The sequence below is a fragment of the Jiangella ureilytica genome, from assembly GCF_004348545.1.
Classification (GTDB): Bacteria; Actinomycetota; Actinomycetes; order Jiangellales; family Jiangellaceae; genus Jiangella; species Jiangella ureilytica.
Genome location: NZ_SMKL01000052.1, coordinates 1 through 43734 on the forward strand (window position 1 = coordinate 1; position 43734 = coordinate 43734).

32 protein-coding genes, 1 tRNA gene and 1 pseudogene are annotated in these 43734 nt (G+C 73.1%); 19 read left to right on the forward strand and 15 right to left on the reverse strand.

What is annotated here, in order from left to right; all coding sequences use genetic code 11:
* The 3 genes and pseudogenes from E1212_RS29580 to E1212_RS20420 form a co-directional block, all read left to right on the forward strand.
* A pseudogene (locus tag E1212_RS29580) lies at positions 1-225 on the forward strand (hypothetical protein); the annotation flags it as partial.
* A complete protein-coding gene (locus E1212_RS20415) occupies positions 222-587 on the forward strand; it encodes a YidH family protein (protein WP_131985842.1) in 366 nt (121 codons plus the stop codon). The pseudogene E1212_RS29580 and the gene E1212_RS20415, both read left to right, overlap by 4 nt.
* A 4-nt stretch (positions 588-591) precedes the next feature.
* Positions 592-912 (forward strand): DUF202 domain-containing protein, encoded by a 321-nt coding sequence (locus E1212_RS20420; RefSeq protein ID WP_131985844.1) that lies wholly within the window; start codon positions 592-594, stop codon positions 910-912.
* A 6-nt stretch (positions 913-918) separates the two neighbouring features.
* Here the strand turns inward: E1212_RS20420 and E1212_RS20425 are convergent, their stop codons facing one another.
* Genes E1212_RS20425 through E1212_RS20440 form a run of 4 tightly spaced genes read right to left on the reverse strand, consistent with a single transcriptional unit; the run spans position 919 to position 3243 of the window.
* Positions 919-1317 (reverse strand): type II toxin-antitoxin system VapC family toxin, encoded by a 399-nt coding sequence (locus E1212_RS20425; RefSeq protein ID WP_131985846.1) that lies wholly within the window; start codon positions 1315-1317, stop codon positions 919-921.
* On the reverse strand, positions 1305-1571 hold the full coding sequence (locus E1212_RS20430; RefSeq protein WP_131985848.1) for a type II toxin-antitoxin system Phd/YefM family antitoxin: 267 nt from the start codon (positions 1569-1571) through the stop codon (positions 1305-1307). The genes E1212_RS20425 and E1212_RS20430 overlap by 13 nt, the downstream gene beginning before the upstream one ends.
* Before the next feature lie 39 nt (positions 1572-1610).
* The gene (locus tag E1212_RS20435; protein WP_203417042.1) at positions 1611-2510 is read right to left on the reverse strand and encodes an N-acetylmuramic acid 6-phosphate etherase; all 900 of its coding nucleotides are present in this window, start codon (positions 2508-2510) and stop codon (positions 1611-1613) included.
* A gap of 10 nt (positions 2511-2520) precedes the next feature.
* Positions 2521-3243 (reverse strand): GntR family transcriptional regulator, encoded by a 723-nt coding sequence (locus tag E1212_RS20440; protein WP_162605558.1) that lies wholly within the window; start codon positions 3241-3243, stop codon positions 2521-2523.
* A gap of 82 nt (positions 3244-3325) precedes the next feature.
* On the opposite strand from E1212_RS20440, the gene E1212_RS20445 reads away from it, so the two are divergent.
* Positions 3326-4915 (forward strand): family 10 glycosylhydrolase, encoded by a 1590-nt coding sequence (locus tag E1212_RS20445; RefSeq protein ID WP_203417043.1) that lies wholly within the window; start codon positions 3326-3328, stop codon positions 4913-4915.
* Here the strand turns inward: E1212_RS20445 and E1212_RS20450 are convergent, their stop codons facing one another.
* Both E1212_RS20450 and E1212_RS20455 read right to left on the reverse strand, forming a co-directional pair.
* Positions 4916-11056 carry a polymorphic toxin-type HINT domain-containing protein gene (locus E1212_RS20450; RefSeq protein ID WP_131985854.1) on the reverse strand — a complete coding sequence of 2047 codons (6141 nt, stop codon included), beginning with the start codon at positions 11054-11056 and terminating at the stop codon, positions 4916-4918.
* Positions 11057-11070: 14 nt separating this feature from the next.
* The gene (locus E1212_RS20455) at positions 11071-17076 is read right to left on the reverse strand and encodes a LamG domain-containing protein (RefSeq protein WP_131985856.1); all 6006 of its coding nucleotides are present in this window, start codon (positions 17074-17076) and stop codon (positions 11071-11073) included.
* 181 nt (positions 17077-17257) lie between these two features.
* Between E1212_RS20455 and E1212_RS20460 the strand changes: the two genes are divergently transcribed.
* Genes E1212_RS20460 through E1212_RS20470 form a run of 3 tightly spaced genes read left to right on the forward strand, consistent with a single transcriptional unit; the run spans position 17258 to position 23062 of the window.
* Positions 17258-17815, forward strand: a complete 558-nt coding sequence (locus E1212_RS20460; protein ID WP_131985858.1) for a class I SAM-dependent methyltransferase — start codon at positions 17258-17260, stop codon at positions 17813-17815.
* Positions 17816-17846: 31 nt separating this feature from the next.
* Positions 17847-20294: a GH116 family glycosyl-hydrolase gene (locus E1212_RS20465; RefSeq protein ID WP_131985860.1), complete on the forward strand. Its 2448-nt coding sequence runs from the start codon at positions 17847-17849 to the stop codon at positions 20292-20294.
* A complete protein-coding gene (locus tag E1212_RS20470) occupies positions 20291-23062 on the forward strand; it encodes an AfsR/SARP family transcriptional regulator (protein ID WP_131985862.1) in 2772 nt (923 codons plus the stop codon). Before E1212_RS20465 ends, E1212_RS20470 begins: the two co-directional genes overlap by 4 nt.
* Here E1212_RS20470 and tatA read toward each other — a convergent pair.
* Positions 22998-23312 (reverse strand): Sec-independent protein translocase subunit TatA, encoded by a 315-nt coding sequence (tatA, locus tag E1212_RS20475; protein ID WP_131985864.1) that lies wholly within the window; start codon positions 23310-23312, stop codon positions 22998-23000. The two genes, E1212_RS20470 and tatA, sit on opposite strands and share 65 nt — an antisense overlap.
* Before the next feature lie 169 nt (positions 23313-23481).
* Between tatA and E1212_RS20480 the strand changes: the two genes are divergently transcribed.
* The 5 genes from E1212_RS20480 to E1212_RS30085 all read left to right on the forward strand — a co-directional run bounded on the left by E1212_RS20480 (position 23482) and on the right by E1212_RS30085 (position 27883).
* Positions 23482-23826 carry a hypothetical protein gene (locus tag E1212_RS20480; protein WP_131985866.1) on the forward strand — a complete coding sequence of 115 codons (345 nt, stop codon included), beginning with the start codon at positions 23482-23484 and terminating at the stop codon, positions 23824-23826.
* 84 nt (positions 23827-23910) lie between these two features.
* On the forward strand, positions 23911-26520 hold the full coding sequence (gene secD, locus E1212_RS20485; RefSeq protein ID WP_275296193.1) for a protein translocase subunit SecD: 2610 nt from the start codon (positions 23911-23913) through the stop codon (positions 26518-26520).
* Positions 26521-26581: 61 nt separating this feature from the next.
* Positions 26582-26655, forward strand: a tRNA-Thr gene (locus E1212_RS20490).
* A 49-nt stretch (positions 26656-26704) separates the two neighbouring features.
* A complete protein-coding gene (locus E1212_RS20495; protein ID WP_131985870.1) occupies positions 26705-27505 on the forward strand; it encodes a class I SAM-dependent methyltransferase in 801 nt (266 codons plus the stop codon).
* Between the two features lie 30 nt (positions 27506-27535).
* A complete protein-coding gene (locus tag E1212_RS30085; protein ID WP_203417044.1) occupies positions 27536-27883 on the forward strand; it encodes a hypothetical protein in 348 nt (115 codons plus the stop codon).
* On the opposite strand, the gene E1212_RS20505 is transcribed toward E1212_RS30085, so the two are convergent.
* From E1212_RS20505 to E1212_RS20515, 3 genes are all read right to left on the reverse strand, one after another.
* Positions 27843-29156, reverse strand: a complete 1314-nt coding sequence (locus E1212_RS20505; RefSeq protein WP_131985872.1) for an MFS transporter — start codon at positions 29154-29156, stop codon at positions 27843-27845. The two genes, E1212_RS30085 and E1212_RS20505, sit on opposite strands and share 41 nt — an antisense overlap.
* A gap of 385 nt (positions 29157-29541) precedes the next feature.
* The gene (locus E1212_RS20510) at positions 29542-29982 is read right to left on the reverse strand and encodes a CBS domain-containing protein (RefSeq protein ID WP_131985874.1); all 441 of its coding nucleotides are present in this window, start codon (positions 29980-29982) and stop codon (positions 29542-29544) included.
* Positions 29983-30080: 98 nt separating this feature from the next.
* Complete coding sequence (locus tag E1212_RS20515; protein ID WP_131985876.1) at positions 30081-31118, reverse strand: LacI family DNA-binding transcriptional regulator; 1038 nt, start codon at positions 31116-31118, stop codon at positions 30081-30083.
* A 206-nt stretch (positions 31119-31324) separates the two neighbouring features.
* Here E1212_RS20515 and E1212_RS20520 point away from each other — a divergent pair, with 206 nt between their 5' ends.
* The 5 genes from E1212_RS20520 (at position 31325) to E1212_RS20540 (ending at position 37179) form a co-directional block, all read left to right on the forward strand.
* Entirely contained in the window at positions 31325-32446 is a 1122-nt protein-coding gene (locus tag E1212_RS20520) for an ABC transporter ATP-binding protein (RefSeq protein ID WP_131985878.1), read from the forward strand.
* Between the two features lie 59 nt (positions 32447-32505).
* Entirely contained in the window at positions 32506-33774 is a 1269-nt protein-coding gene (locus E1212_RS20525; protein ID WP_131985879.1) for a DUF4032 domain-containing protein, read from the forward strand.
* 48 nt (positions 33775-33822) lie between these two features.
* Positions 33823-35406 carry a CAP domain-containing protein gene (locus tag E1212_RS20530; RefSeq protein ID WP_131985881.1) on the forward strand — a complete coding sequence of 528 codons (1584 nt, stop codon included), beginning with the start codon at positions 33823-33825 and terminating at the stop codon, positions 35404-35406.
* 64 nt (positions 35407-35470) lie between these two features.
* Complete coding sequence (locus E1212_RS20535; RefSeq protein ID WP_131985883.1) at positions 35471-36514, forward strand: GNAT family N-acetyltransferase; 1044 nt, start codon at positions 35471-35473, stop codon at positions 36512-36514.
* A gap of 53 nt (positions 36515-36567) precedes the next feature.
* A complete protein-coding gene (locus E1212_RS20540) occupies positions 36568-37179 on the forward strand; it encodes a TetR/AcrR family transcriptional regulator (RefSeq protein WP_131985885.1) in 612 nt (203 codons plus the stop codon).
* Positions 37180-37215: 36 nt separating this feature from the next.
* Here the strand turns inward: E1212_RS20540 and E1212_RS20545 are convergent, their stop codons facing one another.
* Positions 37216-38031, reverse strand: a complete 816-nt coding sequence (locus E1212_RS20545) for an alpha/beta fold hydrolase (protein WP_131985887.1) — start codon at positions 38029-38031, stop codon at positions 37216-37218.
* A gap of 210 nt (positions 38032-38241) precedes the next feature.
* On the opposite strand from E1212_RS20545, the gene E1212_RS20550 reads away from it, so the two are divergent.
* Complete coding sequence (locus E1212_RS20550; protein ID WP_131985889.1) at positions 38242-39552, forward strand: DUF2786 domain-containing protein; 1311 nt, start codon at positions 38242-38244, stop codon at positions 39550-39552.
* 1878 nt (positions 39553-41430) lie between these two features.
* Positions 41431-41793 carry an MmcQ/YjbR family DNA-binding protein gene (locus E1212_RS20555; protein WP_131985891.1) on the forward strand — a complete coding sequence of 121 codons (363 nt, stop codon included), beginning with the start codon at positions 41431-41433 and terminating at the stop codon, positions 41791-41793.
* On the opposite strand, the gene E1212_RS20560 is transcribed toward E1212_RS20555, so the two are convergent.
* The 4 genes from E1212_RS20560 to E1212_RS20575 all read right to left on the reverse strand — a co-directional run.
* Complete coding sequence (locus E1212_RS20560; RefSeq protein WP_131985893.1) at positions 41757-42203, reverse strand: pilus assembly protein TadG-related protein; 447 nt, start codon at positions 42201-42203, stop codon at positions 41757-41759. The two genes, E1212_RS20555 and E1212_RS20560, sit on opposite strands and share 37 nt — an antisense overlap.
* A 4-nt stretch (positions 42204-42207) precedes the next feature.
* Positions 42208-42636 (reverse strand): TadE/TadG family type IV pilus assembly protein, encoded by a 429-nt coding sequence (locus E1212_RS20565; protein WP_131985894.1) that lies wholly within the window; start codon positions 42634-42636, stop codon positions 42208-42210.
* Positions 42633-43010, reverse strand: a complete 378-nt coding sequence (locus E1212_RS20570; RefSeq protein ID WP_162605559.1) for a TadE/TadG family type IV pilus assembly protein — start codon at positions 43008-43010, stop codon at positions 42633-42635. The genes E1212_RS20565 and E1212_RS20570 overlap by 4 nt, the downstream gene beginning before the upstream one ends.
* A gap of 5 nt (positions 43011-43015) precedes the next feature.
* Positions 43016-43734, reverse strand: a 719-nt coding sequence (locus tag E1212_RS20575; RefSeq protein ID WP_131985898.1) for a type II secretion system F family protein, incomplete at its 5' end; no start/stop codon positions are given.

A 43734-nucleotide genomic window follows, 5' to 3' on the forward strand; every position in this document is an offset into this window, starting at 1 on the left:
ACCCCGGAGACACCCACGGCGCCACCACCCCCGCCGCCGGTCGAACCGCCGCCGATCGAGCCGCGGCCCGGCGAGCCGCGGGCCGCTGAGCCGCGCGCGGCCGACCACAGCGCCCGGTCCGCGCATCCCCGGCTGCCGGCCCAGCGCGGCGCCGGGCGGCATCGCCGCGGCTCGCCCGAGTCGCCGTCGCGGACCACGTATCAGATCGAGAAGGACGGACCGTGACCGACGACCGCCGCTGGCCGCGCAGCGTCTACGAGTCCGGCAGCGAGCCCGACCCGCGGTTCACGTTCGCCAACGAGCGGACCTTCCTGGCCTGGATCCGCACGGCGCTCGCCCTGCTGGCGGCCGGCATCGCGCTGGAGGCGCTCGAGATCCCGGACCACCGGGCGCTGCGGCTGGTGCTGGTGGTCTCGCTGGCGCTGCTCGGCGCTGCGTGCAGCGTCATGGCGTTCGCCCGCTGGGCCCGGGCCGAGAAGGCACTGCGCGAGTCGCGGCCGCTGCCGTCGCCCTCGCTGGCGCCGGTGCTGGCGTTCGGGCTGGCGGTGGCGGCCATCGTCATCGTCGTCGCGCTCGTCGCGCCGTGACGTCATGAGCGGAAGCACGTACGACCGCGGCGCCCAGAACGAGCGGACGGCGCTCGCCTGGACCCGCACGGCACTCGCCCTGCTGGTGGGCATCGTGCTGGCCAGCCGGCTGGCGGCGGAGTCGCTCGGCCCGGCCGCGGTGGTGTTCGGGCTGGTGGTCGCGCCGGCCGCGCTGCTCGTGCTGCTGCTGGCCCGGCGCCGCTACCGTCGGTCGCACGAGGCCCTGCAGACCGCCCGGGCGCTGCCCGACGGCAAGCTCCCCGGCCTGGTCGCGCTGGTCACGCTGCTGCTCGCGGTCCTCGAGATCGCCTACGCCCTCGGCTGACGGCCGTTACACCACGACGACCTGAAGCCCTGCGATGCCCTCCGGGAATCCCAGGTCCTGCGTCACGACCGGCCATCCGTGGGCGATCGCGGTGGCCGCGATCCAGGAATCGTTCACGCCCATCTTGAGGCCTTGGCCCTTCAGCCGCTGCCGAAGCAGTGCCCAGGCGGCCGCCACCCGCTCGTCGATGACGATCGGCTCGAACCGCTGCGCCGCATTCAACGTGTCGAGACGGCGCGATCTGGCCTCGTCATCAGTCGCCATGAGCACACCCCACCGCAACTCGCCGATCGTCACTGTGCTGACCGCCGCCTCGAGCGGGACGCTGTGAAGGTCGATCGGCCGGCCGGTCTCACGAGCGATGAAGATCGACGTGTCGAGCAGACCGACCGTCAGGTCCGCCACGGGTCATCCAGGTCATCCGTCGTCTCGGGCATGGCCGCATCGAGCTGCTCGGCAAGCGCACCGTCCGCCCGCGGCACTGCTGCGAGAAAGTCCCTGGCGGGCAAGGTTCGTGGCCTGGTCTGGCGAGGAATCAGGAGGGCTACAGGGCGCTCGTTCACGGTGACCTCGAGCGTCTCGCCGGCCTCGACCCGCCGCAGTACCTCACTGACGTGGTTGCGAAGATCGCGCACCGGAATCCTGGCAGGCTCGCCCATGCCACGACTGTAGCACAATTACTACACCAGCAAGCCGGCCTACGCGATCGCCGCTCGCACGTAGCCACCGGCCGCCGCCAGCCGGCGACGAGCCTCGTCGGCGCCGACCCCGGCCAGCAGCATGACCGTCGCCGTCTTGGTCTCGTCGCCGCAGGCGGACAGGGCCGCGGCGACCACGGCGGGCGGCTCGCCGGTGGCCTCCTCGACGATGCGCCGGGCGCGGCGGCGGAGTTTGTCGTTGGTGGCCCGCACGTCGATCATCAGGTCGCCGTGGGTGTGGCCGAGCTGCACCATGACCAGCGTCGAGATCGTGTTGAGCACCAGCTTCGCCGCCGTGCCGGCCTTGAGCCGGGTGGAGCCGGCCACCACCTCGGGACCGGTCAGCGCCTCGACCGCGACGTCGCAGGCGGCGGCGATGGGCGAGCCGGCGTTGTTGACGACGGCGACGGTGTACGCCCCGGCCGCGCGGGCTGCGGCCAGGGCGCCGAGCACGTACGGCGTGCGTCCTGACGCGCTCACCGCCACGACGACGTCGTCGGGGCGCAGACCCAGCGCCGACAGGTCGCAGCGGCCGCCGTCGTGGTCGTCCTCGTCGTGCTCGGCGGCCGAGCGGACCGCGTCGAAGCCGCCGGCCATGACGGCGACCACCTGCCGGTCGTCGACGCCGAAGGTGGGGCGGCACTCGGCGACGTCGAGGACGGCGAGCCGCCCCGGAGTCCCGGCGCCGACCTCGATGAGCCGGCCGCCGCGCCGCAGCCGGGCCACTGTCGCGTCGATCGCCTCGACCAGCCGGTCGCGGGTCGCGGCCACGGCGTCGACGGCCACCCGGTCCTGCTCGGCCATGAGGTCGACCTGCTCGCTCGTGGACCGCAGGTCGAGGTCGGCGGCGGCCGCCAGCCGGCCCTCGGTCGCGAGCCGGTCCAGCTCGGAGTTCCTCACTCGGCCACCCTCACTCCGCCGCCCTCGCCGGCCGGCGGGCCGGCTGCAACTCGACGCGGAACTGGTAGCGGTCGCCGCGGTAGACGGAGCGGACGAACTCGACCACGCGGCCGGCGGCGTCGCGGGAGATGCGCTCGAACAGGAACGCCGGCGAGTGCAGCGGCACCCCGAGCAGCTCCGACTCCGTCTCGTCCGTGACCGTCGCCTCGATCGTCTGCACGCCGCCGGACAGCTCCAGCCCGTACACGTCGTGCAGCAGCTCGTAGAACGAGCCGTCGGCGAGCATGCGGCCGTCGAGCCCGGGCGCGATGCCGCGTGGCACGTGCAGCGTCTCGACCGCCATGGGCGCGTCGTCGGCCAGCCGCAACCGGATGACCCGCACCACGCTCTCACCGGGAGAGATCTCCAGCCGCCGGCCCAGCGGAGCACCGGCCAGCACGTCGTCGACCGCCAGCGTGCGGCTGGACGGAACGGCGCCGCGCTGGCGCATGTCCTCTGAGAACGACGTCACCGCCAGCCCCTGCGCGATCTTCGGCCCCGCGACGAACGTGCCGGCTCCCTGCCGCCGGACCAGTCGTCCCTCGCGGACCAGCTCTTCGACGGCCCGCCGCAGCGTCATGCGCGAGACCCCGAACCGCGGCGCCAACGTGCGCTCGGCCGGCAGCGCGTCCCCCACGCTCAGCTCAGCGACCAGGTCGAGGATCTCGTCCCGGATCGAGTGATACTTCGCCACGCCTTCACCCCCTGTAGACGTTTCGGGCAAAGTCTTCCAGACTTGGGGCCCATATTGGTCTAGTCCAGCGAGGAGGACCAGCGTGAGCCGACGCCGCCGCACGCTCCCCGTCATCGCAGCACTCGTCCTGGCCGTCACCGCGGCCACCGGAGCGGCCCCCGCCGCAGCGGCCGCCACCGCGGCCGAGCCCGCGCCACCCGAGCAGTGGCGCGGCTACTGGGTCGACGCCTTCAACGAGGGCATCTACACCCCCGCGCAGGTCGAGGAGCTGGTCGGCGACGCGCTCGAGGTCAACGCGAACGCGCTGATCGTGCAGGTCGCCCGCCGCTACGACTGCTTCTGCAACCGCGCCGACTACCCCCGCACCGACGCCGCCATCGCGCCGGCGCCGTACGACCCGCTGGACGAGGTGATCGAGCAGGCGCACGCCGCCGGGCTCGAGGTGCACGCGTGGGTGAACTTCGGGACGCTGTGGAACTCCGCAACGCCGCCGCGCTCGCCCGAGCACGCGTTCAACGCGCACGGCCCGAGCGCCACCGGCGCCGACCGCTGGCTCAACAAACGCGTCGACGGCACCGAGCTGGTCGGCAACAACAGCTTCCTCGACCCCGCCAACCCGGCCGCCCGCGACTATGTCGTCGGCGCCATCCAGAGCATCGTCCGCGAGTATGACGTCGACGGCATCAACCTCGACTACATCCGCTACCCCGACCACAACTCCACCACCACGCACAGCGACTGGGGCTACAGCGAGACGTCGCTCGCACGGTTCCGGGCCGCCACCGGCCGCACCGACGTGCCGGCGCCGTCGGACGCGCAGTTCACCGAGTGGCGGCGCGAGCAGATCACCAGCATCGTGCGCCGCATCTACCTGGGGATCTTCGAGATCGACCCGACCGTGCGGCTCACCAACGACGGCATCACCTACGGCTTCGGCCCGCAGAGCGTCGGCGGCTGGGAGAGGACGCGCACCTACGCCGAGGTCCTGCAGGACTGGCGGGGCTGGCTCGACGAGGGGATCATCGACACCGTCGTCGCCATGAACTACAAGCGCGAGTGGCTGCCCGACCAGGCGCAGATGTTCGCGGAGTGGAACGAGGTCCTGGCCGACTGGCAGGGCGACCGGCAGGCGGTGTCCGGGCCGGCGCTGTACCTCAACGAGATCGACGACAGCGTCCAGCAGGTCCGCGACCTCCTCACCCCCACGGCCGCCGGCAACACCGTCGCCGGGTGGAGCGGCTACTCCTACGCCAACCCCTCGCTGACCGCTGCCGCGGGGTCGCCGGCCGTGAAGGACGCCGAGCGGGCCGCGCTGGCCGCGGCGCTCACCACCGGCCCCGACGCCCCGTTCGCCGCGGACGCAGCCGTCCCGTCCATGCCGTGGAAGGAGGACCCGACGACGGGCAACGTCGCCGGCACGCTGCGGCTGCGCACCGGCGCCGCGCTCGACGGCGTCACCGTCACCCTCGAGCCGGTGCTCGGCGGAGGCGAGACCCGGACTCAGGTCAGCGACGGCTCCGGCTGGTTCGGCTTCGTCGACGTGCCACCCGGCGTCTACCTGGCGCGCTACGACCTGCCCGATCGCGTGGTCGGCGCGCCGGTCGGCGTGGTGCGGGTCCGGGCGGGCGAGCTCTCGCCCACCCGGACACCGCCGTTCATCCCGTTGCCCTGATCACCTCGATTTCTTGGAGATCCACCGGGCGACCGTCCGCACGCCCTGTGCGATGCCCGCACCCAGCGCCGCGGCGGCGACGGGGATCGACAACAGGAAGTCACCGCCGGCAGCGTTCTGGCCCTTGAGCATGCCGGCGAGCACGTCGTCGCCCTTGGTCACGATCTGGTGTGTCGTGCTGGTCGGATAGCCACGAGGACCGTCGACCGTGAACTTCGGCGAACCAGGTGCGCCCGTGCCGCTCGGGCTGCACGTCCGGCACTTCTTCGGGTCGGGGTTACCGTGCGGGCAGGACGCCGGGTTGTTGTGGACGAGCGCATCCGCGCCGTCGACGGCGACGTAGTACGTGTTGAGGCCCTCGACGGTGAGGTCGTGCATGGTCCGCGCGCCATGGTGCGCGCGGACCCCGGTCACCGTGACCCGCCGCCCGCCGGAGGTGAGCAGCAGGTCGCCGGCCTCCAGTGCTCCCGCGTCCGTCCAGGTCCGGTCGGTCTCGGACCAGAACGGGTGGTTGGCCGTGGTCTCGAGCCGCTCCTGGGTCCCGTCGCCGTCGACGTCCTCGACCTCGACGTCGGCGAGCTCGCGGTCCAGGTTGGTGTGCAGGGCAACGACCGTGCGCTTCTCGGTCCGCCCGGTCTCCGGATCGGTGGCGATCACCTCGTCGCCGAGCTCGACCTCGTCGATGGGTTCGTAGCTGCCGTCCGCCATGAGCACGAGCGTTCCGGCGGCGAAGCTGTGACAGCGCCCCGCCACCTGCCGCTGCGCGTCGTTGACGGCGTCGAGGACGTTGTCGGCCCACTTCTGACGGCCGCGGAAGGCCGACACGGCGTTCCACGCTTTTCGGACCGCGCCGACCAACTCGCCGAGCCGGAACAGCTTGGTCCACGGGATGATGTTGATCACCATCGAGATGCACGAGCCGAGATCGCCGTTGCCGAAGCAGCCCTTGATGTCGTTGATGCCGAGGAACTCCTTGAGGACCTCGCCACCGGCCTCGACGACGACGTCGAAGAGGCTCTTGTTCTTGAGCTTGAGCGCCTCCCGGTACTGCGCCTCGGAGTAGCCGGCCGAGTCGAACGCTGCCTTGCGGGCCGCGGCCTGCCGGCCGTAGTACGGCGCCCACTTCCGTTCGGCGTCGCGGACGCGCTGCTGGGCCTTGGGCGTCCAGCCGGCCGCCGCCGGCGCCCGGATATGCCCCTCGTTGTCGACGTAGTAGAACTTGCCGTCGGGGTCGGCCATGGTGACCGGGTTGTTGTTGGCGTAGGCGTAGGCGTTGGTCTGCTGCGGGTCACTGGGGTCGATGATCGAGTCGACGGACAGGAACCGGCCTTGTTCGGGGTCGTACTCCCGGGCGCCGAGGTTGGTCAGGCCGGTGCGTTCGTCGTGCACTCCGCCGACGAAGCCGCGGTTGTCGGGCCAGTTCGCCGGGGCGGTCCCGCGCTCGTTGCCGAACGGGTCGGTGCGCCGCACGTCGGCGGTCATGGTGGCGGCGTCGACGGCGACCTGGGCGGTGCCGTGGTGGTCGTTGAACACCCAGGTCAGGTCCGACGGCGTCCGCACGGCGATGGTGCCGCCGCCATGGGCGTAGTGCCGGGTGGCGGTCTCGGCGCCGGTGGCGGCGTCGAGCACGATCTCCTGATTGCCCAGGTACAGGGTGGTGCCGTCGGGCCCGCGGGTCAGCAGGCGCTGGCCCGACGCGTCGTAGACGTACTCCGTGACCTCGCCGTTCTCGGTCACCGAGCTGAGCATGCCCTGCTCGTCCCAGCTGAGCTCTTGGTCGCCGCGGCGCACGGCGTTCCCGGCGGCGTCGTACTCGTAGCCGGCGACGGTGGTGCCCTGCGGCCCGGTGGTGGTCATCGTGGTGAGCGCGTGCGGCTGTGGCTGCCCCGGCTTCGGGTAGGCCTGGGCGCGCGTGACGTCGCCGGTGACGAAGTGGTCCGTCCGGCTGGTCCGGTTGCCGACGGCGTCGTACCGGAACGACTGCCAGTAGGGCGCCGGGCCGGCCAGCGCGCCGGTCCGCGGGTCGTCCTCGCAGCCGTCTCCCGGCGTCCACGCCTCGGTGAGCCGGCGCAGGTGGTCGTACCGGAAACACTGCACGTCCGCGGTGCGCTCCTGGGTGCGGTCGGCGATCGACGTGACGTTGCCGGCGTCGTCGTACTCGTACTGCAGGTCGGCCTGCATCGGCCGGGACACCTCGGCGTCGACGATGGTGCGCTCGATCCGCCCGGTCGGCTCGTCGTAGTAGTGCGACAGCCAGGCCCGCTTCGTGCCCGAGCCCAGGTGCAGCCGCTGCAGTTCCCCGTAGACGGTGTAGTCGGTCTGCGACGCGTACTGGACCGTCTCGCCCTCCGGCCCGCCATAGGTGGTCAGCGGCCGGCCGAAGTCGTCGTAGGTGTGGAAGACCTCCTCCTCGAACAACCCGCCGACCGCCGGGTAGCTCTCGCCGAGGATGCTGCCGTCCGCCGCGTAGGAGGTGTACGCGTCATAGGTCCCGGCCAGCACGCCCTCCGATGCCGGGATCGTCACCGACGTCTGCCGCGGCTGGTACCGCGCGGTGTAGGCCACGATCGACGACGTGAAGGCGTTGCCCGCGGCGTCGTAGCTGGTGGACGTCGCCGGCTTGCCGACGGCGCCCTTGACGCTGTCGTAGGTCCAGGCGGCCAGCAGCCGGCCGGCGCCGGACCGGGCGGTGAGCATGCGGCCGAGGGCGTCGTAGCCGAAGTCCAGCCGCTGGCCGCGGGCGTCGGTGCGCGTGCGCAGCTGGCCGGCGGAGTCGTACGTGCTGGTCACGACGCCGGTGTCGGGGTCGTCCGATCGCACCTTGCGGCCGTGCAGGTCGTAGGTGTACTTCCAGGTGTTGCCGGCCGGATCGGTCAGCGTGGCCAGCTCGCCGGACGGCGTGTAGCCGTACGTCGTCGTGTCGTGGGGCTCGCCCGGGGTGGCCGTGGCGCCGTGGTACTGGTGCAGCTCGACCGGGCGGCCGCGCGCGTCGCTGATGGTCGTGACAGCGGTGCCGCCGGCGGGCGGCGTCACGTGGATCCGGTCGCCGCCGTAGCGGGTGGTGGTCTCCCACTCCTCCTCGGCGCCGTCGTACTGGACCGAGCGGATCTCGCGGCCGGCGCCGTCGTACTCCGTGACGACCGAACCGGTGACCTGGGCGTCGGCCGCGACCCAGAGCGAGGTGTCGACGTCCTGGTCGTTGTAGTACGGGCGCGTGGTCTGGTGGACCCGGCCCTGGGAGTCGTACCTCGTGTCGCTCAGGACCCGGCCGCCGCCGACCGCGGGCGTCTGCACCTGGCGCGGCCGGAGCAGGCCGTCGAAGAGCTCGTTCGTGCTGGTGTAGACGCCGTTGGGGCCCAGTGACGTGGTCGTGATGACGGTGGGCGCCTCGCGCCGGACGGTGTAGCTGAACTCGTAGTTCGGGTCGAAGCCCCAGGAGCGGCGCCGGTCCGGCAGCCAGACGCTCGCCGACCGCCCGAGCGGGTCGTACGCCGTCTCGGTGACCTTGCCGTTGGTGTCGGTGACGACGCGCGGCTCCCCCCAAGCGGGATCGAACGTCGTGGTCACGGTGTGGCCGAGCGGATTGGTCGTGACCGTCTTGGTGGCCGGGCCGCCGGTCGCCGGCGTATACGCGGTCCTGGTGGTCCGCTGCAGGGCGTCCGTGCTCTCGGTGATCCGGCCGTGCACGTCGAACCGCGCCGTCGACTGGACGATGTACTGCGGGCCGGTGGCGGGATGCGCCTCCAGCGTCTCGATCGTGGTGGTGTTGCCGGCGCCGTCGTAGGCGTACTTCAGGTCGGCGACGGCATCGGCGGGGAACTGGGGCGTCGCACCGCACGACGCGGACACCGTCTGGACCCGGGCGGGCAGTGACCGGATCCCGGAGCCGATGCCGGTCGCATACGTGGTGCGGGTGCACAGGTCGTCGGCGGCGGTGGCGTCGTCACCCAGATCGTCGACGGCGGTCGTGCGGCCGAGGTCGTCGTACGACGTGACCGTCCGGGTGACCCGGTCGTCCCGGCCGCCCTCGACCGGCGTGATCACCCGTTCCGACGCGGTCCGGACGATGTAGGCCTGGTAGGAACCGCGGGTGGCCGTCGGGCCGCGCCAGTACGGCTCGGTGACGGTCCGGCTGACCACGGTGTTCGAGTCACCGAGGAATGCGGTGTCCTGGAAGGCGAAGCCCTGCAGCCAGTCGTGGTCGGGCCGCTCCCCGCCGGCGGCGTCCTCGATCAGCACCGACCGGGTCGCGCCGCCGGGCAGCCGGTCGCCGTGCATGCCCCGGTGGAACCGCTGCTCGGACATGCTGACCGGCCCGGCCGGGTCGTCCTCGCGACCCTGCCGGACGCGGACGCGGGCGTAGCCGCGGAACTCGTTCCAGGTCCGTTTGGCCTCGGGCGTGAACTCGCCGGTGTCGTAGTGCCAGGCGGCGCCATCGAGGTACTCGTAGGCGATCCGCTGGTCGATGCTGCTGCTGATCCGGTCCGAGATCGTGACGGTGTCCGCCACGTACTTGTGGAACCAGTCGGTGCGCTCGGCGAAGCCGGGCCGGTTCCACGTCACGGGGTAGCAGCGCAGCGTGTTCGTGTGCGCGTTCGCCGGCATCGACCGCCCGGGCACGCAGTCGGCGTCGGCGTAGCGGACGTCGATGGCGCCGCCGGACTCCGACACGATGCCCGTGATCCGGTAGCGCAGCAGCGGCGACAGCCCGTCCTCCTGGTAGACCCGGTTCGGCAGCGCGGTGCCCTCGAACGTCACCGGCTCCATCCGCTCCTCCCCGCCGACGAGGCCGGTGTGGGTGATCGACTTCAGCCACAGCGCGGCACCGCTCTCGCCGTCGCCGGGCTCCGGATACTGCTGGTCCAGCGTCCAGCGGTCGACGTCCTGGTAGCTGCCGTCGCGCAGCACCTGGGTGGTGACGGACGACAGCCGCTGCGTCGACCAGAACGTCGGCGAGTACCGCCCCGCGCAGGTCGTGGTCACGCACCGTTCGGTCAGCGGCGTGTCGGGCCAGTTCTTCGGTCGCTCGAACACGCACGTGCTGCCCGGGACGCACCGGTTGGCGACGTCGAACACGACCCGGGCCGCCGGGCCGCCGGCGACCTGCGTGTGCAGGCCGTAGTCGATCTGGCGCAGGCTGCCGCCGCGGATGTAGGTGACGGCGGCGTCCTTGCCGTTGGTGCCGAACGAGTTGGACTCCGTCCGGTAGCTGAGCCGGATCATGTTGCCGCGCGCGTCGACGATCGTGTCCAGGTTCCAGCGCCAGGGCTGGGTGCACCTCGACGCGGCGAACGAGCCAGCGACATGGCAGGGTTCGCCGGCGTCGTCGCCGTAGACGGGCACCGTCCAGGTCGACCCGGAGTCCGGCCGCGACCCGAAGAGGTACTGGGTGCCGTCGAGCGTGGTGATCTTCCAGTACTCCTTGCCGTCGGCGCGGGTGAGCAGCTCCACCGTGGACCCGTCGTCGCTGCGCGGACGCCAGGCCAGCGAGCGGTCGTCGCGGATCAGCTGGCCGCCGCCACCGCCGTAGGTCGCGGTGGCGTTGTGGCTGCGCCAGCACAGGTCGCCGATGGTGTCCGGTGGCACCGTGCCGCCGGTCTTGTCCTCGGCGCACGGCCCGTAGTTGCGCTCCACGAATCCGGGGTTGAGGTCCCAGCCGTCGCCGACCCACGACGGCTGGTTGTTCGTGGCGCTGGTGCGGCCGTCGACGGCGGAGGACTGGTAGCTCAGCGCCAGGCTCGGTGTCAGCCCGCCCGGCACCGGTGGCACCCGCAGCGGGTAGGACCAGGTGAAGTCGCCGGTGTGTCCGGCGACGTCCCAGGTCGCCGACGGCGACAGTGAGGTCGCCGTCGGGGTGCCGCCGCCGTCGGCGGCATCGGCGGCCGCCGTTCCGGTCCCGCTCCGGCCTGCAACGGCCGGCTGCTGATCACCGTGCAGCGCGTCGAGCGTGGCGTCGTCGTCGGCCCGGGCGGTCAGCGGCTGCGCCGCCACCTCGGTCGACGGCGTCTCGGGCAGGTCCACCGACGGGCCGCCGGTCGCGGTGGCCGGCTGCTCGCCGGCCACCAGCAGGCCACCGGTCAAGGCGACGAGGGCCACGGCGGCCGCCCAGCGGTGCGGCCGGGAGAAGCTCAGGGTGCGCATCGGGATCCTCCTGGTCAGGGCTGGGGCGTTGTGGCCCGGGCGGCGATCTCCGCGTCCGGGACGATGCCGGCGTCGACGCGGACCTCGTCGATGGAGCCGCGGAAGAACAGGGCCGGGTCGCCGCCGTAGAGCGCCCGTCCGATGGCCAGGCCACCGCCCGCGGACCACAGCGACACGTCGTCGCGCGCGCCGGCCAGCTCGCCGTCGACGTACAGCCGCAGCTGCCGCGCGGCGTAGTCGTAGACACCGGTCAGGTGTGTCCACTCGTTCAGCACGGCGGCCCGCTCGGAGCGCGCGTAGACGGTGCGGGCGCCGTCGGCGTCCTGGGCCGGCGCTCCGAAGATCCAGCGGTCCAGGCTGGGCTCGTACTGCAGCACGAAACCGCTCATCTGGATGCCGTCCTGCGACAGCACCGTCTGCACGGCCGGCTCGTGGGTGAGCTTCGCCCAGGCCGAGACCGTGAAGCTGCCGCCGGTCTGCACGCCCCAGCGCCCCGTGGTGGCAGCGCTCTCGCCGTCGAGCACCAGCGCCCGCCCGCGCACGCCGGCGCCGTAGGCGATGACACCGCCGTCGTCCGCCGTGGCGGCGTTGGCCCGCGACGAGGTGTCGGCGAGCGAGTCGTCGAGCGGCCAGGTGCCCTGGACGCTCGCCGGCGTGTCGTCGTGGACGGCACGCAGCTGGGTGGTCGACAGCGCACCGCCGAACACCCGGACGTCGTCGAGGACGCCCTTGAAGAAGCCGGCCGCCGCACCCCCGGACCGGCCGCGGCCGATCGCGAGGACGCCATCGGCCGCCGGCGGCGCCACGCCGACCGCCGCCCCCGCCAACCGGCCGTTGACGTACAGCCGCAACTGGCCGGTCGTCGCCGGCGTCGGTCCGGCGTCGTAGACCAGTGCGAGGTTCGTCCACAACCCGGCCGTCGCCGGCTCCGCCGACGTCGCGACCGCCGGCGCACCGCTCGCGCCCTGCAGCGAGGCGCGCCAGGAGCGGGTGGCGCCGTCGTAGGCCAGCGCGAACGCGCTGCCGGCTCCGCCGTCCTGGCTCACGACCGTCCTGGTCGCGGTGTCGGCCGGGCCGACGCTCAGGTACGCCCAAGCGGTGACGGTGAAGCTTCCGGTTCCTGTGACGACGGGTCCGGCGGTCTGGAGCTGGTCGTCGGCGCCGTCGAACTGCCGGCCGGCACCGATCCGGCCGCTGCCCAGCCATGTCGCGCCGGTCACCGTGGCGGGGTGGCTGCGCGGCGGCGCGGAGTCCGGGACCGTCGGCGTGTTCTCGTCCAGGGTCCAGCGAGCGGTGCCGGCGACGGGCACGGGCGCGGTGCCGGCGTCCTCCGGGTAGGAGTCGTACAAGTTGCCGATCCGGGCGTCGTCGAGCGCGCCGCCGTACACCCGGACGTCGTCGACCTTGCCGTGGAAGAACTGACCCGGCTCACCGGCGGCGTCCAGGCCACGGCCGATCGCCAGCGCGCCGTCGGCCTGCCACGGCTCGAGCAGCGTCGCACCGCCCTTGCGGGTCCCGTTGACGTACAGCCAGAGCTGCCCGGTGGTGGCGTCGTACACGCCGACCAGGTGCACCCACTCCTCCAGGTCCGAGGGGATGACGGTGACGGCGGCGGGCGGCTGAACCTCACTCTCGTCGGCGCTGGGCATCTCGAAGACCCAGACCCCCGGGTCGTTCTGGCCCTGGTCGACCTTGTGCCCGAGCCGGAACTTGCTCGTGTCGGCCCCGTCGAGGCTCACCGCGGTACGCGAGCAGGAGAACTCGTCGCCGGGATCGCAGGTCTCTTCGAGCCGCACCCACGCCGACACCGAGAAGCTGGCGTCGGAGCGCACGTCCACGCCGGTGACGGAGACGTGGTCGTCCTCGCCGTCGAGATCCACCGCGTTGCCGAGGTACCCCGGGACCCGGGTCGCGCCAACGGCGGTACCGGTGCGCCGCCCGACGGCGTCCGCCACGAGCTCGCCACTGCTCTCGTCGAGCTGCCACTGGTGCACGAGGGTGAGGTCGCGGCCCGCCATCGCGCGGACCTCGGCCGCGAACAGTCCGCGGCTGAAGACCGCGACGTCGTCGACCGCGCCCGGGAAGAAGTCGGCCGGGGCGCCGTTCCACTGGGCGGCTGCGACGACGAGGGCGCCGGTGCCGTGGGTCCACGTCTGGTGGTGCTCCGCGGTCCCGGCGTCGACGCCGTTGACGTACAGGGTCATCCGCTTCGCGCCGGCGTCGTACACCGCGGCGAGGTGCGTCCACACGCCCGGTTGCGCCTCGGGCCCGACGATGCGGTCGTGCCGGCTGCCACCGCCGTTCACGTCGGCGCCGAACATGGCGAACGCCCAGTGGCCGTCGGCCGTGGCCTGCAGCTGGAACCCGCTGGTCCTGGAGCCGTCCTGGGAGACCACGGCGGCATTCCCGCCGACCTCGTCGAGCTTGGCCCACGCGGTGACGGCGAAGGTCCGCTCGACGTCGACGGCGTGCGGCAGCCGCAGGTGCGCGCCGTCGCCGTCGAGGCGGGCCGCCAGGTCGGTCGGGTCGGGGACGTTCGTCTGGCCGGCGGTCCACTCGACGCCGCCCTCCGCCGAGCCGGCCGGAAGCCTCCCCGTCGCCTCCTCGGCGTTGCCGTCCAGCGCCCACTCGCCGACCGTCACGCCGTCGCGACTGACCAGGCCCTGCAGCTCGGCCTCGGTGACGGCACGGCTGTAGACCCGGACCTCGTCGACCATGCCGGCCCAGTAGCCGGACGGACCGCCGTTGAATCCGCGCCCGACGACGAACGCCCCGGTCGCGTCGTACGTGCGGGTCTGCGGCGCCGTCGCGACCAGATCGCCGTTGACGTAGAGCCGGACCTCCGGTGTCTCGAGGCCGTCGTCGTAGACCACCGCGAGATGCACCTCGTCGCCGACGACCGCCGGCTCGTCCACCGGCGAGCGCAGCATCTGCCCGCCGCCGTCGGCGCTGTCCGGACTGTAGAGCTCCCACACGCCCACCTCGCCGAGCTGCCGGTAGCCGAGGAAGAACCCGCTCAGCCGGCCGCCGTCCTGGGACAACGCGGTCACGGTGGCGCCGTCGGCGGGCTTCTCGTCCAGGCGCACCCAGCCCGCAACGGTGAACGCCTGATCGGTGTGGACGACAGGCCCGCCGGTGACCGCCTGGCCGCCGTCGGCCGCGTTCGGGCCGGTGTCGCCGGGCAGCAACAGCCCGCCGCCGACCGCGCCACCGTCGGGCAGCTGGTCCGGATCCGCGGGATCGTCGCCCGAGAGCTCCGCGCCGCCGGAGAGCGCGAGCATGTCGCCGGGGACCGCGTTGCGCGCGGTCGTGCCGGACGGCTCCTCGAAGGCCCAGTGCGCCACCTGCACGTTGTCGGCGCCGACGGCCGCGTGCACCTCCTCCGGCCGGAGCACCCGGTCGTACACCTCGACCTCGTCGATGGCCCCCGGCCAGTGGTCGACGGCGGGGTTGCCGTTCCACTGCGTCCGGCCGATGCGCAGGTAGCCGTTCGCGTGCCAGTCCGGGACCACCCGGGTGACGGCGGGGCCCGACGGGACCCCGTCGACGTAGAGCTGTAGCGTCCGGGCCTCGGCGTCGTAGACGCCAGTGAGGTGGGTCCAGACCCCGACCCGGGCGGGCTGCGCCGACTGCGCCATGTCGGTGCCCTTGTAGGTGGCCTTGTCGCGGGCCATTCCGAACGCCCACCTGCCGCTCTCCGGGCGGTACCAGAGGTCGAAGCCGGCGAACGCGCCGTCGCTGTCCTGGCTGACGGCCGCGTGCGCGCCGCCGGCCGCGTCGAGGCGCACCCACGCGGCGACGGAGAAGCTCTCGTCCGTGCGGACGGCGTTCGGCACCGCGACCGAGCCGTTGACGCCGTCGAGCCGCAACGCCTGGCCGACGGCGCCGGGCACGTAGTCGAGGCCGCCCTGAGCCACACCGTCACGGTCGCCGAGGAACGCGTCGTCGACGGTGCTGCCGTCCAGCGACCACTGCCCCAGCGGGCCGTTGCCGGCGCGGACGTAGAAGTGGTGCACGGCCCGCTGGCTCCGGTGGCCGGCCCGGTCGACGCTCCAGACGTAGAGGTCCTGCGGCCCGTCGCCCGGCGGGATCAGCCGGATGGTGGCCGGCCCGCCGAGCGCGCGGGCGACGATCTTGCCGGTGGGCGCGCCGTTCCAGCCGTACAGGTAGTGGTCGATGTCGCCGACACCGTTGGCGCCGAAGTCGAACGTCCCCTCCACCCCGACGCCGCCGTGCCAGCGGTTGTCGGCGGCGTAGAGCCGACCGGCGACCGTCGGCGGGTGCGCCGGCGCCGTCCGGTCCGAGACGAACGTCGGTCCCAGCGCCCACGGGCTGCCATGCGCGCCGTCGTCGCCCTTCACCGCCCACTCGATGACGGCGTTGCTGCCGTCCTGGCGCCTCGGCAGGCTCTGGACGAGGTCGTGGATGCTCCCGTTGCTCTTGAATCCGCCCCAGGTCTGCGTCGCGACGCCGTTGACCTTCACCTGCCAGAGCGCGCGCAGCTGGTCCGCGGGGTCGGGGTCGGCGAGCCGCGCCTGGAACCGGATGCTGTCGTCGGAGACGTACCGCACGCCGCCGCACCAGTGGCAGGGTGCGGGGATCGCCGGGTCGCTGGTCAGCCCCGTCGGCGTGCTCGGGTGCGTGTTGAACTTGACCCGCAACTTGGCGTTGTTGTCGTACTTGCGCCAGTACGGGTTCTGGTGGAGGTCGCCCTCGTTCTCCGCCTTGATCAGGAACGTCGTGTAGCCGCCCTTGTTCACCGCGCTGGTCACCAGCAGACCGGCGCCCTTGTTGCCCGGGCAGCCGCGGAGGGCGTTCACGGCGGGCGGGACGAAGCTGCCCAGCCGGTCGTTGACCGGTTGCCTCCCCCAGCGGGTGCTGTTGTCGACCGGTGTTCGCGCCTCCCACAGCTCGTGCCTGGATCCGGTGGCGCAGGACGGGCTGTAGACGACGGTGACGTCCATGTACGCCTCGAGCACCTCCTTGCCCGCCAGGAAACTGGTGTCGAAGCGCCAGTAGGTGCGGGCGATGCCGATGCCGTTGCAGTGGCTCCACCCGGTCCAGCAGTGGCCGACCTGAGCGAGCGGTGGCTCGCCGCTGCTGTTCGGGCGGGCCTGGTCGGAGCCCGAGAGCACCGTGGTCCAGAACTGCTTGTCCGCGGTGTGCCACTTCGGGTCGACGGTGACGGGGTACCGGGTCGCCTCGTCGTCGAGGAACGCCTCGTCCGGCCGCAGCACCAGCGCGCCGTCGTCGACGGCGACGCCGACCGAAGCCTGCCGCCGCTCGGGCGTCGAGGCGTCCCACATGATCGACGGGGCCGCCGAGAACAGCAACACGCCGGCGGAGTCGCGCGCCTCCAGCCCGCCACCCGGCGTCGCCGTCAGCCCGACCCCGTCGGTGCGCACACCCAGCCGGACCTCGCGGACGGCGGGATTCGCCGCCGCCTCCGCGCTCTCGACGACCAGGTACTGCGCGTAGCCGTCGGCATCGGCCTCGAGCACCAGATCGACGCCGGGCAGTACCTCCGGGTAGGTCGCCGCGGCGCCGTGGAGCACCGGCTCCGGCAGTTCGCCGTCGGGCCAGGAGAGCTCGATCCAGGCATCGTCCCGGCCGTACCGGACCAAGGGTCCGTCGCCGCCACCGGAGAACGCCATCGCCACCGGGGTGGCCACGGGGCCGACGGTGCCGTCGCCGCGTTGCGCGAGCGTGGTATCGATGTCGACCCAGCCGCCCTCGTCGAGCATCCGCTCCGGCTCCGAGCTCAGCTCGGCGGTCATCGTCCCGTCCGGCTCGGCGAACACGGTGCGGGTCTCGGTGCGCAGGCCGGTCACCTCGACCCGCTCTCCCCGCGACCGTGCCTCCTCGACCGCGACGGCCGTCTCGTCGGGCGGCGCGGCCGACGGCGGCGCGGCCGACGGCGGCGCGGCCGACGGCGGCGCGGCCGGTGCGGCCGGTGCGACCGGCGCCGGGAGCAGCGTCCCGATCATGAGGGCGGCCGCCGTCCCGGCAACCGCGCGCACACCCGCACGCCTCATCCATGCAGACCTGGTCATCCGACGTCCCTCCAGCACAACCCGAACCCACGAACCGGCCAGGGGGAGCCCCCAGGTCGACATATCGTGACGATCGACGTCTTCATCCCTGCTTCACCGCGGCTTCAGCAGGGGACGGGGGACGACGCGGCCGCTAGGCTCGGTCCCGATGGCCTTCGGAACGATCGGCGCGCGGCTCTACGCCTGGTTCAACCGCCACCCCGAGGCGAACCGGGCGGTGGTCGATGTCGCGGCGCTGCGCCCCGGCGACCACGTCCTCGAGGTCGGCTGCGGCCCGGGCGTCGGGCTCGAGCTGGCCGCCAGGGCCGTCGGCGCGGACCACGCGGCCGCCGTCGACCCGTCCGAGACGTTCGTCGCCATGGCGCGCAAGCGGGTGCCCGGTGCCGACGTCCGGGTGGCGGGCGCCGAGGACGTGCCGTTCGACGACGGCATGTTCACGGCGATCTTCACGCTCGCCTCGATGCACCACTGGGCCGACCGCGACGGCGGGCTGGCCGCGCTGACGGCGAAGCTGACACCGGGCGGGCGGCTGGTGCTGGGCGAGCGGCTGCTCGACCGGGCCGGCCACGGCATCACGCCGGCGCAGATCGACGAGGTGACGGCGCGGCTGACGGCGCTCGGGCAGACCGGCCTGCGCACCGAGCGCCGACGCGTCGGCCGCAGGACTCTGGCCGTCATCGTCTCGGAGCGGCCCACCGCACCTTGACATGGAATGCCGTTGCACGTGGGGTCGGAGCATGAAGCCGAAATGGCCGGTCCTGCGCCGGTACGACACCGACCACTCGCTGCGCGTCGCCCTACCGCTCGGCGGCATCGGCACGGGGACCGTGTCGCTCGGTGGCCGCGGCGACCTGCGCGACTGGGAGATCCGCAACCAGCCCGCCAAGGGCTTCGCCCCGCGCGACAGCTTCTTCGCCGTCCGCGCGGGTGACGCCGTACGGGCACTCGAGGGCCCCGTCGACCCCGTGCTGTACGAGGGCTGGGAGGGCGCCGCGGTGCCCAACCACAGCCTGCCGCGGTTCGCGACCTCGCGGTTCCTCGCCGCGTACCCGCTCGGCCAGGTGCAGCTCGACGACCCGGACGTGCCGGTGTCGGTGCGGCTGCAGGCGTTCAACCCGCTGGTCCCGGCCGACGTCGAGGCCAGCTCGCTGCCGGTCGCGGTGCTGCGCTACGTCGTCACCAACCCCGGCGGCGCACCCGTCGACGTCACCGTCGCCGGCAGCGTCGGCAACCCCGGTGCGCAACCGGGCAACGAGCCACGGCCCGACGGCGTCCTGCTGCGGTCGGGCGGGGACGAGGACGGGGAGCGCTGGGGCTCGCTCGCGCTCGCGGTTCTCGACGAGCACGACGTCACGGTGCGCACGGCCTGGGCCGGGTCCAGCTGGGGCGGCCCGCTGCTGGACTTCTGGGACGACCTGAGCGCCGACGGCCGGCTGGACGAGCGCCCCGCGGACGGCCGGCCGGTGGCATCCGTCGCCGCGCTGCGCACGCTCGGACCGGGCGAGACCCACGCGTTCACGTTCCTGCTCACCTGGCACTTCCCGAACCGGCGCGACTGGCGCGGCGAGACCGTCATCGGCAACCACTACGCGTCGCTGTACGAGGACGCCTGGGACGTCGTCACGGCGACGGCGCCGAAGCTGTCCGACCTCGAGGACCGCACGGTCGCCTTCGTCGAGGCGCTGACCGGCGCCGATCTGCCCGCCGCCGTCGTCGAGGCCGCGCTGAGCAACGTCAGCACGCTGCGCTCGCCGACCTGCTTCCGCGCCGCCGACGGCCGCTTCTACGGCTGGGAGGGCTGCCACGACGACAGCGGCAGCTGCTACGGCAACTGCACCCACGTCTGGAACTACGAGCACACCACGCCGTACCTGTTCGGCGAGCTGGCGCGGTCGATGCGCGAGCTGGAGTTCCTGCACGCCACCGCCGGCGACGGCCACATGAGCTTCCGGCTCGAGCTGCCGCTGGACCGCTCCCGCGACCACGGCGTCGCCGCCGCCGACGGCCAGATGGGCTGCCTGGTCAAACTGCATCGCGAGTGGCGGCTCAGCGGCGACGACGACCTGCTGCGCTCGCTCTGGCCGGCCGCACGGCGCGCGCTGGAGTTCGCCTGGATCCCGGGCGGCTGGGACGCCGACCGCGACGGCGTCATGGAGGGTTCCCAGCACAACACCATGGACGTCGAGTACTTCGGCCCGAACCCGCAGGTCGGCAGCTGGTACCTGGCAGCGCTACGGGCCGCGGAGGAGATGGCCCGGCACCTCGGCGACGACGAGTTCGCCGCCACCTGCGCCGATCTGTTCGCCCGCGGCAGCGCCTGGATCGACGCGCACCTGTTCAACGGCGAGTTCTACCGGCACGAGATCCGCCCGCCGGGCAGCGAGGACGCCATCGCGCCAGGGCTGCGACTGCCCGGCATCGGCGCCCGCGACCTCGCCGAGCCGGAGCTGCAGATCGGCGACGGCTGCCTCACCGACCAGCTGGTCGGCCAGCACGTCGCGCGGCTGACCGGGCTCGGCGACCTGCTCGACACCGGCCACGTGCGGACCACGCTGCAGAGCATCCTGCGCCACAACGACCGCACCGCACCCGGGGCGCCGTTCAACCCCAAGCGCAGCTACGCGCTCGCCGGCGAGCCGGGGCTGCTGGTGGCGTCGTACCCGCACGGCAACCGGCCGGCCCGCCCGTTCCCGTACTTCGCCGAGGTGTGGACCGGCCTCGAGTACACCGCGGCGATCGGCCTGCTGCAGGCGGGGCTCGTCGACGACGGCGTCCGGGTCGTCGAAGCGGTCCGCAGCCGCTTCGACGGCCGCCGGCGCAACCCGTTCGACGAGGCCGAGTGCGGCCACCACTACGTACGTGCCATGGCGGCGTGGGGCGCCCTCGTCGCGCTGACCGGCTTCGGGTACGACGGCGTCAACGGCGAGCTCCGCTTCACGCCGGCGGACGTCGCCGGGGGTCCGGTGACCTGGTTCTGGGCGAGCGGCGACGCGTGGGGCACGGTGACCCAGCGGACGGCCGGCGGCGGTGTGGGCGTCACCGTCGCGGTGCACGGCGGGCGGCTGCGGCTGCGCGCGCTGACCCTCACCGGCGCCGGCACCGTCGCGCTGCCGGACCGCGTCCTCTCGACCGGTGAGACCGCGGGTGCAACCGTGGAGGGTCCTCAGCTGTCATCAAAGGAGTGAGCACCCTTGTGGAGATCGACCTGCTCGGCCCGATGCGCCTGCGCGCCGGCGGGCGGCCGATCGAGGTCACCACCGGGCGACTGCGGGCGCTGCTCGCCGTGCTCGCGCTGTCCGCGGGCCGCACGGTCACGATCCAGCAGCTCGTCGGCGCGCTGTGGCCGGACGACGACCTGCCGGCCAACCCGCGCCGCAGCGTCCAGACCTACGTCACCCGGCTGCGCGCCCTGCTCGGCGCCGACGTCATCGCCACCACCATCACCGGCTACGTCCTGCACGCCGACGAGTCCGCCGTCGACGTCCTCCGGTTCGAGCGGCTGCTGGAGCGGGCCGACGGCAGCGCCGACCCGCTGCGCCAGCGCGCCTGCCTCGCCGAGGCGCTCGAGCTGTGGCGCGGCACGCCCTTCGACGACGTCGAGTCCGAGTGGCTGTCAGACACCGAGGCGCCGCGGCTGGCCGAACGGTACCTCGCCGCACAGGAGCGGCGGATTGCCCTCGACCTCGAGCTGGGCCGGCCCGCGGACCTCATCCCGGAGCTGCGCGAGCTCACCACCGCCCACCCGCTGCGCGAGCCGCCATGGGCGCTGCTGCTGGAGGCGATGGAGCGCTCCGGCCGCCGCGCCGAGGCGCTCGCGCAGTACGAGCGGGTTCGGGCCCGGCTGGTCACCGAGCTCGGCGCCGACCCCGGGCCGCGGCTGCAGGCGGTCTACGCCCGGCTGCTGGCCGACCCGCCGCCCACGCCGGCCAGGACGGCGTCGGCCCGGCCGGTCCCACGCCAGCTCCCGGCCGACGTACCGGACTTCGTCGGCCGGGCCGACGCCCTGGCGCACCTGGACCACGCCGCCGCCACGTCGCCCGTCGCGACCGTCTCCGGCACGGCGGGCGTCGGCAAGACGACGCTCGCCGTCCACTGGGCGCACGGGGTGGCCGGCCGGTTCCCCGACGGTCAGCTCTACGTCAACCTGCGCGGCTTCGATCCGGACCGGCCGCCCGTCGACCCGGCCGACGCGATCCGCGGCTTCCTCGACGCACTGCGGGTGCCGCATGAGCTGATTCCGGCCGGCCCCGACGGACAGGCGGCGCTCTACCGCAGCATGCTGGCCGGCCGCCGGGTCCTGGTGCTGCTCGACAACGCCCGCGACGCCCGGCAGGTGCGGCCGCTGCTGCCCGGCTCGGCCGACTGCCTGACGCTGGTGACCAGCCGCGACCAGCTGCTCGGGCTGTCCGCGACCGCCGGCGCCCGGGCCGTCACCCTCGACCTGCCGCCGGCCTCCGACGCGCGCGAGCTGGTGACCCGGCGCATCGGAGGCGACCGTGCCACGGCCGAGCCGGACACCGTCGACGAGCTCGTCGCCCTGTGCGCACGGCTGCCGCTGGCGCTCACCGTCGCCGCCGCCCGCGTGGCCGGCCAGCCCGAGTCGCTGGAGTACCTGGTCGCGCAGCTGAGGGCGGCCAGCGGCGGGCTCGAGGCGTTCGCCGCCGACGACGCCACCATCGACCTGCGCTCGGTGTTCTCGTGGTCCTACGACGGCCTGAGCGCCCCGGCCGCGCGGCTGTTCCGGCTGGTCGGCGCCGCCCCCGGCCCGGACATCGGCACGGCGGCGGCCACCGCCCTCGCCGACCAGGACCCCGACACCGTCCGCTCCCTGCTGGGCGAGCTGACCCGGGCGCATCTGCTCACCGAGCACGTCCCCGGCCGCTGGTCGGCGCACGACCTGCTGCGCGCCTACGCGCGGGAGCTGGCCGGGCCGCAATCGGGGCCGGCGCTGGGCCGGCTGCTCGACCACTACCTGGCGACGGCGCTGGTGGCCAGCCGGTTCCTGCGCTCGGACCGCGAGACGTTCGAACCGCAGCCGCCGACGACGGCGGGCCCGGGGGTCGCCGAGCCGATCCGCGGGGCCGACGCCGCCCGCACCTGGTTCGCCGCCGAACGCCGGACACTGCTCGCCGCCGTCGACGCCGCTACCGACCACGGGTACGCCGTCCACGCCTGGCAGCTGGCGTGGACCCACACCATCGACCTCGACTGGCGCGGCCGGTGGCGCGACATCGCCCGCGTCAACGGCTCGGCGCTGCTCGCCGTCCGCGCGCTCGACGACACCGAGCCCGAGGCGCACCTGCACCGGCTGCTGGGCCGTGCCTACGGCTACCTCGACCGGCACGACGACGCCGGCACGCACCTGGACCGGGCGCTGGAGCTGTACGGCGCGCGCGGCGACCTCGTCGGACAGGCCCGCACCTTGCGGTCGCTCGGCGTGGTCAAGGAGCGCACCGGACGGCACGAGGAGTCGCTCGGCCACGACCTCGCCACGCTGGAGCTGTTCCGGCGGATCGGGCAGCCGGCCGGCCTCGCGGGCGCGCTCAACGCCGTCGGCTGGGCGCACGCCCAGCTCGGCCGGTACCAGCGAACGCTGGAGTTCGCCGGGCAGGCGCTCAGCATCCTGCAGGGTCTGGACGACCGGCTCGCCGAGGCGGCCACGTGGGACACACTCGGCTTCGCCCATCACCGCCTCGGTGCGTACGACCGCGCCGTCGACTGCTTCGAGCACGCGCTCGACCTGCTGCGCGAGCTCGGCGGGCTGTACTACGAGGTCGTGACGCTGCGCAAGCTCGCAGACAGCCACGAGGCGGCCGGCGACCACCAGGCCGCGCAGTACGCACGCGACCTGGCCGAGGCCGCCCTCGCGGAGCTGGGCGAGCTTCCGGTCACTGGGCCGGGCGCACCTGCGGATCGGCCGGAGCGGCAGCGGGCGCGGCCGGCGTCTCGGTAGCCGGCGCCTCGGCGGCCTGAGCCGGTTGCGCGGTGGCCTGCGCCGTCGGCGCCGTCGGCGCCTGGGCCGGTGCGGGATCCACGATGACGGCGTTGGACGCATCGCTGTCAGCCGGCTTCGACATCTCGGTCTTGAAGATCTTCAGCGACTGCCCGATGCCTCGTGCCATGTCCGGCATGCGCTTGGCACCGAAGAGCAGGAACAGGACAACGACCGCGATGATCAGCTCGGGTGTACCGATGGGGCCCATAAGTCATCTTCTTCCTGGCAGGTACCGGTCCTCACCATCGTACGCCCCCGATGCAGCGGGTATGGTGGGCGCGGTTCGGGGGGACGGTGCGCGAAACGCCGTCGAGACGACGTGTCAGGAGGTCGAGGCAGTGTCCGGTCAGCGGTCCGGAGGCCGCACGCGTCGTCGCGTGCTGCAGCGGACCTGGACGCTTCCCGCCATCCTGCTCTCCGGCGCCCTCATGCTCATCTCGTCCGGCCCGCCGGCCGCCGCGTCGGCCGACCGCGCGGGCGGCGACCGGTACCCGTCGGCCACCGCCGTCGCCGGTGCCGACGACGTCCCCGACACCGTCGCCGTCGCCGCCGGCGGCACCGTCAAGCTCGGCTACGCGCCGCCCGCGCCCGCCGGCACCGTCGTCGGGCCGCTCGACCTCTACCTGCTCGACGCCGGCTTCGGCCCGGCCGACCGGGTGCCCGCCGACTCCGCGTGGACGCCCACCGATCCACAGCGCGGCCCGCCGGCGACCCAGCAGTAGACGTCCCCCGCCTTCCCCGCCCGACGGTGCGCCGACCCGTGCCCGCGCCGCCGGGCACGCCCCTTGGAGACTCCTGTGGATCGCATGACCGCGCTCTACCTCGTCGGCGGTGCGACGGCCGTCATCCTGGCCACGTACGCGTTGATCCGGCGCCGCGCCAAGAACCGCGGCAACGGCGCGCCCGACGGCGGCCGTGCGGCCCGCGCCGTCGCCGCCCTGCTGGTGCTCGCCGGCTCCGCCTTCGTCACCCTCACCGCCAGCCCGAACCTCGGCCTCGACCTCGAGGGCGGTGCCCAGATCGTCCTCGAGACGCAGAGCACCGACACCGTCGAGGCCAATGCCGAGTCCACCGACCGCGCCCTCGAGGTGCTCAGGCGCCGGGTCGACGCCCTCGGCGTCTCCGAGCCGTCGCTGAGCCGGTCCGGCGACCGTCGCATCATCGTCGAGCTGCCCGGGGTCTCCGACCCGCGCGAGGCGGCCGACGCGCTGGGCCGAACCGCCCAGCTCACCGTGCACGCCGTCACGGGCTACGACACCTCCGGCCTGCCGCCGGCCGAGACGCCGGCGCCGGGCGAGACACCCCCCGCCACCCCGCCTGCGGAGACGGCGCCCGCGACGCCGCCGGCCACTCCGCCCGCCACTGAGGGCAGCGTCGGCGGCGCCGTCGCGCCCGAGACGGCCACGGGCGACACCGGCACCGATGTCGTCGCCGGCACCACGCCGGCCCCCACCGACCCCGCCGCGCCGGCCGAGACGCCCGCGCCGGGCGAGACGCCCGCCCCTGGCGGCGAGGACCAGCTGGTGCTGCCGGACGAGTCCGGCCAGCCGCTGCTGCTCGCGCCGACGGCGATGACCGGCGAGGAGATCGACGGCGCCGACGCCATCTTCGACGTCCAGCGCGGCGGCTGGCTCGTCACGCTCGACTTCTCCGGCAGCGGCGGCGACACCTGGGCGCAGCTGACCAGCGATGCCGCCTGCCAGCCCGACGGCGACCCGCGCCGGCGCATCGCGATCGTCCTCGACGACACCGTCATCTCCTCCCCGAACGTCACCAACAGCGTCCAGTGCGGCGTCGGCATCCGCGGCGGGCAGACGGAGATCACCGGCGACTTCTCCGAGGAGGAGGCCAAGGACCTCGCCGCCCTGGTCGAGGGCGGCGCCCTCCCCGTCGACGTCACCACCATCGAGCAGCGGGTCGTCGGCCCGACGCTCGGTGACGCCGCCATCGAGGCCAGCGCGTGGGCGGCCATCATCGGCATGGTCGCCACGGCGATCTTCATCGGGGTTGCGTACCGGCTCATCGGCCTCATGGCGATTCTCGCGCTCTTCGGCTACGCCGGCATCGCCTACGCGGCTCTCAGCGCGCTGGGCGCCACCCTGACGCTGCCCGGCCTCGCCGGTTTCGTGCTGGCCATCGGCATGGCGGTCGACGCGAACGTCCTCATCTTCGAACGTGCTCGCGAGGAGTACGTCGACGGCACGACGAAGAGCCTGCGCGGTGCGGTGCAGAGCGGGTTCAAGAACGCCCTGTCGGCCATCGCCGACTCCAACGTCACGACGTTGCTGGCCGCCGGGCTGCTGTTCTTCCTGGCCTCCGGCCCGGTTCGCGGCTTCGGTGTCACGCTGACCATCGGTGTCCTCGCCTCGCTGCTGTCGGCTCTGGTGCTGAGCCGGGTGCTGAGCGAGTGGCTGGCCGACCGTCGCTGGGTGCAGGCCCATCCGGACGCCAGCGGCATCGCGCACCACGGCCGGGTCCGGCTGTGGCTGCGCCGGCGCAACCCGCAGCTGATGTCGCGCGCCGGGCGCTGGCTGATCATCTCCGCCGCCGCCGTCGCCATCGGTGTCGCCGGCATCGTCGTCCGCGGTCTCGAGTTCGGCATCGAGTTCACCGGCGGCCGGCTCGTCGAGGTGTCACCCACCGAGACGATCGACGTCGACGACGCCCGCGCCGCCGTGGCCGACGCCGGCTTCCCGACGGCCATCGTCCAGGAGTCCGGCGACGACGACATCACCGTCCGGGCCAGCGACATGTCCGACGACGAGGCGGCCGCCGTCATCGCGGCGCTCGACGAGGCCGGTGGCGGGGCCGAACTGGTCCGCGACGAGCTCATCGGGCCCAGCCTCGGCGACGAGCTGCAGCGCAACGCCCTCATCGCGCTGGGCGTGGCGCTGGCGGCACAGCTGGCGTACCTGGCCATCCGGTTCCGCTGGACGTTCGGCGCCAGCGCCGTCGTGGCGCTGTTCCAGAACGTCGCGATCACCGTCGGCATCTTCGCGTGGATCGGCAAGCCGCTCGACGGCATCTTCCTCGCGGCCCTGCTGACGATCATCGGTTACAGCGTCAACGACGCGGTCGTCGTGTTCGACCGGATCCGCGAGACGTGGACCCGCAAGGACGGCGAGAAGTTCACCGACGTCGCCAACACGGCCATCCTCAACACCCTGCCGCGATCGGTGAACACGGGCGCCAGCACGCTGTTCATCCTCGTCGCGCTGCTCGTCCTGGGCGGCGACTCCCTGTCCGACTTCGCCCTCGCCCTCGTCCTGGGCATCCTGATCGGCACGTACTCGTCGAACTTCACGGCCGTGCCGCTCACGATCATGCTCGAGAGCAAGAAGCCGGCTCCGCCGCCGCCCGCGAAGAAGGTCGACAAGCGCAGCCGAGAGGACCCGAACTACGGCGCCGTCGTCTGACGCCGGCGCCGCTCGACGCGGTGGAGGGGACGGTGCCCGCTCGGGTACCGTTTCCTCTTCTGCCCGAATAGCTCAGTTGGTCAGAGCAACCGCCTTGTAAGCGGTAGGTCGTCGGTTCGAATCCGACTTCGGGCTCCTGGACATGGGGATGCCGCGCCGGGTCCGTCATGGCACGATCCCCGTCATGGCCGACCGGAAGCTGCGCTCCATCTTCGACGAGGACGCCGAGCTCTACGACCGCTGCCGGCCGGGTTATCCGGAGGCGATCTTCGACGATCTCGGAGACCTGGCCGGGCTGGGTCCGGGCAGCCGCGTGGTCGAGATCGGGCCCGGGACCGGGCAGGCGACTCGCCGGCTGGTGGACCGCGGCGCCGAGGTGGTCGCCGTCGAGCTGGGGGCGAACCTGGCGGCGGTGCTGCGCGCGCGGACGGCGGGACAGCCGGTCGTGGTGGTGGAGGCGGCGTTCGAGCGCTGGGCGCACGCAGCGCCGCCGGCGTCGGCCGACCTGGTGACGTCGTTCACCGCCTGGCATTGGCTCGACGCCGCCGTGCGAGGCGAGCGGGTGGCCCGCGTGCTGCGGCCCGGCGGCGCCCTGGCCACGGTGACGACGGAGCACGTGCTCGGCGGCACCGCGGACTTCTTCGCCGACGTGCAGGAGTGCTACGAGCGCTGGGACCCGGCCACGCCGCCCGGCCTGCGCCTCACGCCGGCCGACGAGATCGCGCCGCTCACCGACGAGGTCGACGAATCACCGCTGTTCGAGCCGGCCGTCCGCCGCCGCTACCGCGCCGACGTCACCTACGACCGGCAGGGCTACCTCGACCTGCTGTCGACGTACTCCGGCCACCGCGCGCTCCACCCCGACCTGCGCCGAGGGCTGTACGACTGCATCGGCGCCCTGATCGACGACTACGGCGGCAGCGTCACCAAGGCCTATCTCTACGAGCTCCGCGTCGCCCGCACGTGGCCGGCGAAGAGCCACTGACCGCCGGCCGGCTCACGGCCGGAGTCGTTCGTGTGGGCGACACGGTGCGCCGCGCGGCCGGTCCGCATCCGGAGTTCACCGCCGCGCTGCTGCGGCTGCTCGAGAGCCGCGGCTTCGACGGCGCACCGCGGCAGCTGGGCACCGACGCCCCGGCTCGCGGTCGTCGCCGACGGCTACGGACTCGCCCGCCGCCAGCGGGCCGGACCGGTCGACGCGATGCTGGAGCGTCCGGAACGCCATGCGCGCTGGTGGGCCGGCCGGCCGGAGCCCCGAGCGCCGGAGGTCGAGACATGGTCCTGGCGCGAGCACGCGCACACGCTCGCCCACAGCACCCTGTTCACGGCTGCTCTCGGCGCCGGCGGCGACGGGCGGCCATGACGTCGCGGATCGGCGGGACGACCACGCCGCTCTCGGCCAGGCGGCGGCGGGCCAGCCGGCGCGAGCGCAGGATGCCCACCAACCCGATCGCCCACATCACGTACTGCACGCACATCGCGACCCGGAAGTCGTCGAGGCCATAGGTCGACGTGCCGCCGGTGCGGGCGTCGAGCACGAGGCCGATCGCGAGGATCGTCAGCAGCGAGGCCAGGAACCCGCCCACGTTGACGATGCCCGTGGCGGTGCCGAGCCGGTTCGGCGGGTTGAAGGTACGGGCGAAGTCGAAGCCGATCATCGAGCCAGGGCCGCTCAGCGCCATCGACAGCACCAGCAGGACCAGCAGCCAGCCCGGCGCGCGGCCGGGCAGCAGCAGGACCGCGGTCCAGGCGGCCGCGTTCGCGACCACGATGCCGAGCACCAGCCACGACCGCCGCAGCGGGTGCCGCTGCACCATGACGCCGATGATCGGCCCGGCGACGACGCCGGCGATCACCGTCAGCGTCAGCAGCGCACCTGCCGCCGCCTCGGACACCCCTTCGGCCGACACGAGGAACGGGAAGCCCCACATCAGCGCGAAGACCGTGCCGGAGAACTGCGTGGTGAAGTGCGTCCACAGCCCCAGCCGCGTGCCCGGGTGCCGCCACGCCGTGACCAGGTCCGCACCCAGGTGCCGCATCGAACGGTCCTGCACCGGCTGGGCCCGCGCTGAGGGAGTGTCGCGCAGCGCCGCCGCCGCGAGGACGCCCACCAGCACCCCGGTCGCGGCGGCGGAGCCGAACGCCGCGCTCCACCCGTAGGAATGCAGGACGAGGACGAACGGGACGGCGGACAACACTTGCCCGGACTGCCCGACCAGACCGGTGAGCTGGGTCATGACCGGCACGCGGCCGGGCGGGAACCAGGCCGAGACGATGCGCAGCACGCTGACGAACGTCAGTGCGTCGCCCATGCCGACCAGGACCCGGCCGGTCGCGGCCACCGGCACGGACCCCGCCACTGCCAGCACGCCCTGGCCCAGTGCCATCAGCAGTGCCCCGGCGATGACCAGCCGCCGGCCGCCGACGCGGTCGAGCAGCAGCCCGATGGGGATCTGCAGGCCGGCGTAGACCACCAGCTGCAGCACGACGAACGACGCGAGCACGCTGGCCGACACGTCGAACCGGTCGGCGGCATCGAGCCCCGCGACGCCGAACGTCGTGCGGTGCATGACGGCGACGATGTAGGCGGATATGCCGACGGCCCAGATCGTCCAGGCGCGGCGCGGTGTCGACATGAGGGTTCCATTGTCCACCGTGACCCGTCGGCGCGAACGCGAAGGACCCGGCACCCCAGGATGGAGCACCGGGCCCTCCGGCTTCGGTCACGAGGGCATGTGACCATTCCGACTGCGGGTTTGATTTCAGGCGGTCCCCACAACCGGAGGTGGCGGCCCGAAAGCCGCCACGTCCGAGAATGCGCGGCTGCTCGCAACGCATGACGATCTCGCGCAGAATTCGACCGGGCAAACACTTTCAGAGATCGACTTGTCGTGCATGCCGACGCGCCCGGACCTGGGAACACGCTGACCGATTTGCCGGTAAACGTCAGGAAAGATCGGCCGATCGGTGGATGCCCCTATCGGACCAACGGCACCGGGTTCGGCTCACAGAGAAAGGCACTCAGGTGGCGGCGGTGCGAATGTAGGACGAGAGCGAATCGCGTTCCACCTCGAGTTCGGTGATACGGATCTTCACGACGTCGCCGATGCTCACGATGCCGTCGAGGCGGCCGTCGTCGCCGACCACCGGCATGTGCCGGAACCGGCCCAGCGTCATGGCCTCGGCGAGTTCGTCGATGTGCGCGCCGGCGACGCAGGTCTGGACCTCGGCGGTCATGATGGCGGAGACCGGCTCGGAGAGGATCGCGGCACCGCGGACGGCGAGCGCGCGCACGATGTCGCGCTCGGAGACGATGCCGTCGATGGCGTTGCCGTCGGCCGACACCACGACGGCGCCGATCCGGTTCTCGGCCAGGACGGAGAGAAGTGTGCGGACATCGGTGTCGGGGGGCACCGTCACGACGGTCCTGCCCTTGGTCCGGATGATGTCGGAGATGCGCATCGGGGGCCTCCTACGCCGGCATCGGAGTACTCCTGGTGCCTTTGAACCGTACGGCGTTCGCGTCGATCCGGAAAGGCTTCTGAACAGTCGAGGGCGGTTTACCCGGGAATCTCCACCCCAAGTGCGCCGGCCGGCGCCGCGCCCGTCGACCCGCGCACCACGAGCTCGGGCGTGAAGAGCAGCTCCGAGCGGTCCGCCGGCACCCCCGCGATCTGCTCCATCAGCACCTGGACGGCCGCCGCCGCCATGGCCGGGACCGCTTGGCGGACGGTGGTGAGCGGCGGGTCGGTGAACGGGATGAGCGGAGAGTCGTCATAGCCGATGACGGACACGTCGCCCGGCACCGAGAGCCCGCGCTGCCGGACCGCGCGCACCGCGCCCAGGGCCATGAGGTCCGAACCACACACGATGGCCGTGCACCCGGCGTCGAGCAGCTGTGCGGCGCAGGCCCGGCCGCCCTCGACGGTGAAGAAGGACGTGACGACCACGCGCTCCGGGTCCGGTGCGCCGGGCACCGCGCGCAACGCCCGCGTGAACCCCTCGATCTTGCGCGCGGCCGGGACGAACCGGCGCGGCCCGATGGCCAGCCCGATGCGCCGGTGCCCGAGCGACACCAGGTGCTGCACCGCGAGCTCGGCGGCCGCGACGTCGTCGGTGGAGACGAAGGGTGCGTCGAGCCCCGCGACGAACCCGTTGACCAGCGCGATCGGGAGCCCCAGCTCGCGCAGGCGGTGGTAGCGCGCCGGGCTGGCGGTACTGTCGGCGTGCAGCCCGGAGACGAACAGGATGCCGGCGACGCCGCGGTCGAGCAGCATCTCGACGTACTCGTCCTCGCTGACCCCGCCGGGCGTCTGCGTGCACAGCAGCGGCGTGTACTCGCGCTGCGCCAGGATGGTCTCGATGACCTGGACGAACGCCGGGAAGACGGGGTTCTCGAGCTCCGGCACGATCAGCCCGATGAGCCCGGCGCTGGTGGAGCGCAGCCGGCTCGGCCGCTCGTAGCCCAGCACGTCGAGCGCGGCCAGCACCGCCTGCCGCGTCTGCGCGGCCACTCCGGGCTTGGCGTTGAGCACCCGGCTGACCGTCGCCTCGCTGACGCCGGCGTGCAGGGCGACGTCGCTGAGCCGCACCGTCATGGACGGACGGTACCGTGCGGGCCACCCCGGCCAGCGCCCGCCGGGAGGCCGACGTGACCTACGTCACGCCCGGGTGACGTCGCGCACGCCGACCTATAGTGTCTCGTATCACCCGCAACCTGTCAGAAACCTGCGGGACAACTTCATACCCCGTCCACTTCACAACGGATCGTCCGGCACGTACCTGCCGGTGAAGGGAATCAACGATGGCTACGGTCACGTTCGACAAGGCGACCCGGATCTACCCGGGCACCGACAAGCCGGCGGTCGACGCTCTCGATCTCGCCATCGAGGACGGGGAGTTCCTCGTTCTCGTCGGTCCTTCCGGTTGCGGCAAGTCCACCAGCCTCCGCATGCTGGCCGGCCTCGAAGAGGTCGACGGCGGCGCCATCCGCATCGGCGACCGCGACGTCACCCACATGCCGCCCAAGGACCGCGACATCGCGATGGTGTTCCAGAACTACGCGCTGTACCCGCACATGACGGTGGCCGACAACATGGGCTTCGCGCTCAAGATCGCCGGCGTCTCGAAGGACGAGATCCGCCGCCGCGTCGGCGACGCCGCCAAGCTGCTCGACCTCACCGAGTACCTCGACCGCAAGCCGAAGGCGCTCTCCGGCGGTCAGCGCCAGCGTGTCGCCATGGGCCGGGCCATCGTCCGCGAACCGCAGGTGTTCCTCATGGACGAGCCGCTGTCGAACCTCGACGCCAAGCTGCGCGTCTCCACCCGCACCCAGATCGCCTCGCTCCAGCGCCGGCTGGGCATCACCACCGTCTACGTCACGCACGACCAGGTCGAGGCCATGACCATGGGCGACCGCGTCGCCGTGCTCAACGCCGGCCTGCTGCAGCAGGTCGACAGCCCGCTGGGTCTGTACGACAAGCCGTCCAACGTGTTCGTCGCGGGGTTCATCGGCTCGCCGGCCATGAACATCGCCACGTTCGACGTCAAGGACGGCCGCGCCACCCTCGGCAACGCCGACGTCGCCATCCCGGCGTCCATCGCCGCGAAGGTGGCGGAAGAGGGCTCCGACACCGTCGTCCTGGGCTTCCGGCCCGAGTCGCTGACGCCCGCGTCCAGCGAGGAGACCGGCGGCATCCCGGTGCTCGTCGACGTCGTCGAGGAGCTCGGCTCCGACGCCTACGTCTACGGCCGCCCGGCCGGCCCGGCCGCCGAGGAGCAGGCCGACCGCCTGCGCAGCGACCAGATCATCGCCCGGGTCGAGCCGCGCAACGCCCCGCAGAAGGGCGAGAAGATCAACTTCACCGTCCGCCAGGGCAGTGAGCACTTCTTCTCGGTCAAGACCGGCGAGCGTCTCGAGCCCTGACCGCCTCACCCGATCGGCCGGCGGCGAGGATCCGCGGCTTCGTACGGGACAATGTCCCCATGGAGCTTCGGATCCTCGCCGCACCGCGCGAGCAGCAGGCTCTCCTCGACCTGCCCTGGGACATGCCCCTCGAGCAGTGGCCCGAGTGGTACCTGGTCGCGCTCCCCCGAGGCATCTCGCGGCACGTCGTCCGCTTCACCCGGCTCGGCGGCAACGTCTACGCGCTGAAAGAGATCGTCAAGCCGTTCGCCGACCGCGAGTACCAGATGCTGCGCGACCTCGCCCGGCTCGACGTCCCCGCGGTCCAGGCCGTGGGCGTCGTCAGCGGCCGCGAGGCTCCCGGCGGCGAGCCGCTCGACTCCGTTCTGGTCACCCGGCACCTGCAGTTCTCGCTGCCCTACCGGGCGCTGTTCGCCCGCATGATGCGCCGAGACACCGTCGACCGCCTCATTGACGCCCTCGTCGTCCTCATCGCCCGGCTGCACCTCACCGGCTTCTACTGGGGCGACTGCTCGCTGTCCAACACGCTGTTCCGCCGCGACGCCGGCGCGTTCGCCGCGTACCTCGTCGACGCCGAGACCGGCGAGCTGCACAACTCCCTCAGCGCCGGCCAGCGCGCCCACGACCTCGACACCGCCCGCACGAACATCGCCGGCGAGATGATGGACCTGCTCGCCGCCGGCCAGCTCGACGAGACCGTCGACCCCATCGCCGTCAGCGACCAGGTGGTCGAGCGGTACGAGGCGCTGTGGACCGAGCTCACGGAGTGGGAGGCGTTCGACGTCAACGAGCGCTGGCGCATCGCCCGCCGGGTCGACCGCCTCAACGAGCTGGGCTTCGACGTCGACGAGCTCGACATCGTCACCGACATCGGCGGGCGCACCATCCGGGTGCAGCCGAAGGTCGTCGACCCCGGCCACCACTCGCGCCGGCTGCTCCGCCTCACCGGCATCGACGCGCAGGAGAACCAGGCCCGCCGGCTGCTCAACGACCTCGACACCTACGCCGCGGTCACCGACCAGCAGGGCGAGGACGAAGAGATCGTCGCCAACGCGTGGGTCATGGACGGCTACGAGCCGGTGCTGCGGGCCATCCCGCGCGAGCTGCGCGGCAAGCTCGAGGGACCGGAGATCTTCCACGAGGTGCTCGAGCACCGCTGGTACCTCTCCGAGAACCTCGGCCGCGACGTCGGCCTCCAGGAGGCCGCGCGCGACTACGTCGAGAACGTGCTGCGTCACAAGCCGGACGAGCTGGCCATCCTGGGCGGGACCAGCGCCGAGGCCGACACCACCCAGCCGTTCCGCATCACCTGGAACGACCTGCAGTAAACCCTCTGTTATGGTGCTGCGCGCGGGCACTTGAAACATGGGAACTGGATGAGGCACCACACCATACGCACCCGCAGTGTCTTCGCTCTCGCGGCCGTCGCGTCCGGCGCCGCTCTCGTGCTCGCCGCGGCGGGCTCGGCGAGCGCCCAGGACGTGCCGCTCACCACCGAGAACCCGCGGCCCAACTCCGCCCCGCTGACGGGCGGCGACGCGGCCTACGAATACGCTCCGACGATCATCGCCGAGAACGGCGTCTACCGCATGTGGTACTGCGGGCAGGACCCGCAGGGCGCCGTGCCCGGCGACGACATCCTGTACGCGGAGTCGCCGGACCTGAACGGGCCGTTCACCGCTCCCGGCGGCGGCGACCCGCTCATCGTCTTCGAGGGCCGCGGCGACGGCAGCTTCGACGGGCAGCACACCTGCGACCCGTCGATCGTCAAGGTCGGCGGCACCTACTACATGTACTACGGCGCGGCGGTGAACGACGGCGTCACCACCATCGGCGTCGCCCGCAGCGCCGACGGCCTGAGCTGGGAGCGCATGGTCTCGGCGCCCGTCATCGCGCCGGCGAACCAGCAGGACACCGGCAACGACTACGGCGCCGGCCAGCCCAGCGCCGTCCACCTCGACGGGCTGTTCTACCTGATCTTCACCGACACCACGGGTGCCGGCGCGCTGCGCAGCAACGGCGCCGGCCAGTTCGCGTGGCGCTCGGCCGATCCGACGTTCGCCACCGGTACCGAGGTCTTCACGGCCGAGGGCTGGCAGGCGAGCACGCCGGAGAACGACCGCAGCTTCTCGGTGGCCAACGCGTTCTCGGCCGACTGGCAGTACTCCGACGAGCTCGAGTCGTTCATCATCGCCCACAACAACGACGCCGGCCGCACCACGCTGACGTTCCTGGGCACCGAGAACCTCGCCGAGCACCCGTACGCCCCGGTGAGCATCGAGGGCGCCTGGGTCGAGGGGCCGGGCGCCGTGTCGCTGCCGGACAAGCACGCCGTCGACGACGGTGCCGAGGAGTGCGGACGGGTGCCGGTCGACGTCATCCACTCCAGCCGGTCCGACGGCGTCCCGCCGCAGGACCTCGTGCGCAAGGGCATCGACCTCGTCGCGCCGATCGACTGCGAGACGCCGACGCCCACCCCCACCGAGGACCCGACGGACGAGCCCACCGAGGACCCGACCGACGAGCCCACCGACGAGCCCGACTCCGGGCTCCCGCTGCCGATCCTCGACCTCTCCCGGGCCGAGATGCAGATGGTCGACGCCGTCGACGAGGCGCGCGCCGAGGCGGGCTGCCCGGCGCTGCGTGTCGACTCCAGGCTCACTCTCGCGTCGCGTGCGCACAGCGAGGACATGCGTGAGCGCTCCTATTACTCGCACGTCAACCCCGAGGGCGAGGGGCCCGAGGAGCGGGCCGCCGACAAGGGCTACACGGCCCAGGTCGGCGAGAACCTGTCCCAGGGCGTGCGCAGCGCGCAGCAGGTCGTGCGGTCGTGGGAAGACGGCGGCGACGAGCGCGACCGGCTGCTGGACTGCTCGTACACCTCGGTGGGCGTCGGCACGGAGCGCGGCGGCCTGCTCGGTCTGTCGTCCTGGTGGACGCTCATGCTGGGCACCGACTGACCCACGGTCCCGGCCGGCCGAAATTCGCTCGCGGCGGGGGCGAGGTGAGTCCTACGGTGCTCCAGTGAGCACCGTCGATCACGAGCCGCTCGCCGTCCGAGCCGCGGCGCCGGCCGAGCTGCCGGCCCTCCCGTCCGGGGTGGGCCTGACCTGGCGGGCGCTGACACCGGCCGACGTCCCCGCCTGGTTCGCGCTGCACCAGGTGGTCGACGACCACGACAAGGCCATCGAGCGGCTCGCCGAATCCGAGCTGACCGACCGCTTCAAGGGCGGCTGGCGCGATCCCGCCCTCGACAGCGTCGCCGGGTTCGACGCCGACGGCCACGTGCGTGCGTACGCGTGGACGGAGTTCCGGCCGGTCACCGAGGGCACGCACGCCCCGGTGCTGTTCGGGGCGGTTCACCCCGGTTATCGCCGGCGGGGCATCGGCCGGGCTCTCCTCGCCTGGTCCGAGGGCCGGGCCCGGCAGCGCCTCGCCACCGCCGAGGTCGAGCTCCCGGCCCGCATCCGGATCTACCTCGACGGCCACCACGCCGAGGCGCGCCGGCTGGCCGAGGCCTGCGGCTACGCGCCCAAGCGCTACTACGTCGTCATGCGCCGCGACCTCTCGGTGCCGCTGCCGGCCGGCGACGTGCCCGAGGGGCTGCGCATCGAGCCCTACGACAAGGAGCGCGACGAGGACGTCCGCGTCACGCACAACGAGTCCTTCGCGCGCGACCACTGGGGCTCCAGCCCCATCGACGCCGAGGCGTGGTCCCTCGACGTCGTCGGCGGCGAGAAGTTCCGGCCCGACTGGAGCTTCATGGCCGTCGAGGAGTCCACCGGCCGCATCGCGGGCTACCTCATGTCCGGCGCGTACGACCAGGACTGGAAGCCGCAGGGCTACACCGAGGGCTGGACCGACCTCGTCGCCGTCCGGCGCGAGTGGCGCGGCCGCGGTGTCGCCGGCGCGCTGCTGACGGCGGCCATGCGTGCCTACAGGGCGGGCGACATGCAGTACGCCGGCCTCGACGTCGACACCGACAACCCGACCGGCGCGCTCGGCACCTACACCCGGCTGGGTTATGAGCAGAGGCAGAACAGCGTGCTGCTGACCAAGGAGATCTGAGCCGAACTGCGAGCCACTGTCAGTTGACCGGATTCGGCGCTACCATCGCGCTGATGACCCAGTCGACGACGCAGCAGCCGCTCGGCCTGCGCGAGCGCAAGAAGCTCAAGGCGATGCGCCACATCCAGGACGTGGCGCTGAACCTCTTCGACCGCGACGGGTATGCGCACGTCACGATCGAGCGCATCGCCTCCGAGGCCGAGGTGTCGCCGAGCTCGATCTACCGGTACTTCGGCACCAAGGAGATGATCGTCCTCTGGGACGAGTGGGACCCGGTCATGCTGCGGGCGTTCGACGACAAGCTGGCGGCGCGGGACCCGATCTCGGCGCTGCGCGAGGTGCTCACCGAGGTCGTCACGACGGCGTTGTTCCAGCAGGACGAGCGGCTCATCCGGCGCCGCATGCACTACACGATGACCGAGCCGGCCATCCGCGACGGCCTGAACCGGCAGGCCGACGTGATGGCTGCCGAGCTGGCGCAGGTCCTGGCCAAACACACGGGCCGCGACCCCGACGGGCTGGAGCTGCGGGTCGTCACAGCGGCGCTCATCGCCGCGTTCGTCGAGGCCATCGCGTACTGGCACGACTCCGGGTACCGCGACTCGCTGCGCGACATCGTCGACGGCGCGCTGGACGTCATCTCACGCGGGTTGCGCGTGGAGTGAGCCGGCGCCGTCGTCGCCGGTGTGCCGTCTCGCCCTTCAGCGGGCGAGCCGGGCCCGCTCGAGGAAGGTGAGGACGGCGGCGTTGAACGCGGCCGGCTGCTCCATGGCCAGCGTGTGACCGGTGCCCGGCACGACGGCGCTGGCGGCGAACTGCGCCTCGGCCTCGATGCGCCCGGCCACCGCGTGGATGTCGTTGGAGTCGAGGTCGCCGACCAGGACCAGCAGCGGTGTCGACAGCTCGCCGAGCCGCTCCAGCGCACCCAGCTCGCGCAGCGCCCCGGAGCCCGACGCGTGGGCGTCGACCACTCCGCGGGCCATCTGCCGGCAGCGCTCGCGCACCTGCGGGTCGACGGCGTCGGGCGTCCGGTGGGGGCCGTCGACCCACGCGCGCAGGAAGTACTCGACGTACGCGGCGGCGTCGCGGTTCTGGGCGGCCTCGGCCTGGTGCTGCATGAGCGCCAGGATGGCGGGATCGGTGAACTGCATGCCGCTGACGCCCGGGCTGGCCAGCACCATCATCTCGACGGTGTTCGGATGGGCCAGGGCGAAGTCGACCGCCGTCCGCGCGCCGTAGGACAGGCCGACCAGCGAGGCCCGCGCGATGTCGAGCCCGGCGAGCAGCTGAGCGAGGTCGTCGTACGCCGCGAAGTCCGACGTCGGGGTCGACGACTGCCCGTGGCCGCGGGCGTCGTAGCGGATCACCCGGTAGCCGGCGCGGACGAATGGGCCGACCTGGCCGTCCCACATGCGGTGGTCGAGCGATCCGCCGTGCAGCAGCACCAGCGGATGTCCGGCGCCCCGCTCGTCGAAGAACAGCTCGCCGTCGCGGACCGGGACCCGCCCATTGGTCATCGCACGCATCTCCCGTTCGGTCGTCGGTGAACAAGGCGACCTGACGCAAGGTATGACACCACGCGACGACCTCGGTAGCGTCGTCCATCCCGTGGGCACCCCTGCGGTGGTGGCCCGGCTCGTAGGGACAACTGTGTCGGACCGGACGGCGATGATGGGGCGGAATGCTCGGTTCGGGTGATCTTATTTTGGATTGACGAGAGGTGGTCCGTGTCTGCCCACGATGACGACCGGCAGCGGCCCGGTTCGGTGACGGCGCAGGTCGTGGCCGACTGGCTCACCACCGTGGCGGCCGACGGCCTGCGCCGGGGTCCCGAGGCCGTGCTGGCCGGGCTGCGGTCGGTGTCGGACCTGGCGGCGCCGCGGGTGGTCGACGCCGGGGTGGCGGTCGTGCTGCGGGCACAGGTCGACCGGCTCTGGTCCCTCGGCTGGCTGCCTGTCGACCTCGTCGAGGTGGCCCGGCGACAGGGGTCGGCGCTGGCCGCCGCCGTAGTGGTCGACGCCATGGCCGACGCCGCCCAGCAGTACCCGGCGGCTTCCGTGCACCCGCGGTGGCTGGAGCAATTGCGTTCGGTCGGGGCGGGATCGCCGTGGTGGAATCCGGGTGCGCCCTATCCGGGGCAGTGGACCGCGCGGCACGGTGCCGACCGCGAGACACTGCTGGCGGCGGCGCTCGAGCTGGTCGGCGTCGCGCTGCGGCTGCCGGCGCTGCAGGTCATCGTGCCGCCTCCGGGCCGCGTGTCCGGTGCGGCCGACCGCGCGGATGGTGCGTCGCGGCCCCGTCAGGGGCCGTCGACGGAGCCGCTGTCGGGCCCGTCGTCGGAGAAGATGCTGAGCCGGGTGCGGGCGCTGCTGGCGAAGGCCGAGTCCACGCAGTTCCCAGACGAGGCGGAGGCGCTGTCGGCCAAGGCGCAGGAGCTGATGAGCCGGTACTCCATCGAGCAGGCGCTCGCGGAGCCCGTCGTGCCAGGCCGCCGCACCACGGTGGCGTCCGCCCGCCGCATCTGGCTCGAGGCGCCCTACCTCGGCCCCAAGACGCTGCTGGTGGCCGAGGTGGGCTCGGCCAACCACTGCCGCACCGTGTCGAGCGAGAAGCTGGGTTTCGTCACCGTCCTCGGCGCCGAGGTCGATCTCGACGTGGTCGAGGTGCTGTCGACCTCCCTGCTGGTGCAGGCGGCCCGGGCGATGCTCGCCAGCGGCACCCAGTACACCCGCCTCGGCACCTCGCGGACCCGGTCGTTCCGGCACGCGTTTCTGCTCTCCTATGCCACCCGCATCGGCGAACGGCTGCGCGAGGCCGCGGCGCAGACGGCCGCCGCCACCGGCACCGACCTCGTCCCCGTCCTCGCCGGCCGCGCCCACGCCGTCGACACCCTGTTCACCTCCCTCTTCGCCACGGCCACGGTCCGGCGGTCGTTCTCGGCCGGCAACGCGGCCGGCTGGGGTGCCGGGCGCAGCGCGGCCGACCGGGCCGTCCTCGCCACCGAACGCCGCGCCGTCCGCCGCTCCTCCCGCCCGTGACCATGGCGCTCCGGCCGGAGTGAGTGCCGGCGAGGCTCACCCGAGCGACGAGCCAGCCACCTGCCGCCTCCACGTGACTGAGCCCGATCTCGAGCACCATGCCGGTGTCGTAGGTCAGGGTTCCGCGGGTGTGCGGCGCCTCTCCCGGTTCGGCCACGTCGACCTCGACCAGCTCGCCGTCAGGGATGTCGTCGATCGGCACGTCCCGGTACTCCGCGGCCTGCTCCGGCGTGAGCCACGACGACATCGCCGCGAACCACGCCTCCTGTCCGACGCTCGTTCGCGTGAACGCGAGCCCGAAGCCGCGCGCCACCTCCGACCAGCCCGCCGGCGCACCGTGGTTCGTCCCGGCCGGAGCCTCGGCCCCGCCGCCGGGCGACCCGGCGCCGCCGGCGCCGTCGCAGGATGATCCGTCCGCATCCGTGCCGTCGCCGGCCGCGTGACGGCCGGGCTCGCGGTCGCCCGCACCGTCTCGGGCCGCGTTGCCGCCCGTCCGGCGGTCGCTCGTGCTGGCGTCTGACGAGTCGTCGTCGGCGTTGCCGCCGGTCCGGTGGTCGCCCAGGTTGTCGTCTGGCGGGTCGTCGTCGGGGGCGTTGCCGCCAGGCCACCGCTGGTTGCTTGTGCTGGCGTCCGACGACTCGTCGTCGTGGGCTGGGCTGCGGCCGGGCCATTGGTCGCTCGTGCTGGTGTCTGATGACTCGTCGTCGGCGGCGTTGCCGCCAGGCCACCCGTGGTCGCTCGTGCTGGTGTCTGACGAATCGTCGTCGCGGGCTGCGCTGCGGCCGGGCCAACGGTCGCCCGCACTGTCGCCCGACGACTCCTCGTCGCCCGTGCCGTCGCCAGGTGAGCACTCGCCGGCCGATTCCTCGCCGCCCGTGGCATCGGCGGACTCGTCACCACCGGCATCGGCGGCGGGTCCGTCGGCCGACGGACCGGTGCCGGGCCGGCCACCAGTGGGCGGACCGCCGGCCGCGGACCCGGTGTGCTCGTCCGGTGCGCCGGCGTCGCCCTGGCCGGGCGGAGCGCGCTCGCCCGTGGCGCCGGCCTCGGGATCGTCCCTGCCGGCACTTGAAGACTCCACGCCGGCCGCGTCGGCGAGCGGCGGACCGGCGCCGGGATCGGGACCCGATCGCACGATCGCGCCGATGAGCACGACCCCCGCCACCGTGACCGTGGCGACCAGCAGCCAGAGCAGCCGCTCCACGCGGCGGGAACGCTCTGCCGGGTCGCGTGCCGCACCCGTGCCGAACCGCCCCCGCCCGCCGGGCCACCTGCCGAGCCCGTCATCCGATGCGGCCGCCGGGCCGGGCGACGCGGCCCTCCGCGGCGGCCACACCGGTGATCGAGGGTGAGGCGCGCCGGCGTTCGGTGTGCCGGTCCCGGCCATGCCGCCACTCCCTTCCGCCGACGCGTCTCACCTTCTATGGGTGGATTCGAACGGCCGAATGTGACAGCAGCCGCGAAATCTCCTCGATCGATCTGGCGGCGGGCGGGTCGGTCGAGCCCGACCGCGTCGGCGAAGGCGTCCGTCTCGAGTGCGAGGACGGTCGCCGGCCGGAGCCGATGCCGTCGAACAGGCGACCGCCTCGATGCCGACGACGCCGTGAGCAGCACCCACGCCCGTCACCACGCCGGCCACGGCCGCCTCGGGCGCCGCAGCCGACCCCGTCGGCCCGACGCGATCGCGGACCCGGTCCGCTACCTCGGGCACCTCGGCGATCAGACCATGCGACCGGCTGCGCGCAGCTGGTCGATTGGTGGTCGTCGATCCGCGCCGCCGAAGATCCGTCAGACACTTCCTCGGAGGTGTCATGGCTGGTGATGCACTCTCACCCCTGGTACGCGATCCTGTCGGACCCCCACGGCACAATGAGAGGCATGGTGACGGCCGACGACGTGCGACGGCACGCGTTGTCGCTGCCGCGGACCACCGAGGGCCTGGTCCGCGACAGCGTGAAGTTCCGCATCAAGAGCATCGTGTACGCGGCGATCTCGCCCGACGAGACGATCATGGGCTTCGGCTATCCCAAGGACGAACGGGACGATCTGATCGCGTCGGATCCGTCGAAGTTCCTCCCACCCCTGAAGTCGGACGAGCGGTATCAGTGGGTTCGCGTGCGGCTGGCCGCCATCGACGAGGCCGAGATGCGCGAGCTGATCACCGACGCCTGGCGGATGTGCGTGCCGAGGAAGGTGGCCGCCGCCTATGACGAGTTCGGCGCCGAGTTCCCACCCGGCTGACCTCGGATCCCGGTGACGATCTCGACGCTGGCCTCACCGGTGGCCTCGAGGGTCGTGATGCCGATCAGCGGCAGGATCGCCGCCGGCTCGGTCGCGTCGACCCGGACGACGATCGTGCTGCCGTCGACGGCGACGGTGCCGCTCAGGCCCGCGGCGGCGAGGTGATCGCGGGCCGCGGCGAGCGCCCGGGCACGGTCCAGGCCTGGCGACCCGGCCAGCACCGAGCCGTCGATCTGCTGCCCCGCCGCTCGCGCGGCCTCGGCGGCGACGGCGTCGGCCCGCTGCTGGGCGGTGAGCTGCCGCCGTCCGTCGTACACGAGCCCCGCGATGGCCAGCAACGCGACGGTGACGACGGCGAAGATCAGGGTGAAGCTGCCGGTCTGGTCGGCGTGGTCGATGCGCCGGCGCATGGACTCACCTCTCCCGATAGGTGTCGACGGGGCTGACGGCGGTCGCCGTGAGCGTGATCGCCGGGACGGACATCGGCAGGTCGGCCACCCGGAGCGGGCAGCGGACGGTCACCGTGATCTGGCCGCGCCGGCCCGGAGGCGCCCGGAGCCCCGACACGTCGGCGTCGATCTCGGTGCGCAGGCAGGACAACCCCTGCCCGGTCAGCGAGGCGTGCGCGACCTGGCTCGCGGCGTCGAGTCCGGCCGACGGCGTGCGCTGCAGCGAAGCGGCGCGCGCGGCCTCGGCGGCGGCCTGGTCGACCGCTCCGTCGGCGACGGCGAACCGGCCGGCCAGCGCGACGAGCGCAATGAGCAGCAGGAGCCCGGGAACGAGGACGGCCAGCTCCAGCGTCGCCGAACCCCGGTGGGACCGCTGCTGGTCGAGGCGTCTCATGGGTCGGTCCAGCGCCGGATCGGCGCGGTCGCGGTCTGGCTGAGGCCGACCTGCCAGCCGGGGATCAGGGTGGTCGAGGAGCCGGTGACCGTCACCGTGACGGAGCCGGCGTCGGTGGACTCGTGGATGTCGCGGACCCGCAGGACCGAGCCGTCGGTCGTCGACGCCAGGAAGTCGGCGGCACGGGCGGCGCCGCCGGACCCGTCGGCGACGCTGGCCGCCCGGGCGCCCTCGCGGGCCGCGGCCAGCGCGACGTTGCGGGCGTGGAACCAGATGCCGGCATGCACGACGCCGAAGATCAGCAGGAACACCGCCGGCCAGAGGATCACCGTCTCGAGCGTCGCCGAGCCACGTTCGGATCGTCGTCGAGCCACAGCGCTCACCCGATCCGCATGGCGACGGGCGCGGCGAGGATCAGCATGAACACCACCGCCGTGGCCGCGAGCGGCGCCGTGGCCCGTTCGGTGCGGGCGCCGGCCCGGGCCTGGTCGCTGGTGAGCAACTCGCTGCGCATGGCCGACGCCCGCGCGCGCAGCACCTCGTAGACCGTGGCGCCCTCGCGCGCGGACATCCGCATGACGTCGCCGGTGTCGGTGAGCTCGGGCAGCCGGAGGTCGCGGCCGACGGTGCGCAACGCCTCCCACGCCGGGACGCCGGCCCAGCTCGCGTGTGCCAACTCGTCGCGCAGCCGCTGGAACGCCCACGACTCGCCGATGCGCGCCGCCGACTCCAGCGACTGCGTGGCCCCGGATCCGGCCGCCCGTTCCAGCGCGACGAGGTCGATGTAGGTGGCCATGGCCCGGCGGAACTCCGCGCGTTTGGCCTGGGCGAGCTCGGCGACGGTGTACAGCGGCAGGTAGGACAGCAAGACGGCGGCGACCGGTGCGGTGATGGCCGGCACCGCGAACGGCAGCCGCACACCGCCGGCCGCGAGCGCCGCCATCGCCGCCGTCGGGACGAGCAGGCCGATGGCGGCACAGAGCGCGCGCTCGCCGAGGAAGTGCGGCACGCTGCGGCGCAGCAGGGCGAGGTCGCGATGAGGTACGTGCAGCAGCGACGACCCGGCCCCGCGCCGCAGGACCGCCCGCCCCACCCGGC

Coding starts and splice junctions, on each gene's coding strand:
- E1212_RS20530 (WP_131985881.1), top strand. CDS start 33,823: ATGAGGCACCACACCATACGCACCCGCAGTGTCTTCGCTCTCGCGGCC.
- E1212_RS20555 (WP_131985891.1), top strand. CDS start 41,431: ATGGTGACGGCCGACGACGTGCGACGGCACGCGTTGTCGCTGCCGCGG.
- E1212_RS20525 (WP_131985879.1), top strand. CDS start 32,506: ATGGAGCTTCGGATCCTCGCCGCACCGCGCGAGCAGCAGGCTCTCCTC.
- E1212_RS20420 (WP_131985844.1), top strand. CDS start 592: ATGAGCGGAAGCACGTACGACCGCGGCGCCCAGAACGAGCGGACGGCG.
- E1212_RS20515 (WP_131985876.1), bottom strand. CDS start 31,118: ATGACGGTGCGGCTCAGCGACGTCGCCCTGCACGCCGGCGTCAGCGAG.
- E1212_RS20510 (WP_131985874.1), bottom strand. CDS start 29,982: ATGCGCATCTCCGACATCATCCGGACCAAGGGCAGGACCGTCGTGACG.
- E1212_RS20540 (WP_131985885.1), top strand. CDS start 36,568: ATGACCCAGTCGACGACGCAGCAGCCGCTCGGCCTGCGCGAGCGCAAG.
- E1212_RS20560 (WP_131985893.1), bottom strand. CDS start 42,203: ATGCGCCGGCGCATCGACCACGCCGACCAGACCGGCAGCTTCACCCTG.
- E1212_RS20545 (WP_131985887.1), bottom strand. CDS start 38,031: ATGACCAATGGGCGGGTCCCGGTCCGCGACGGCGAGCTGTTCTTCGAC.
- E1212_RS20430 (WP_131985848.1), bottom strand. CDS start 1,571: ATGGGCGAGCCTGCCAGGATTCCGGTGCGCGATCTTCGCAACCACGTC.
- secD (WP_275296193.1), top strand. CDS start 23,911: ATGACCGCGCTCTACCTCGTCGGCGGTGCGACGGCCGTCATCCTGGCC.
- E1212_RS20465 (WP_131985860.1), top strand. CDS start 17,847: ATGAAGCCGAAATGGCCGGTCCTGCGCCGGTACGACACCGACCACTCG.
- E1212_RS20520 (WP_131985878.1), top strand. CDS start 31,325: ATGGCTACGGTCACGTTCGACAAGGCGACCCGGATCTACCCGGGCACC.
- E1212_RS20460 (WP_131985858.1), top strand. CDS start 17,258: ATGGCCTTCGGAACGATCGGCGCGCGGCTCTACGCCTGGTTCAACCGC.
- tatA (WP_131985864.1), bottom strand. CDS start 23,312: ATGGGCCCCATCGGTACACCCGAGCTGATCATCGCGGTCGTTGTCCTG.
- E1212_RS20565 (WP_131985894.1), bottom strand. CDS start 42,636: ATGAGACGCCTCGACCAGCAGCGGTCCCACCGGGGTTCGGCGACGCTG.
- E1212_RS20505 (WP_131985872.1), bottom strand. CDS start 29,156: ATGTCGACACCGCGCCGCGCCTGGACGATCTGGGCCGTCGGCATATCC.
- E1212_RS20495 (WP_131985870.1), top strand. CDS start 26,705: ATGGCCGACCGGAAGCTGCGCTCCATCTTCGACGAGGACGCCGAGCTC.
- E1212_RS20450 (WP_131985854.1), bottom strand. CDS start 11,056: ATGCGCACCCTGAGCTTCTCCCGGCCGCACCGCTGGGCGGCCGCCGTG.